Genomic DNA, 55,887 nt, shown 5'->3' on the forward strand with positions numbered 1-55,887 from the left:
ACTCGTTCGCGGACCAGACGCTGGCCCAGATCGAGCTGTTCACCAAGCAGTCCGAGTACCCGGTCGGTGTGTACACGCTGCCCAAGCACCTCGACGAGAAGGTCGCCCGTCTCCACCTGGACGCCCTTGGCGTCAAGCTGACGACGCTGCGCCCGGAGCAGGCCGCGTACATCGGCGTGGAGGTCGAGGGCCCGTACAAGCCGGACCACTACCGCTACTGACGACCAGTCGTCCAGAGGAGCGCACCATGCACCCCGACAACCAGGAAGAAGCCCAAGCCCCCGTGCTGTACCTGGCCGGGGTGGACGAGGACCCGGCCGAGTCGCACATCGTGCGCGGTATCGACTGAAGGCAGAACCACACGAGGGCCCCCGGAACGAACCGTCCAGGGGTCCTCGTGTGTTCCAGCCACACCCGACACAGCCGGCCGGGCCCCGGAATGCCCGCGGGATCCGTTCGGCGGCCGGCGCCGAGGGCGAGGACCCGCGGTCCCGGACCATCGCCCGCGCCATCCGGGCCCGCTGGTCCGGCATGTGGCGGTGAGCCGCCGGGGCGGGGTCGGCCGCGCGGTCGGTGTTTCGCCGGCCGGGGCTTCCGGTGGCGACGGCGGGCCCGGGGCCGTGCGGAGGGCTCAGTCGGCCGGGCCCCCGAACGCCCGCAGGATGCGCTCCGCGGCCAGGGTCGCCGTCAACGAGCCTTCCCTGACCTGCTGTTCGAGGCCGGGCGTGGCCTCACGCACCGCCGGATCGGCGTGCAGCCGGCCCAGCAGCTCGTCGCGGACCATCGCCCAGGTCCAGCCGACCTGCTGGTCCCGCCGCTTGGCGGTGAGCCGGCCCGTTGAGTCCAGGAGCGTACGGTGCTGCTCCAGCCGCTCCCAGACGACGTCCAGGCCGCTCGACTCCCGGGCGCTGCAACTGAGCACCGGCGGGGTCCAGAAGGCGTCCTTGCCGTGCATCAGCCGCAGCGCGCCCGCCAACTCCCGTGCGGCGGCGCGCGCGTCCCGCTCGTGTGGGCCGTCCGCCTTGTTGACCGCGATCACGTCGGCCAGCTCCAGGACGCCCTTCTTGATGCCCTGCAGCTGGTCGCCGGTGCGGGCCAGTGTGAGCAGCAGGAAGGAGTCGACCATGTCGGCGACCGTGGTCTCGGACTGGCCGACGCCGACGGTCTCCACCAGGATCACGTCGTAGCCCGCCGCCTCCATCACGACCATGGATTCGCGGGTGGCCTTGGCGACCCCGCCCAGCGTGCCCGCGCTGGGGGAGGGCCGTACGAAGGCGTTCGGGTCCACCGCCAGGCGCTCCATCCGGGTCTTGTCGCCCAGGATGGAGCCGCCGGTGCGGGTGGAGGACGGGTCCACGGCGAGCACCGCGACCCGGTACCCCAGCGAGGTCAGCAGCGTGCCGAACGCGTCGATGAACGTCGACTTGCCCACGCCCGGCACCCCGCTGATGCCGATCCGCCGCGCCCGGCCGCTGTGCGGAAGCAGCTCGGTGAGCAACTCCTGCGCCAGCGCCCGGTGCTGCGGACGGGTGGACTCGACGAGGGTGATCGCGCGGGCCACGATCGCCCGCTTCCCCTCGAGCACACCCTTCACATACGTGTCGAGATCGATCGCTGCCATGAGGCTCTACAGGTCGTGGCCGAGGTCGGCCGACAGCCGCTTCACCAGGTCGTACGCCGCGTCCGGGATCACCGTCCCGGGCAGGAACACGGCCGTGGCGCCCATCTCCAGCAGGGTCGGCACGTCCTGCGGCGGGATGACCCCGCCGACCACGATCATGATGTCCTCGCGGCCCTCCTCGGCGAGCGCCTCGCGCAGCGCCGGGACGAGGGTGAGGTGACCGGCGGCCAGCGACGACACCCCGACCACGTGCACGTCCGCCTCGACCGCCTGACGGGCGACCTCCTCCGGGGTCTGGAACAGCGGGCCGACGTCGACGTCGAAGCCGAGGTCGGCGAAGCCGGTGGCGATCACCTTCTGGCCGCGGTCGTGGCCGTCCTGGCCCATCTTGGCGACCAGGATGCGCGGCCGGCGTCCCTCGGCCTCGTCGAAGGCGTCCACCAGGGCGCGGGTCCGGTCCACGGACGGGGACTCCCCTGTTTCGTTGCGGTACACGCCGGAGATCGTACGGATCTGGCTCTGGTGGCGGCCGTACACCTTCTCCAGGGCGTCGGAGATCTCGCCGACGGTGGCCTTGGCGCGGGCCGCGCGCACGGCCAGCTCCAGCAGGTTGCCCTCGCCGTCCGCGGCCCGGGTCAGCGCGTCCAGCGCGTCCCGGCAGGCGGTCTCGTCCCGCTCCGCGCGCAGCCGCCGCAGCTTCTCGATCTGCTGGGCGCGCACCGAGGAGTTGTCGACCTTGAGGACCTCGATGGCCTCGTCGTTCTCCACCCGGTACTTGTTGACCCCGATCACCGGCTGGCGACCGGAGTCGATACGGGCCTGCGTACGCGCGGCCGCCTCCTCCACGCGCAGCTTCGGAATACCGGCGTCGATGGCCTGCGCCATACCGCCCGCCTGCTCGACCTCCTGGATGTGCGCCCAGGCCTTCCGGGCGAGGTCGTACGTCAGCTTCTCCACGTACGCGCTGCCGCCCCACGGGTCGATGACCCGGGTCGTGCCCGACTCCTGCTGGATGAGCAGCTGGGTGTTGCGGGCGATGCGCGCCGAGAAGTCGGTCGGCAGCGCGAGCGCCTCGTCGAGGGCGTTGGTGTGCAGCGACTGGGTGTGGCCCTGGGTCGCCGCCATGGCCTCGACGCAGGTGCGCGTGACGTTGTTGAACACGTCCTGCGCGGTCAGCGACCAACCCGAGGTCTGCGAATGCGTGCGCAGGGACAGGGACTTGGTGTTCTTCGGCTCGAACTGGGAGACCAGCTTGGCCCACAGCAGCCGGGCCGCTCGCAACTTGGCGATCTCCATGAAGAAGTTCATGCCGATCGCCCAGAAGAAGGAGAGCCGGGGCGCGAACGCATCCACGTCCAGGCCGGCTTCCCGCCCCGCGCGGATGTACTCAACACCGTCCGCGAGCGTGTAGGCCAGCTCCAGGTCGGCCGTGGCCCCGGCCTCCTGGATGTGGTAGCCGGAGATGGAGATGGAGTTGTAGCGCGGCATCCGCTGCGAGGTGTAGGCGAAGATGTCGGAGATGATCCGCATCGAGGGCTTCGGCGGATAGATGTAGGTGTTGCGGACCATGAACTCCTTCAGAATGTCGTTCTGAATGGTCCCGGCCAGCTTCTCGGGCGGTACGCCCTGTTCCTCCGCCGCCACGATGTAGAGCGCCAGCACCGGCAGCACGGCGCCGTTCATCGTCATCGACACGGTCATCCTGTCCAGCGGAATCCCGTCGAACAGCTGCCGCATGTCGTAGATCGAGTCGATCGCCACGCCCGCCATGCCGACGTCACCCGTCACGCGCGGGTGGTCGCTGTCGTAACCCCGGTGCGTGGGCAGGTCGAAGGCGACCGACAGGCCCTTCTGACCGGCCGCCAGGTTGCGCCGGTAGAACGCGTTGGACTCCTCGGCGGTGGAGAAGCCCGCGTACTGGCGGATCGTCCAGGGCTGGTTGACGTACATCGTCGGGTACGGGCCGCGCAGATACGGCGCGATGCCCGGGTAGGTGCCCAGGAAGTCCAGGCCCTCCAGGTCACGGCCGGTGTAGAGCGGCTTGACGCCGATGCCCTCCGGCGTCTCCCAGAGCGTCTCCTCGGCGCCGGTCGCGCGCTTGACGGCCGTACGCCACTCCTCGGCACTGCCGTCGGCGGCGGTTCCCTCGGCGGTCTCCAGCTCGATGCCGGAGAAGTCGGGGATTCCCATCAGGACACTCCCATGCGGTCGAGGGTCGCGGACAGCGTGGCGACGGCGTCGCAGCCCGCGAAGACGTACGAGTCGATGTCCGCGTACTCGGCGGGGCGGCCCGCGAGGAACACGTGCCGGGCGCCGGCCGCCTTCAGGGACCGGGCCACCTGCTCGGCCTGCTCCTCGTACAGCGCGTCGCTGGAGCACAGCACGGCCTCGGTGGCGCCGCTGTCCTCGAAGCCGCCCTCGGTGACCGGCTCGATGCCGCCCGCCTGGAAGAGGTTGGCGGCGAACGTCGAGCGCGCGGTGTACGCGGCGGCCGAGCCGATCGTGGCGAGGAAGACCCGGGGGCGGGAGCCGGTCGCCGCGAGGTGGGCGTCGGAGCGGGCGCGCAACTCCTCGTACGCCTCGTCGCGGCGCACGCGCGGCAGCCCGCCGGAGGGCCCCTCGGGAGCGGGCTCGCGCTCCACGGGCTTCTCGGCCAGGTGCGGGAACTCGCTGACACCGGTGATGGGTTCACGCCGCTTGGCGAGCTTCTTGGAGCGCTCCGCCCATGTCGTGGCGAGGTCCGTACGGATACGGCCCGAGCGCAGCACGGCCGCCTGGCCGCCGTCGCGCTCGATCGACCGGAAGAACTCCCAGCCCGCGCGGGCGAGTTCGTCGGTGAGCGACTCCACGTACCAGGAGCCGCCCGCCGGGTCGATGACCCGCGCCAGGTGGGACTCCTCGACCAGGATCGTCGACGTGTTGCGGGCGATACGGCGGGCGAACGCGTCCGGCAGGCCGAGCGCATGGTCGAACGGCAGCACGGTGACGGAGTCGGCCCCGCCCACCCCGGCCGCGAGCGTCGCGATCGTCGCGCGGAGCATGTTCACCCACGGGTCCCGGCGGGTCATCATCACCGGGGAGGTCACCGCGTGCTGCACCTGCGCGCCCGCGCCGGGCGCCCCGCACACCTCGGCGACCCGCGCCCACAGCCGGCGCGCCGCACGCAGCTTGGCGACTGTCAGGAACTGGTCGGCGGTGGCCGCGTAGCGGAACTCCAGCTGCGCCAAGGCCTGCTCGGCCGTGAGGCCCGCCTCGGTCAGCTCGCGCAGATAGGCCACTCCGGTGGCCAGGGAGGCGCCCAGCTCCTGTGCGGCCGAGCCGCCGGCCTCGTGGTACGGCAGCGCGTCCACGGTCAGCGCGCGGAGCCCCGGGTACTCGGCGGCGCACCGCGCGGCCAGGTCGGCGACCGGCGCGAAGTCCTGGGCGGTGCCGGTACGGGCCTCATGGCCGAGGGGGTCGGCGCCGAGGTTGCCGCGCACCGCCTTCGGGTCGACGCCCCGCTCCTCGTGGAGCCGCAGCAGTTCCGCCGCGGCGGCCTCGACGTCACGTCCGGCGTCGAGCACCACCGGGGCCAGGTCGAGGTAGACACCGTCGAGGGCGCGGGCGAGGCCGGACACCGGGATGCCGCCCTGGCCCACGAGCAGCCACAGCGAGGTGACGCCGTTCTCCAGGTCGGTCAGGATCGCGCCGTCCTCGACCGCCGCGTGCCGCTGCCGTACGTCCCAGCCGCCCGCGGTGCTGCCCTCGCAGCGGCCGCCGCGCACGAAGGGTGCGAAGCCGGGCAGGCCGGGGTCGGGCGCGGTGTCGCGCGCGGTGTACAGGGGACGGGTGCGCAGCCCGTCCTCCAGCGTCGTGGACAGAGCGTCCTCAGCTGCCGCGCCCGAGACTTCCTTGCCCGACTTGCGCAGCACACCCTCGACCAGGCGGTGCCACTGCTCGTGTGTCGCGTCAGGGAACTCGGCGGCCAGTGAGAGCCCGTCGTCAGGCAGGACCGTCATGGCTCGGATGCTAGGGCAGGCCGCTTAAATGGCAGCAGCGCGGGGGCTGTGACGTTGCCCTCCTCGTGGTTGTGACCTGTGCCTCTCCGGTGCCGTACGCCCCCTTTCGTACCGTCAGCAGGGGTTGTTGTCGGGGCCGTCAGCAGGTCCCGTCGGCGAGTCCCGGCAGCAGTCCGCTCACCGCGTCGCGCTGCTCCGGTCCGACGAACTCGGCGAGCGCCTCCTTGACCGTCGCGGCGAGCAGTCCGGAGGTCTCCTTCAGCAGCCGCCGGGCCTTTTCGGTGAGGGTGACCTGGACGCCCCGCTTGTCGCCGCAGACCGTCTGGCGGGTGACCAGGCCGGCGTGCTGGAGGCAGGCGATCTGATAGGTGAGCCGGGTCTTCGGGCGGCCCAGGAGGTCGGCGATCCGGGTCATGCGCAGACCGTCCCGCGGGTGCTCGGCCAGCAGGCACAGGATGAGGAACTCGTCGTGGGAGACGTCGAGGTTCTCCTTCACCACGGAGCGCAGCCGCTGCTCCACCGCCCCGGTCGCGGCCAGCAGCAGCATCCAGGCGCGCAGCTCTCCGGGGAGCAGTCCACTGCCCTCCCGGGCGCAGCATTCGGGCTGGTCGGCGGGGTGCTCGTCGGGGGCGGCCATGGTTTCGAGTCTACCTGTTGTTCAAATTTGGATGATGGGCTAGCGTGGCAGTCATCCAAATTTGAACCACTCGGATACTCGGATACATCGCATTGGAGTACGACCATGACCGTCGCCGTGGAAACAGGTGTCTGGCAGCTCGATCCGGCCGCCACCACCGTGGCCCTGAGTCACAAGACCTTCTGGGGCCTGGTGGCCGTGAAGGGCACCTTCGCCGCCGTCGCCGGCCAGGGCGAGGTCGGGCCCGACGGGTCCGCCACGGGCACCGTGACCCTGGACGTCGCCTCGCTGGACACCAAGAACGCCAAGCGCGACACCCATCTGCGCTCGGCGGACTTCTTCGACGCCGACCACCACCCGGAGATCACCTTCGCCGTCCGCGGCGCCCGACTGCGCGACGGCGACACGGCGCACGTCGACGGCCAGCTCACCGTGCGCGGCATCAGCCGGCCGCAGTCCCTCACCGCGCGCGTCACCGCGGCGGACGCCGGCGCGCTCACGCTGGAGGCCGAGTTCACCGTGGACCGCGCACAGTTCGGCATGGGCTGGAACCAGCTGGGGATGATCCGTGGCCTGACGACGGTGACCGCCGCGCTGCGGTTCACGCGCGCGGTGGCCTGATCCGTTCGGTCAGCCTGCTTCGCCGGTGCTCTTCCGCAGCCGTATGTCCTGGCTGGACAGCGTCTGCGGGGACGCCGTGAAGGCGCGCAGCCGGATCCGTACGCTCGGCCTGGGAAGCGGGAAACTGCCCTTGGGCGGCCGGAGTTCCACGCTCGCCGTGCCGTGGGCGGGAATCGTGGCCGGACCCCGCACGAGCGCCCAGTACTTGTTCATGCCCTGGCCCGTGGTGAGCGTGTAGTGCGGGGTGAGCGCGGCGCCGCCCGTGTTGACCACCCGCACGGTCAATGCCGAGATCGCGTTCGCCGAGGCCCGGCGCACCGAGGCGACCTCCATCCTGAGCGGCGGCCTGCCCGACACCGCCAGCGCCGCGCACACCAGGGCCGGGGTGACCAGCAGGGCGATCGCCGCGGCCAGGGCCGGGCGGCGCCGGGGGCCGGTCAGCGGCCCCGGGCGCGGCTGCCAGGCGTTGTCGAACTCCGCGAGGGGTGCGGTGACCGCCGCGGCCAGCCACAGCGGGGTCATCATCAGGTAGTAGCCGTCCTGGGAGCGGGTCGCCAGGTAGAAGGCCAGCCAGGGCAGCACGGTCGCCGCCGGGCCCAGCCGCCGTACGAACAGCACGAACAGCGCGAGCAGGGCCGCCGCGAGGAGCATGCTCGCGTGCGCGTACCAGTCGATCCGGTCACTGCCGTCGGTGAAGTACAGCGAGATGTCCACCAGGCCCTGGCCGTGCAGCACCGCGCCCTGCGTCAGCGGCAGGGCGATCCCCTGCAGCCACGGGCCTGGCTCGGAGACGATGAAGTACGTGTTGATCAGCAGCCACACCGTGACGGCGATCCCCACGATCCGCAGTACCACCAGCCCCGCCGCGCGCCCGCCCAGCTCGCCGCGGCGCACCGCGTAGATCCCGGCCAGCAGGAACGGCGTGACGAACCAGGGAAGTTGCTGCGCCGCGCACGCGGCCCCCAGGCACACGGCCCGCGCGATCCCGGCGGCGCCGAGCCGCCCGCCCCTCCCGATCTGCGGCCAGCGCACCACCACCGGCACCAGCAGGGCCATGCCGGTGATCGCCGGATAGCCGAGCCGGGCGTACGACGGCAGGAACCCGAAGCCCAGACAGGCCATCGTGGCCGCCGACCGCCACGGGACCGGCAGCATCCGCCACATCACGACCGCGCCGACGACCAGCGCGCCGGTGCCGACCGCCGTCGCGGCCGAGCCGCCGTGCCCCAGCCAGAGCAGCGGGGCGGCCAGCAGCGGGGCCAGCGGGGGATAGCCGTACGTGAAGTCGTAGCCGCCGTTTATGGTCGGCGTGACGGCGATGCCCTTGCCGCTGAAGAGCCAGGGCCAGGGCTGTCCGTAGACGGTGTGCCCGGCGACCAGTTCCTTGGCGGCCTGGGTGGTGAGGACCGCCTCGTCGCCGCCGCTGTGGTTCAGGGCCCAGTTGCACAGGGTGAGTGCGACCGCGGTCACCAGGACCACCAGGTCCAGGCGGGCCAGCGAGCGGGCGCGGCGGACCGTCAGGGCCAGCACCCCGGTCACCAGGATCGAGGCGTAGCAGACGGAGATGACCGCCGCGAGGACGAGACGGTGGGTCGCCGCCTGTGTCCACACCGCACGGGTCCCGATGAACAGGCTCACGTCGGCGAGGAGGGTCAGGACACGGTGCCACTGTGCCGGGACCCCCGGGTCGGCGGACACCGCCGACTGCGTCCGCCGGCCGGGTGTCACCAGCTGTTTTTCTGCCAAGTGCACGACATCGGACCGTAATCGTGACCGGTGAGCGGGGCATTGCAGGACGTGAAGAGTCCGGTGTGAGGGCGGTAAGAAGCGGGCTATTTCGCACATGTGTCACAGGAGGTGACGGAAGGAGGGACCGCCGTTCGGGTCGCGCTTCGTGTCGCTGTTGGGCCGAACGGGTGACTTGGCGTAAGAATTGGCTGGTGCAGGCATGGAATGCGAGTCAGTTCGGGGGGATCCGGTGAGCCGTTACGACGTCACCGATGAACAGTGGGAAGGGCTCGCGCAGGTCGTGCCGCTCCGGGGGCGCGACGCCTGGCCGTCCGCGGTGAGCCACCGCTCCCTGCCGGATGCGGAGACCGAGACCCGGCGGCGGTTCGTCGTCCTGCGGGTCAATGTCTTCGCGGACGCCCGTGAGGTGGCCGAGACGCTCATGGCGGGTGTGCCGGTCCTGCTCGACCTCTCCGGTGCGGAGACCGAGGTGGCCAAGCGCGTCCTCGACTTCAGCACCGGTGTCGTCTTCGGCCTGGGCAGCGGAATGCACCGCGTGGACCGGAACGTGTTTCTGCTCACCCCGCCCGGTACCGAGGTCAGCGGGCTCATGGAGGGCGCCGGGGTCTCCGGCACGTGAGGCCGGTCCCCCGTTCGTAGGAAGGTCCCGAAGCCGGAACGGTTCCCCTTCCACCGGGGCCCCTACGGTCCGGATATGACCGCACCCCCCACATCCGTCCCTCCGGGCCGAGCACCCGAGCCCGCCACACCCGGCCCGAGGCGGGAGCAGAACCCCGCCCCACCGCGGCCACCATCCGCGGCGCCGGTTCCCGACGGCCCGGCCCGTCGGGACAGGTGGGCGCCGCCGCGGGTCACCGAGCTGCGGCTGTCCGCGTTCGCGGGGCATCGCGGTGCCGGGCTGCCCGTCGGGGCGTTCACTCTCTTCGCCGGGCCCAGTGGATGCGGCAAGTCGAGTGCGCTGCGGGCGTACGAGGCGCTCGCCCGGCTCGGCGGCGGCGCGCCGCTCGCCGCGGTGTTCCCGGATCCGGTGGCCTGTGTGCCCGAGCGCGCCCGGCCCGACCTGCAGCGCCGGCGCGGCTTCCGCATCGGGTGCACGACGGACGGCCCCGAGGGCCCGGTCCGGCTCGACGTCGCCGTCCAGGCCGAGCCCGAACTGCGCATCGTCGGCGAGCGGCTGACCGCGGGCGGACTCGTCCTCCTGGAGACGGCCCTGCGCGACCCGGGCCGCCCCGCCGTACAGGCCGCCTGGCACACCGCGGGGTCCTCACCGGTGACACGTGCCCCGCTCCCCGACGACCGTCTCGGCACCGCTCTCCTCCCGCTGCGCGTGGCCGGCAAGACCGACGGCCAGCGCCAAGTGCTCGCCGCGGCCGAACAGACGGTGGTCGCCCTGCGCTCGGTCTTCGTCTGCGACCCGTGCCCCGACCGGATGCGCGAGGCCGTCCCCCTGGGCTCCGGACGCCTTCTGCCGGGCTGCGACAACCTCGCCGAGGTGCTGTGGCGCACCCGGTCCGAATGCGGGCGCCGGCACGCTCGACTCGTCGCCGCGGTGCACGCCGGATGCGCCGGCCCCGTGGCCGACCTGGCCGCCGAACCACTGGGCGACGGCACGGTGCGGGCGCTGCTCGACCGCGGCGACGGCATCCGGACCGACCTCGGCCGGCTCGGGGACGGCGAGCTGAGATACCTCGCGCTGGCCTTGGTGCTGCTCACCGGCCCGGGCGTCCTGGACGTCGACACGCCCCGCGAGGTCCCCGACGCCATGCGGACCCTCAGCGTCCTCGCCGACGGCTTCGACCGCGCGCTGGACGGCCGCCAGCGCACGGAACTGCTGCGGCTCGCCACCCGGATGTGCGGCCTCGGGCACATCCGCCTGGTGGGCGCGGTGAGCGACGCCTCCTGGGCCGCGGAAACCGAAGGAGTCACGGTGGTAGACCTGAACCCGTGACGGAACACCTGGACGTGGCGAAACTGCAGCGCCGGCTGGCCGAGTTCGCGGCCGCGCGGAACTGGCAGCCGTACCACACCCCCAAGAACCTCGCGGCCGCCCTCAGCGTGGAGGCGTCCGAACTGGTCGAGATCTTCCAGTGGTTGACGCCCGAGGAGTCCGCGCGCGTCATGGACGACCCCGACACCGCGCACCGCGTCACGGACGAGGTGGCCGACGTGCTCGCCTATCTGCTGCAGCTGTGCGAGGTGCTCGGTATCGAACCGCTGGCCGCCCTGGACGCCAAGATCGACCGGAACGAGCGGAGATTTCCGGTGCCGGGGGAGGGCGAAGCGTAGGGAATCCTTGATTCCGAAATCACTCTCCGGAGTCAAAATGTCGCCTGAATCCGAATTGTTGTCCGCAGATTTCCGCCTTCCTCTGGCTTTCTGTCTCAGCGCCCCTCACTCTGGGTAGTGAACAAGGGAGTTCGGGCGGAGAGCGTGCGCGAGCACGTCGGGCGGACGGGGACGGCCCATGGAAGCGATGCGACTCATCGTGACGAGCAGAAGCGCCCTGGCGGGAAGCGGCGACGCTCCGGGGATCCTGGCGGAGGTGTGGCAGGCCCAGGCCCTGGCCCAGGCGATCGGCAGCCGTCTGGCGGTCTCCGGTCCACCCGAACTGCGCGGCGAGGCACTGGGCCTGACGGAGCTGGCGGGCCGCGGCTGCGGCGTCCTGGACCCACCGGAGCTCGATCCCGGCGACCTGCGCGCCGCCCAGCTCACGGAGCTGGACGACGCCCGCGAGACGCTTCTCTGCCTCGGCGGCCTCCTCGGCGAGGTCGGCATCGCCCTCGTCGGCATGGCCAGCTCCGCGGACGACCAGGCGACGTACTGGCAGTGCATGGAGGCAATCGACGCGGCGGACGAGTCCCGGGACCGCGTCCTGGAGATGCTGCGCAAACTGGCGGCACGGGAGGAGGCGTTGCCGGAGAGGGAGGCTGGCTGAGAGGGCTCGCGGCCTGGCCGACCGGGAGTACTACGGGGTCCGGGTGGGCCGATGGATGGTTGGCCTACGGCCTTGGCCGGGGTGGGGGTGACGGGCTTGGGCCCCGGCCGGCGGATGGCCGACGCGCGGCCCTGGCCGACGGTGAGGGCGACTGCTTCTCCGCCGGGCCCCATACCGCCGGACGACGTCACCGAGGCCGTTCAGGCGCGCATGCGCCGCAACTCGGTGGTCCGCGAGGGCGATCACAGATTCGCGATCGTGCTCGAAGAGTCGGTCCTCCGATACCGCATCGGCGACGCCGACACGATGGCGGCACAGCTCGGGCACCTGCTCTCCGCCATGGCGTTGCCGTCCGTCTCGCTGGGTGTGATCCCTTTCGCCGTCGAGCGCACTGTCTGGCCTATGGCCACCTTCACCGCCTTCGATGGTCAGCGGGTCCACGCAGACTCGCTCGATGCCGCCGAGACGCTCACGGCGCCGGGACAGGTCGACGTCTACCTTCGCGCGTTCCAAGGGCTGTCCGGGATGGCGGTCTACGGCGCAGCCGCACGGGGACTCGTGACGCAGGCGCTTGCTGCCCTCGACGAGTAGACCCGCTCCGGGGCAGACCTCTCGGCCAACCCGACCGGGCACGGCTGGGACGAGTGGCGCCGGTGGGGCTGACAGGACCGTTGGCGTGCAGGATGGATGTATGGACCTTCGAATTTTCACCGAGCCCCAGCAAGGGGCGACCTACGACACCTTGCTCGCCGTGGCGAAGGCCACCGAAGACCTCGGGTTCGACGCCTTCTTCCGGTCGGACCACTACCTCCGCATGGGCGACGTGGACGGCCTCCCCGGCCCGACCGACGCCTGGATCACCCTTGCCGGCCTGGCCCGTGAGACCAGGCGGATCCGCCTCGGCACCCTGATGACCGCCGCCACCTTCCGGTTGCCCGGCGTGCTCGCCATCCAGGTCGCCCAGGTCGACCAGATGTCCGGCGGCCGGGTCGAACTCGGCCTGGGCGCCGGCTGGTTCGAGGAGGAGCACAAGGCGTACGGCATCCCCTTCCCGAAGGAGAAGTTCGCCCGCCTGGAGGAGCAGCTGGCGATCGTCACCGGCCTGTGGGCGACCGAGGTCGGCAAGAGCTTCGACTTCCACGGCGCGCACTACGACCTCACCGACTCGCCCGCGCTGCCCAAGCCCGCCCAGGCCAAGGTCCCGGTCCTGATCGGCGGCCACGGCGCCACCCGCACCCCGCGGCTGGCCGCGCAGTACGCGGACGAGTTCAACATGCCCTTCGCCTCGATCGAGGACAGCGAGCGGCAGTTCGGCCGGGTGCGCGCCGCCGCCGAGGCCGAGGGCCGCCGCGCCGACGACCTGACCTACTCCAACGCCCTCGTCGTCTGCGTCGGCAGGGACGGCCAAGAGGTCGCCCGCCGGGCCGCCGCGATCGGCCGTGAGGTGGACGAGCTGAAGGTCAACGGTCTGGCCGGCTCCCCGGCCGAGGTCGTCGACAAGATCGGCCGGTACGCCGAGATCGGCTCGCAGCGCATCTACCTCCAGGTCCTCGACCTCACGGACCTGGACCACCTGGAACTGATCTCCTCCCAGGTCCAGTCGCAGCTGTCGTAGGCGGCGCGTACGCGGGCGTACGACGACCGGCCGTCCGGGGCATCACGACGGTCGGTCGTCGTTCCGCTACCGTGCGAAAAGCGCTGGTCACCGGCGCCCTGGCCAGGGAGACTCAGGGCATGTTCCTGACCATCGGCACCACCGGCACCCCGGAGCGCCCCGCCACCGACCTCGGCTTCCTGCTGCACAAGCATCCCGAGAAGGCGCAGGCGTTCTCCACCTCCTACGGCACGGCCCACGTCCTCTACCCAGAGGCGGCCGCGGAACGCTGCACGGCGGCGCTCTTGCTGGAGGTGGATGCCGTGGCGCTGGTGCGGCGGGGGAAGGGCAAGGGCCGGGGCGGAGCTCCCGACGCGGCGCTCGCGCAGTATGTGAACGACCGCCCGTACGCCGCCTCCTCGCTGCTCGCCGTGGCGCTGAGCAGCGTCTTCTCCAGCGCGATGCGGGGCGTGTGCAACGCCCGCCCGGAGCGCGCCGCGCAGCCGCTGCCGCTGCGCGTCGAGGTGCCCGCGCTGCCCGCCCGCGGCGGCCCCGGCCTCGTACGACGCCTCTTCGAGCCGCTCGGCTGGGCGGTGACCGTCGAGCCGGTGGCGCTGGACACCGCGTTCCCGCAGTGGGGCGACTCGCGCTATGTGCGGCTCGTCCTGGAGTCGGAGGCGCTGACCCTCGCCGAGGCGCTGCGGCACCTGTATGTGCTGCTGCCGGTCCTCGACGACGCCAAGCACTACTGGGTCGCCTCCGACGAGGTCGACAAGCTGCTGCGGGCCGGGGAGGGCTGGCTGCCCGGCCACCCGGAGCAGAAGCTCATCACCAGCCGCTATCTCTCCCGCCGCTGGTCGCTCACCCGGCAGGCGATGGAGCGCCTGGAGCTGGTGCGGCTTGCGGAGGCGGACGACAGCGACGTCGAGGAGATCGACAACGCCGTCGAGGAGGAGAGCGAGGCGGAGGAGAAGCCGACCCCGCTCGCCGTGCAGCGCCGGGACGCGATCATCGCCGCGCTCGGCGAGTCGGGCGCCGCCCGTGTCCTCGACCTCGGGTGCGGACAGGGCCAGTTGGTGCAGGCGCTGCTCAAGGACCCGGGGTTCACCGAGATCGTCGGCGTCGACGTGTCGATGCGGGCGCTCACCATCGCCGGACGGCGGCTGAAGCTGGACCGGATGGGAGAGCGGCAGGCTTCGCGCGTCAAGCTCCAGCAGGGTTCGCTCGCCTACACCGACAGCCGTCTCAAGGGCTACGACGCCGCAGTGCTCAGCGAGGTCATCGAGCACCTCGACCTGCCCCGGCTGCCCGCCCTGGAGTACGCGGTGTTCGGTGCGGCCCGGCCCCGCACGGTCCTCGTGACGACCCCGAACGTCGAGTACAACGTCCGCTGGGAGTCCCTCCCGGCGGGACACGTCCGGCATGGCGACCACCGCTTCGAGTGGACCCGCGAGGAGTTCCGCACCTGGGCGGGGGCGGTGGCCGAACGGCACGGCTACGACGTGGAGTTCCGCCCGGTCGGGCCCGACGACCCCGAGGTCGGCCCGCCCACGCAGATGGCCGTGTTCAGCATCGGGACCATGAACGAGAAGGAGGCGAAGGCAGCATGACAGAGACACGGAAGGGGCGGGTGCTCCCCGTCACGGACCTCTCCCTCGTGGTGCTCGTCGGCGCCTCCGGCTCGGGCAAGTCCACCTTCGCCCGCCGGCACTTCAAGCCGACCGAGATCATCTCCTCGGACTTCTGCCGAGGTCTGGTCTCCGACGACGAGAACGACCAGAGCGCGACGAGCGACGCCTTCGACGTCCTGCACTACATCGCCGGCAAGCGGCTGGCCGCCGGCCGCCGTACCGTGGTCGACGCCACCAGCGTGCAGCAGGACAGCCGGCGCCAGCTGATCGAACTGGCGAAGAAGTACGACGTGCTGCCCATCGCCATCGTCCTCGACGTCCCCGAGGAGGTGTGCGCCGAGCGCAACGCGGCCCGCACCGACCGGGCGGACATGCCGCGCCGGGTGATCCAGCGGCACATCCGTGAACTCCGGCGTTCCATGAGGCACTTGGAGCGCGAGGGTTTCCGCAAGGTGCACGTCCTGCGCGGAGTCGAGGAGGTCGACGCCGCCACCGTCGTCACCGAGAAGCGCTTCAACGACCTGACCCACCTCACCGGCCCCTTCGACATCATCGGCGACATCCACGGCTGCGCCTTCGAACTCGAGTCGCTGCTGGCCAAGTTGGGCTACAGCGACGGCGTGCACCCCGAGGGCCGTACGGCCGTCTTCGTCGGCGACCTCGTCGACCGCGGCCCGGACACCCCCGGCGTGCTGCGCCGCGTGATGTCCATGGTCGCTTCGGGCAACGCGCTGTGCGTGCCCGGCAACCACGAGAACAAGTACGGGCGTTACCTCAAGGGCCGCAAGGTGCAGCACACCCACGGGCTCGCCGAGACCATCGAGCAGATGGAGGGCGAGAGCGAGGAGTTCAAGGCACAGGTCCGGGAGTTCCTCGACGGCCTCGTCAGCCACTACGTCCTCGACGGCGGCCGGCTCGTCGTCTGCCACGCGGGTCTGCCCGAGCGGTACCACGGGCGGACGTCCGGCCGGGTCCGCTCGCACGCGCTGTACGGCGACACGACGGGGGAGACGGACGAGTTCGGGCTGCCGGTGCGCTACCCGTGGGCCGAGGACTACCGGGGCCGCGCGGCCGTGGTCTACGGCCACACCCCGGTTCCGGAGGCCACCTGGCTCAACAACACCATCTGCCTGGACACCGGCGCCGTCTTCGGCGGCAAGCTCACCGCGCTGCGCTGGCCGGAGCGACAGCTGGTCGACGTACCGGCCGAGCGGGTCTGGTACGAGCCGGCCAAGCCGCTGCGCAGCGAGGCGCCCGGGGGGCACGACGGGCGGCCGCTGGACCTGGCGGACGTGCACGGCCGAAGGGTCGTGGAGACACGGCACGCGGGCCGCGTCGCGGTCCGCGAGGAGAACGCGGCGGCGGCCCTGGAGGTCATGAGCCGCTTCGCGATCGACCCACGGCTGCTGCCGTACCTCCCGCCGACCATGGCGCCGACGGCCACCAGTCATATCGAGGGCTACCTGGAGCACCCGGCGGAAGCCTTCGCGCAGTACGCGCAGGACGGCGTCGCGCGGGTCGTGTGCGAGGAGAAGCACATGGGCTCGCGGGCGGTGGCGCTGGTGTGCCGGGACGCCGAGGCTGCGCGCAAGCGGTTCGGGGCTGGGGGCACCTCCCGCTCGAGCGAAGCCGAGAGTGGGGGAGGGCCCACCGGGTCGCTCTACACCCGCACCGGACGGCCGTTCTTCGACGACGAGGCAGTGACCGAGGAGATCCTCGGGCGCGTCCGGTCGGCGATCGGGGAGGCGGGCCTCTGGGACGAACTCGACACTGACTGGCTGCTGCTCGACGCCGAGCTGATGCCGTGGTCGCTGAAGGCGTCCGGGCTGCTGCGCTCGCAGTACGCGGCCGTGGGTGCCGCCTCCGGCGCGGTGTTCCCGGGCGCGCTGGCCGCCCTGGAGGGCGCGGCGGCGCGCGGTGTGGACGTGACCGGGCTGCTCTCCCGGCAGCGCGAGCGGGCCGCCGACGCGGCCGCGTTCACGGACGCGTACCGCCGCTACTGCTGGACCACGGACGGCCTGGACGGGGTGCGTCTCGCCCCGTTCCAGATCCTGGCCGTGCAGGGGCGCAGCCTGGCCGCCCTGCCGCACGACGAGCAACTCGCGCTGCTCGACCGGCTCGTCGAGCACGACGGGACCGGACTGCTGCAGACCACCCGGCGGCTGTACGTCGACACCGGCGACCCGGAGTCGGTGCGGGCGGGTGTCGACTGGTGGCTGGAGATGACCGGCCGGGGCGGCGAGGGCATGGTCGTCAAGCCGGTCGGCGCGATGGTGCGCAGCGGCGAGGGCCGTCTGGTCCAGCCGGGCATCAAGTGCCGGGGCCGCGAGTACCTGCGGATCATCTACGGTCCCGAGTACACCCGGCCGGACAACCTGGACCGGCTGCGCAAGCGGTTCCTCAACCACAAGCGGTCGCTGGCGATCCGCGAGTACGCGCTGGGGCTCGAGGCCCTGGACCGGCTGGCGGAGGGCGAGCCGCTGTGGCGGGTGCACGAGGCCGTGTTCGGGGTGCTGGCGCTGGAGTCGGAGCCGGTGGACCCGCGCTTGTGAACCGTCCCACCCCCAGCCTTGTGCCTCACATGTATCTGTCCATATGGTGAAACGCCTTGCGACGTACATGTGTTCGGAACGCCGGAGGGAGTGAGGGACATGGAGATCAAGAAGGTCGTGGTCCATGAGGACCAGAGCACCAGCCGTCGGCCGGCGATCCTGGAGAAGCGGCCGACCCGCTGACCGAAGGGGTGGTATGCGCGTTCACCTGGTGACGATGCCCTGGCATCCGATCGACCTCCCCTCGCTGCAGGTGGGCCTGCTGCACCGGCTCGTGCGGCAGGCCCGCCCGGCCGACGGGGTGACCGAGTTCCACGGCTCCCTGCGCTGGGCCGAGTTCCTCCTGGAGCACTCCGGAGGGCGGCTGCGGCCGGGCGACTATGTGGCGGTCGGCAGCGACTCGATCTTCCACGGCCTCGGTGACTGGGTCTTCTCGGGCGTGCTGTACGACGACCCCGACTGGGGCGTCGCCCGGCTGCGCAGCTATGCGGCCGACCGGGACGTCTTCATCGACACCGCCCTCGACATGCGGCCGTACGCGGCCGGGTTCATCGACGAGTGCGCCGCCGAGGTGCTCGCGGCGGAGCCCGACGTCGTCGGGTTCACCACCACGTTCATGCAGAACGTGTCCTCCCTGGCGCTGGCCCGGGAGCTCAAGCGCCGCCGCCCGGAGCTGACCGTCGTCTTCGGCGGCAGCAACTGCGACGGCCCCATGGGCCACGCCCTGCACCGCAACCACCGGTTCGTGGATCATGTGGTGCGCGGCGAGGGAGAGTACGCCTTACCGGCCCTTCTGCGGCATCTGGACGCGGGCACCCCGCCCGCGGACGTCCCGGGCCTGTGCTGGTGGGACGGAGACATATCCCGGGCCAACACCGAGACCCGGCGCACGGTGGCGCCCGCCGACATACCCTCGCCCGACTACGACCAGTGGCAGGCCGCCCTGGAGGCCTCGCTGGTGCTGGGGTACGTCCACCCCAAGCTGGTCGTCGAGGGGGCCCGGGGCTGCTGGTGGGGGGAGAAGCACCACTGCACCTTCTGCGGGCTCAACGGCTCGTCCATGGCCTTCCGCGCCAAGCCGGGGGAGCGGCTGTGGGACGAGATAGACCGCCTCGTACGACGGCACCGCATCCTCGACATCGTCACGGTCGACAACATCGTCGACATGGCGTACTTCCGGGACTTCCTGCCGCGCGTCGTCGACAGCGGCTGGGACCTGCGGCTGCACTACGAGGTCAAGTCCAACCTCACCCCCGACCAGCTCCGGCTCCTCGGCCGCTCGGGCACGGTGCACATCCAGCCCGGCATCGAGAGCCTGGGCAGCCGGGTGCTCGACCTCATGGACAAGGGCGTCAGCGGCGCCCGCAACGTCCGCACCCTCCGGGAGTGCGAGAACCACTCGCTCACCTGCTCCTGGAACCTCCTGTACGGCTTCCCCGGCGAGACCGCCGAGGACTACGCCCACGTCGTCGACCAGCTCCCGGCGCTCGTCCATCTGCAGCCGCCCAGCGGCGCCCACCGCATCCAGCTGGAGCGGTTCAGCCCGCACTTCACCGATCCGGGCCTGGGATTCGGCAAGCGGCGTCCGGCCGCGATGTACCAGCACGTCTACGACCTGCCCGAGGACGAACTGGCCGACCTCGTCTACCTGTTCGACACGGAGGACGCCGGCATCGGGGGTGAGACGGAGAACCGGCTCAAGGCGGCCGTGGCGCAGTGGCGCGCCGGACATCACAGCTCGCGGTTGCTGTTCGAAGAAGCCGATGCAGGCGAGGCGGACGAGGCAGCCACGGCAGCCACGGCATAGGGGGCGGACGCGGCCGCCCTGCTGGTGCACGACCGGCGGCAGGGCCGGCCGCGGACCACCCACCGCTTCACCGGCTGGGCGGCGGCCGCACTGCGCAGCCTGGAGGACGGGCGCACCGAGTCCGCGCTGCACCGGCTGCTGGCGGAGGGCGGCCACGCCGTCAGCCGCGAAGCCCTGCATGAATGGCTCCAACACGCCTTCTCCCTCGGCCTGTTGTTCCGCGACGGCCGGACGTATGTCGCCCTGCCCACCTGGGACGAGACGGTCCGTATGCCCGACGGGGCGGGGGTCGCCGGATGACCGGGCTGCCCACCGTCGTCCCGCACCGCGTCACCGGCCGCCGGGTCGAGGTGTCCGAGCCGCTCGGCCTGGGTGAGGGTGGGCACCGCACCGCCGTGGCGGTCCAGTTCCTGCGCGAGTGCCAGAGTCTCGGACTCCAGGTGAGCTGGACGGCGGCCGACGGGGAGACGCCGTACGACATCGGGCTCCTGCGCCATCTGCCTCCTCCCGCTCAAGTACGCGATGAGTCAGGTGAGTTGAAGGAGTGGCGGGCGGGGTATGGGTACGGGATGCTCTACCACCGTCGTGGCCCGGACTTCGTCGCCGTCATGGACCGCAGGGAGCCCGGCACCGCCGTACGGCTCACCCTCGACCACCCCGATCTGCTCTCCGCCTTCCACACCCTGCAAAACCCCGCGCCCCTCCACGAACTGGACCCCGGCCCGCGCGAGGCCGCGGGACTGCTGGCCGCCGAGCGGCTGGCCCTGGTCACCGACGAATGGGCGGTGGCCCTGCCGCCGCGCATCAGCCGCTGGCCCGTGCCCTGCACGGGGATCTGAGGGTTGGCCGCGGTACCCGCCGAGGCCCGCCCGCTCCCGCCGCGCCGGCAGCGGGCCTTCGTGCTGCTGTGCGGCGAGCAGATCGCGGGCTCCGTCGGACGCCAGGTCACCGCCCTCGCGGTGGCACTGCTCGCGGTGACCGATCTGGACACCGGGCCGTTCGGGGCGGCCGCGGTGCTCGCGCTGACCTATCTGCCGGGGGCCCTGCTCAGTCCGTTCGCCGGAGTGCTGGTCGACCGGGTGCGGCTGCGCCGGCTGCTCGTCGTGGTGACCGCCACGCAGGCCCTGGTCGTGGGCTCGGTCCCGCTCGCGGACGCCCTGGGCGGAGTCGGCCGTCCTCAGCTGTACGGGGTCGCCGTCGTCTCCGGCGCGCTGACCTTCACCCTCTCCGTCGCCCTGCAGGCGGCGCTGCCCCGGGTCGTCGGACCGGACCGGCTGCTGGCCGCCAACTCCGCTCTCACCGGGGCCCGTACGGCCGGACTGATCGGCGGTCCGGCACTCGGCGGTGTGCTGGTCGGGATCCTCGGACCCGCCCCGGCCCTGCTGGCGGGCAGCGCGGCCTACGCCGTCGAGGCGCTGCTCCTGCTGGCCCTGCCCGCGGCACTGAACGACCCGGCCGAACCGAGGGACGCACGGTCGCCGACCGCCCTGCTCCGCTCGGGACTCGAGGTGGTCCGCGGCGAACCGCGGCTGCGCCTGATGGTCCTCGCGGGCGCCGGGCTCAACCTCGGCAGTGGTGCGGCGGGCGCGCTCCTCGTGTACTACGCGACCCACGATCTCGCCCTGTCCGCTTGGCAGTTGGGCCTCTCGTACGCCGTGCACGGCGCGGCCACGCTGGCCGGGGTGTGTGTCGCCGGCCGCTTCGCCCGGACGACGGGGCTGTGGTCGGCCACCAGGATCTGCGCGCTGCTGGCGGGCGGCGCGGTCTTTCTGGTCCCGGCGGCCGCGCTCGGCCCCGCATTCCCGCTGCTCCTCGTCTACCAGGCCTGTTACGGGCTCGCCGTCACCGTATGGGCGATCTCCATGACGACTTTGCAGCAGCTGGCCACACCGGACGGCATGCAGGGCCGGGTCGCCGGGTTCGTGCAGGCCGCGCTTCTCGGGACGGTGCCGGTCGGAGCGCTCGCGGGCGGCGCGCTGGCCGCCGGGATCGGCAACGTGCCCGTGCTCCTCGGCTCGGCGGTGGTGGCGCTGCTGGCGGCGGCGAGCCTGTGGGCGCCGGGCGTCAGCCGACCAGCCGCAGTCGCTGCTCGCACACCCGAACCCGGACCGTCTGCCCCCAGGTGAGCTCCAGCGCGTCGCTCTCGATCCCGTCGCCGAAGGCGATCAGCCGGTCGGACTCGACGGTGACCGACAGGGCCTGAGCGGCCGCGAGTTCGCCCGCCACCAGGGACGTTCCGGTGGCCGGTGACGGCCAGGCCTCCCGTACGAACCACAGCAGCCGGTCCTCGCCGGGGGAGGGGAGTGCGAGCCGGCTGGCCCGCTCCTGCCAGACCGACCGGAGCCACCCCGTGGCCCCGGTCCCGGTCCCCACCAGCACCCCGGAGGAGGCCTGGGCCTCGACGACACCCCCGTCGCCGTCGAGGCCCAGGCGGTACCGGGCGGTCTGATGTCCCGCTGCCCCCAGATAGATCTCGTTGAGCGCGACCAGGCGCTGTGTGTCGTCCGCGACGGCCTCGACCATGGTGAGCTCGTCGACGCCGGTACCCCGGGCCAGGGCGGCCGGCAGCAGCGCCGCCGCGTCCGCGGGCCGGTGCCGTACGAGCACACCGGGGTTGCGGCCGGGATCGGAGTCGATGCCCAGCACCGGCTGGCCCGCGAGGTACTTGGCGGCGTTCGCCACCAGCCCGTCCTGGCCCACGACCACGACCACGTCCTCGGGCGCGAACAGGAAACGGTCCAGGTCGGCCCGCTCCACGCGGCTCTGCCGCCAGGTCAGGGGGACCGTGGAGGCGACCTCGGCCAGCGCGCGGCGCGTGCGGTGGTGGCGTGCGGCGACCTCGTCGATGTCGCGGCCCCGGGAGGCGAGGAAGAAGGCGGCCTGGCCGTGCGTGCCGTGCCGGGCCACCAACTCCTCGTACTCCGTGGTGCGGTGGACCAGCACGGCACGCGGGGCGAGACTCACTCCTGCGCCCCGGTGCCGCCGAGCTTCGCCAGCAGTCCGGTGAGGACGTCCGGCGACACGGTCACGCTGTCGATCCGGGGCAGGTTCTCCGCCAGCCGGGTGGCGGTCAGGGCATGCAGGGTCGCGACACCGTCGACTCCGGCGTCCGCGTGCACCCGCAGCCACGCGGCCTGTGCCTGCGCCCGCGCCTCACCCACCTCGCGCGCGCCCTCGGCCTCGGCGCGGGCGAGCCGTGTCGAACGGGCCGCCTCCGCCTCCGCCAGCCGGGCCGTCCGCGCCGCCTCGGCCTCGGCGAGCAGCCCGGTGCGCCGCGCCTCGGCGTCGGCCAGTCGCACCGAGCGGTCCGCCTCCGCCTCCGCGAGCTTGACCGAGCGGGCCGCTTCGGCCTCGGCGAGCCTGACCGTCCGCGCCGCCTCCGCCTGGGCACGCACCGCGTCGGCCGCCGCGTGCTCCTCGGCCTCGCGGCGCGCGTTCGTGCCGCGCTGCTCGACCAACTGCTCCTCGCGGCGGGCGAGTTCGATCTGGCTGGCCAGCTCGTTCTCGGCGATCGTCCGCTCCCGCTCGACGGCCACGGCCCGCCGTTCGTAGGTGGCCCGGTCGGCCTCCTGCTGGATCTGCTCACGGGCCGGGGTGCGCAGCGCCCGCTCCACCTCGGGCTCCGGCCGCAGCGCCATCACGCGGACGGCCACGACCTCGAGGCCGATGGCCGGCAGCCGGGGCTCCGTGCCCAGCCCCTGCGCGATCCGCTCGCGCACCGCGCTCACTCCGTCGGCCAGCGCCGACGACAGCGGCGTCCGGGCGAGGACGGCCAGCGCGTGCTGCTGGGCCGTCTCGGTGAGCAGCGTGCCCAGCTGTTCGAGGGGCGCGCCCCGCCACCCGCCCGTGTCGGGGTCGATCGAGAAGTCCAGGCGGGCGGCGGCCACGGCCGGATCACCGATCCGGTAGGTGACCGTTGCCTGCACGGCCACGTCCTGGAAGTCGGACGTGCGGGCGTGGAAGGTCATCGCCAGCTCACGGTCGTCGACCGGCACCTCCGAGAGCGCGGCGGTCAGCGAGCGGTACCAGAAGCTGAGCCCCGGGCCGTCGTGCGCGAGCTTTCCCGACCGGTGGTGTCTGATGTGCGCCGTCGGGGCGCCGCGCAGATGGCGCCAGCCGAGGCGCCGGGTGATGTCGGCCATGGGACCCCCTCCTGTTTTCGTCATGTAGACGATAAACGGAGGGGTCGCTTGTCGTCAATGGGACGAAAACAAGAAGATACGGAAACGGTCGAGCAGAGGGTGAAGGCGGTCTTCGATGGTCAGGATGGAGGCATGGGATTCCACGTCGACTCCGAGGCCGGGCGGCTGCGCCGCGTCATCCTGCACCGGCCGGATCTTGAGCTCAAAAGGCTCACCCCCAGCAACAAGGACGCCCTCCTCTTCGACGACGTGTTGTGGGTGCGCCGGGCGCGCGCCGAGCACGACGGGTTCGCCGACGTGCTGCGCGACCGCGGTGTCACCGTCCACCTCTTCGGTGACCTGCTCGCCGAGACCCTGGCGATCCCGGAGGCCAGGAAGCTCGTCCTGGACCGGGTCTTCGACGAGAAGGAGTATGGCCCCCTCGCCACCGACCACCTCCGGGCGGCCTTCGAGACCCTGCCCGCGCGCGAACTGACCGAGGCCCTGGTCGGCGGCATGACCAAGCGGGAGTTCCTGGACGCGCACGAGGAGCCGACCTCCGTCCGCTTCCATGTGATGGACCTGGACGACTTCCTTCTCGGCCCGCTCCCCAATCACCTCTTCACCCGGGACACCTCCGCCTGGATCTACGACGGGGTCGCCATCAACGCCATGCGCCTGCCCGCCCGGCAGCGCGAGACCGTGCACTTCGAGGCGATCTACCGGCACCATCCGCAGTTCCGGGACGAAACGTTCCGCGTCTGGTCGGCGGGCCAGGCCGACTATCCGTCCACCATCGAGGGCGGGGACGTTCTGGTGATCGGCAACGGCGCCGTTCTGATCGGCATGAGCGAGCGCACCACCCCGCAGGCCGTGGAGATGCTCGCGCACAAGCTGTTCGCGGCGGGGTCGGCGCGAACGATCGTCGCGCTCGACATGCCCAAGCGGCGCGCCTTCATGCATCTGGACACCGTGATGACGATGGTCGACGGCGACACCTTCACCCAGTACGCGGGGCTGGGCATGCTCCGCTCGTACACCATCGAACCGGGTGCCGTGGAGAAGGAGCTCAAGGTCACCGACCACCCGCCGGAGCACATGCACCGGGCGATCGCCGCCTCCCTCGGGCTGAGCGAGATCCGTGTCCTGACCGCCACCCAGGACGTGCACGCGGCCGAGCGCGAGCAGTGGGACGACGGCTGCAACGTCCTCGCCGTCGAGCCCGGCGTCGTCGTCGCCTACGAGCGCAACTCCACCACCAACACGCATCTGCGCAAGCAGGGCATCGAGGTCATCGAGATCCCGGGCAGCGAGCTGGGCCGGGGCAGAGGCGGGCCGCGCTGTATGAGCTGCCCGGTGGAACGGGATGCCGTATAGAAATGTGTTCGGTCGTATAGACTTCCAGCCGTCCCGTGTTCTCGTACCCCTGGAGCGCCCCCCATGGCGACAGTCCCGACCGCCCTCGCCGGCCGCCACTTCCTCAAGGAGCTGGACTTCACCCAGGAGGAGTTCCGCGGTCTGGTCGAGCTGGCCGCGGAGCTGAAGGCCGCCAAGAAGGCGGGGGCCGAGACGCAGTACCTGCGGGGCAGGAACATCGCGCTGGTCTTCGAGAAGACCTCGACGCGCACCCGGTGCGCGTTCGAGGTCGCCGCCGCCGACCAGGGCGCCTCGACGACGTATCTCGACCCCTCCGGCTCGCAGCTGGGCCACAAGGAGTCGGTCAAGGACACCGCCCGGGTTCTCGGGCGGATGTTCGATGCCATCGAGTACCGCGGGCACGGACAGGGCGTCCTCGAGGAACTGGCCGCCTTCGCCGGGGTCCCCGTCTACAACGGCCTCACCGACGAGTGGCACCCCACCCAGATGCTGGCCGACGTGCTCACCATGACCGAGCACAGCGACAAGCCGCTCACCGACATCGCCTTCGCCTATCTGGGCGACGCCCGCTACAACATGGGCAACTCCTACCTCGTCACCGGCGCCCTGCTCGGCATGGACGTCCGCATCGTCGCGCCCCGGCTGCTGTGGCCGGACGACACCATCGTCGAGGTGGCCCAGCAGCTCGCCGGTGCCTCCGGCGCCCGGATCACCCTCACCGACGACGTGAAGGAGGGCGTGCGCGGCGCCGACTTCATCGCCACCGACGTATGGGTGTCGATGGGCGAGCCCAAGGAGGTCTGGGACGAGCGCATAGCGCTGCTCGGTCCGTACGCCGTGACCATGGACGTGCTCCGCGCCACCGGCAACGAGCAGGTGAAGTTCCTGCACTGCCTGCCGGCCTTCCACGACCTCGGCACCGCCGTCGGCCGTGAGATCCACGAGCGGCACGGACTGACCGAGCTCGAGGTCACCGACGAGGTCTTCGAGTCCGAGCACTCCGTGGTCTTCGACGAGGCGGAGAACCGGATGCACACCATCAAGGCCGTCCTCGTGGCCACCCTCGGGCGGCCTGCCGCACCCGACATTGTCTGACCGGCCTCACCAGGCCTTATCCTGTCCGGCGGCCCGGCGCCACCCCTGCCACGGCCGCCGCAGCGATCGACAACGGATCGCGCCCGCACCACCAGAAACGAGCACCACCCCTATGCCCGCTCAGCCCACCAAGCTGCGTACCAAGTCCCCTGCCCTGCTGGTCGCCGAATCCGGCGCCGACCGCGAAGGCCACGGCCTCAAGCGCACGATGGGCCTCTTCCAGCTGATCTGCTTCGGCGTCGGCGCGATCGTCGGCACCGGTATCTTCGTCGGTCTCTCCGACTCGGTCGCCCAGGCCGGACCGGCGGTCGTCGTCTCCTTCATCCTCGCCGCGATCACCTGCGTCTTCACCGCCTTCTCCTTCGCCGAGCTGGGCGGCGCGATCCCGGTCTCCGGATCGTCGTACTCCTTCGCCTACGCGGGCCTCGGCGAGTCCACCGCCTTCCTGGTCGGCTGGTGCCTGCTGCTCGAGTACGGCATCTCCATCTCGGCCGTCGCCGTCGGCTGGAGCGAGTACGTCAACGAACTGCTGCACAGCCTCACCGGCCGGCAGCTCCCGGCCGCGCTCTCGGCCGGCCCGGCCGACGGCGGGATCGTCAACGTCCCCGCCGTGATCGTCATCGCCATGGCCTCCGTGCTGCTGGTGCGCGGTGTGCGCGAGAGCGCCCGGGCCACCGCCGCCATGGCCGCGGTCAAGCTCGCCATCCTCATCGCCTTCTGTGCCATCGGCTACAGCGCCTTCAAGCACGGCAACCTCACCCCGTTCTCCCCGGCCGGGCTCGGCGGCATCGGCGCCGGCACCACGGCCGCGTTCTTCTCGTACATCGGCTTCGACGCGATCACCACCGCCGGTGAGGAGGCGAAGAACCCGCGCCGCGACATCCCGGTCGCGATCCTCGTCTGCATGGGTCTGGTCACGCTGCTGTACTGCGCGGTGGCCGTCGCCGCCATCGGCGCCATCGGCGGCGACCAGGTCGCGAACCGGCCCGCCGCCCTCTCCTACGTCGTCAACCAGGTCACCGGCTCGGCGATCGGCGGCGGGGTCATCGCCTTCGGCGCGGTGGTCGCCATCGCCTCCGTCGTGCTCGCCGTGATGTACGGCCAGACCCGCATCCTGATGTCGATGTCCCGGGACGGACTCATCCCGCGCGTCTTCGAGAAGGTGTCGCCCCGGACCTCGACGCCCGTCGCCGGCACCCTGATCGTCGCGGTCGTCTTCGCGCTCCCGGCGGCCTTCGCCCCGCTCGACGCCGTGATGAACCTGTGCACCATCGGCACGCTCGCCATCATGGCCGTCGTCAACATCACGGTGATCGCCCTGCGCCGCCGCGAACCGGGCCTCGTCCGCTCCTTCCGGGTGCCGCTCTACCCGGTCGCCCCGCTGCTCGGCGTCGGCTTCTGCCTGTACCTGATGTACGAGACCGGCTGGACGACCTGGATCCAGTTCGCGGTGTTCCTCGCGGTCGGATTCCTGGTGTACGCCCTCTACGGGCGCCGGAACTCCACGCTCACCAAGGCACGGGACGCCGAGGTCACGCAGGACGCCGCTGACGCGGTACCACAGGCAGTCTGAACCAGACCGCCTTGCCCGACTCGGTCGGGCGGTGGCCGCAGGACGAGCTGAGGGCGCGGAGCAGCAGCAGTCCGCGCCCGTGCTCCTGCCAGGGGTCGGGCTGCTCGACGACGGGCCGGGTCAGATGGCCGGGCGGCGCCGGGTCCGGGTCGTGCACCTCGACCTGGCAGCCGGTCGGCCGCAGCTCCACCACCAGCTCTATCGGGCCGTTGCCCGAGGTGTGCTCCACCGCGTTGGCGACCAGCTCAGCGGTGAGCAGCTCAGCGGTGTCGCTGTCGGCCGCATGCTCCAGTTCCGCCAGTGCCGTACGGACCAGCGCACGCGCCACGGGCACCGCGGCGGCGGTGTGCGGCAGCGCGATGCGCCACGAGGCTGAGGCGGAGGGGCGTTCGTACAAGGCGGTTCCGTTCATGGAGCAGGCTGTCCTGCTTTCAACCCAAGAGATGGTACGGCGCCCGACTTCAGCGTCTCTCGAGGGGCACCGTAGGGGACCTTCGGCCCCGGTACCGGGCGGCTTACCCGCTCCCATGGCCCGGCTAGCGCGTCCCCTCCCACTGTTACCGCCCTGTCGACGACCCGTGACCGGCGTGACCGCACTCGGCCATATGCGCCACTCGTGTCGCGCACTCGTGACGACAGTCATAAATGGGTGATAGCTTCGTAGGGTAGAGCTACGTGAGGCACCGCCGCCCTAGGAGGCCGCACGTCATGAGTCCCTTCACCGGCTCCGCCGCCCGCACCTCCGACTGGGAGCACCTGCGGGTCGAGATCGCCGACGGCGTCGCCACCGTCACCCTCGCCCGCCCCGAGAAACTCAACGCCCTCACCTTCGGCGCCTACGCCGACCTGCGCGACTTGCTCGCCGAGCTGTCCCGCGAGCGGTCGGTGCGCGCCCTGGTGCTGACCGGCGAGGGCCGTGGCTTCTGTTCCGGCGGCGACGTCGACGAGATCATCGGCGCGACGCTGTCCATGGATACCGCGCAGCTGCTCGACTTCAACCGGATGACCGGGCAGGTCGTGCGGGCCGTACGGGAGTGCCCGTTCCCGGTGATCGCGGCGGTGCACGGGGTGGCGGCCGGAGCGGGAGCGGTACTGGCTCTCGCGGCCGACTTCCGCATCGCCGACCCCTCGGCCCGCTTCGCCTTCCTCTTCACCCGCGTGGGCCTGTCCGGCGGCGACATGGGCGCGGCCTATCTGCTGCCCCGTGTGGTCGGCCTCGGCCACGCGACCCGCCTCCTGATGCTCGGCGAGCCGGTGCGCGCGGCGGAGGCCGAGCGGATCGGCCTGATCAGCGAACTGACCGAGGAGGGCCACACCGACGAGGCGGCCCGCGCCCTGGCCCACCGCCTGTCCAACGGCCCGGCCCTCGCCTTCGCCCAGACCAAGGCCCTGCTCACAGCGGAGCTGGACATGCCGCTGGCAGCCGCGGTGGAACTGGACGCCTCCACCCAGGCCCTCCTCATGAACGGCGAGGACTACGCCGAGTTCCACGCGGCGTTCACGGAGAAGCGCCCTCCGAAATGGCAGGGGCGGTGAGTATGCCGACCAAAGGGGTGCGGGGCAGTGCCGATATGCGGCTCCGCCGCGGGGCGCGACCAGCCACATCGAACCCGCAGCCGCCGCACACGACCGGCCACTCCCAACGCATCGCGATCATCGGGGGCGGCCCCGGCGGCCTGTACTCAGCCGCCCTGCTCAAACGCCTGGACCCCGCCCGCGAAATCACGGTCTGGGAACGCAACGCCCCCGACGACACCTTCGGCTTCGGAGTGGTCCTCTCCGACGAAACCCTGGGCGGCATCGAACACGCCGACCCCACGGTCTACGAGGCCCTGCAGAAACACTTCGTCCGCTGGGACGACATCGACATCGTCCACCGCAACACCCGCCAGACCTCCGGAGGCCACGGCTTTGCGGCCCTCGGCAGAAAACGCCTCCTGGAAATCCTGCACGAGCGCTGCCGCAACCTCGGCGTGGAGCTGCGCTTCCGCAGCGAGGCACCGTACCCGGCCTGGCTCTCCGAGGCATACGACCTCGTCATCGCCGCCGACGGGGTGAACAGCACCACCCGCGAGGCCTACACCCATGTGTTCCAGCCCCATGTGGCCACCCACCACTGCCGCTATATCTGGCTCGCCGCCGACTTCGCCTTCGACGCCTTCCGCTTCGAGATCGCCGAGACCGAGCACGGTGTGATGCAACTGCACGGCTACCCCTATGCGGCCGATGCCTCGACCGTGATCGTCGAGATGCGCGAGGAGGTGTGGCGGGCCGCCGGGTTCGACGAACTGGGCGAGCAGGAGTCGGTCGAGCGCTGCGCGAAGATCTTCTCGGACGCGCTGGGCGGGCGGCCCCTGCGCTCGAACAAGTCCGCATGGATCAACTTCCGCACCGTCGTCAACGAACGCTGGTCCTACGGCAACGTCGTCCTCCTCGGCGACGCCGCCCACACCGCCCACTTCTCCATCGGCTCCGGCACCAAGCTGGCCGTCGAGGACGCCCTCGCGCTTGCCGCGTGTCTGGAGGAACAGCCCACCCTGGCCGAGGCGTTGACGGCCTACGAGACCGAGCGCAAACCGGTCGTCGCCTCCACCCAGCGCGCCGCCCGCGCCAGCCTGGAGTGGTTCGAGAACATCGCCCTGTACCTCCGCCAGCCGCCCCGTCAGTTCGCCTTCAACCTGCTCACCCGCAGCCGCCGCGTCACCCACGACAACCTCAGGCTGCGCGACACCGGCTTCACCGAGTCCGTGGAGCGCGAGTTCGGCTGCCCGCCGGGCACGCCCCCGATGTTCACCCCCTTCCGGCTGCGCGGCCTGAACCTGCGCAACCGCGTCGTCGTCTCGCCCATGGACATGTACTCGTCGGTCCAGGGCGTCCCCGGCGACTTCCACCTCGTCCACCTCGGCGCCCGCGCCCTCGGCGGCGCCGGTCTGGTGATGACCGAGATGGTGTGCGTCAGCGAGGAGGGCCGGATCACCCCCGGCTGTGCCGGCCTCTACACCGGCAGGCAAGCCGAGGCCTGGCGGCGGATCACCGAGTTCGTGCACTCCCGGTCGCCGGGCACCGCGATCGGCGTTCAGCTCGGCCACAGCGGACGCAAGGGCTCGACGAAGCTGATGTGGGAGGGCATGGACGAGCCCCTGCCCGACGGCAACTGGCCGCTCGTGGCCGCGTCCCCGCTCCCCTACAAGCCGGAGAGCCAGACCCCGCGCCAGCTCTCCCGCGCCCAGCTCACCGACATCCGGGAGCAGTTCACGGCAGCCGCCTGGCGTGCCGCCCGCGCCGGCTTCGACCTGCTCGAACTCCACTGCGCCCACGGCTATCTGCTCTCCGGCTTCCTCTCCCCGCTGACCAACCGGCGCACCGACGCCTATGGCGGCTCGCTGGAGAAGCGGCTGCGCTTCCCGCTGGAGGTCTTCGACGCCGTACGCGGGGTGTGGCCGGAGGAGCGGCCCATGACCGTGCGCATCTCCGCCACCGACTGGACCGAGGGCGGCACCACGGCCGAGGACGCCGTCGAGATCGCCCGCGCCTTCGCCGCGCACGGCGCCGACGCGATCGACGTGTCGACCGGTCAGGTGGTGGCCGAGGAGGAGCCGGAGTACGGACGGTCGTACCAGACGCCGTTCGCCGACCGGATCCGCCACGAGCTCGGCATCCCGGTCGTCGCGGTCGGCGCGATCTCCTCCTGGGACGACGTCAACTCACTGATCCTGGCGGGGCGTACGGACCTGTGCGCGCTGGCCCGGCCCCACCTCTACGACCCGCACTGGACGCTGCACGCCGCCGCCGAGCAGGGGTACGAGGGACCCGGTGTCGTCTGGCCCGACCAGTACCGCGCGGGCAGCCGGCCCCCGCAGACCGGACGCACGGACGCCCCCAAGCCCCGGCTCACTCTGGAGAGCTGACCTCTGCCATGCCCGGGGTAGGCGTCGCGCCGTCCGCCGGGTCGATCGCTCGGCAGCCCGGTGAGCCGGACAGTGGCTCCCCGAGCCCTTGCCGTGATGGCCGGCTCACAGCCCGGCGAATGTGGCCCCCGCGTCCCGCAGCCGCTCGTGGAGCCCCTGGAACACCTCGGCCGACCGCGCGCCCGGCCAGTTCGCGGGCAGCAGGTGCACGGGGAGGCCGGGGTCGGTGTAGGGGAGGTGCCGCCAGGTGTCCAGGGCCAGGAGGTAGTCGCGGTAGGCCTCCTCGGGCGGGGTGTCCGTGCGCCGCTCCCAGTCGTGCAGCACGCCCTCGTGCGCGTCGAGGAACGCCTCGTGCTCCTTGGCGATCGCGGCCAGGTCCCACCAGCGGGCGGCCGCCTCGACCGTGGGCGCGAAGCCGAGGTGCTCGCCGCGGAAGAAGTCGACGTACGGGTCGAGCCGCAGCCGCTGGAGGGTGTGCCGGGTCTCCTCGTACAGCCGCGCCGGGGCGATCCACACCCCGGGGGCCGCCGTGCCGAAGCCCAGGCCGGCCAGCCGGGAGCGCAGCACGTGCCGCTTCTGCCGTTCCGACTCCGGCACCGAGAACACGGCGAGCACCCAGCCCTCGTCCTCGGGTGGTGTGGTCGCATAGATGCGCCGGTCACCGTCCTCGAGCAACTGCCGTGCCTCGGGCGAGAGTTCGTACCCGGCCGCGCCCTGCTCCGTACGGGCGGGCCGCAGCAGGCCGCGCCGCTTCAGCCGGGACACCGACGAACGTACGGAGGGCGCGTCCACGCCGACCGCGGCCAGCAGCCGGATCAGCTCGGCGACGGGTACCGGACCCGGTGTGAAGCGGCCGTACGCGCCGTAGAGCGTGACGATGAGGGACCGTGGTGCGTGCTGCTCGGACACGTTGATCATCTTAGGTCTTCGGCGTCACGGCTGATCACCTTCGGTGCGGAGGCGATAGCGCTGGAGCTTGCCGGTCGCCGTGCGCGGCAGCGCGTCGAGGAAGACGATCTCGCGCGGGCACTTGTACGGAGCCAGCTCGGACTTCACGAAGCCGCGCAGGGCGTCGGCGTCCCGTTCCGCGCCCTCCTTCAGCACGGTGTAGGCCACCACCACCTGTCCGCGGACCTCGTCCGGCTGCCCGATCACCGCCGCCTCGACCACGTCCGGGTGGCGCAGGAGCGCGTCCTCCACCTCCGGTCCGGCGATGTTGTACCCGGCCGAGATGATCATGTCATCGGCGCGGGCGACATAGCGGAAGTAGCCGTCGTCCTCGCGGACGTAGGTGTCGCCGGTGACGTTCCAGCCGTCGCGCACATAGTCCCGCTGCCGCGGATCGGCGAGGTACCGGCAGCCGACCGGCCCGCGCACGGCGAGCAGCCCGGGTTCCCCGTCCGGCACCGGATCCCCGTTCTCGTCCTGCACCCGCGCCTGCCACCCCGGTACCGGAACACCCGTGGTCCCGGGCTTGATCCGCTCGTCGGCGGCGGAGATGAAGATGTGCAGCAGCTCGGTGGCGCCTATGCCGTTGATGATCCGCAGGCCGGTGCGCTCGTGCCAGGCCCGCCAGGTGGCGGCGGGCAGGTTCTCCCCGGCGGAGACACAGCGTCTGAGCGAGGAGGTGTCATGGCCGTCCAGGTCGTCGAGCATCGCGCGGTACGCGGTGGGCGCGGTGAACAGGACGGAGACCCGGTGCTCGGCGATCGCGGGCAGCAGCCGCTTGGGAGTCGCCTGTTCGAGGAGCAGTGCGCTGGCGCCGGCCCGCATCGGGAACACCACGAGTCCGCCGAGGCCGAAGGTGAAGCCCAGCGGGGGACTGCCCGCGAAGACATCGTCCACATGTGGTTTGAGCACATGCTTGGAGAAGGTGTCAGCTATGGCGAGCACATCCCGGTGGAAGTGCATGCACCCTTTCGGGCGACCGGTGGTGCCGGAGGTGAACGCGATCAGGGCGACGTCGTCGGCCGCGGTGTCGACGGCGGGGTACGGAGTGCCCGGCGCGGGGCGGTTGAGGAGGTCGTCCGGGGCGTCACCGCCGTACGTCGTGATGCGCAGCCCGGGGATCTCGGCCTTGGTGAGGTCGTCGACGGCCCGGATGTCGCACAGTGCGTGTCCCACCCGGGCGATCGAGCAGATCGTGCCCAGCTCGTGCGGGCGCTGCTGGGCCAGCACGGTGACGGCCACCGCGCCCGCCTTCAGCACCGCCAGCCAGCAGGCCGCGAGCCAGGGGGTGGTGGGGCCGCGCAGCAGGACGCGGTTGCCGGGGACCACGCCCAGGTCGCGCGTGAGGACATGCGCGATGCGGTCGACGTGGGCACGGAGGTCGCCGTAGGTCCAGATGTCGCCGGCGGGCGCGTGGAACACGGGACGCGCCGGGTCGGCGTGGTGCATGAGCTCGACGGCACAGTTCAGCCGCTCGGGGTAGTGCAGCTCCGGCAGGTCGAAGCGGAGCTCCGGCCACTGCTCCGGTGGTGGCAGGTTGTCGCGCGCGAAGGTGTCGACGTGCGCCGAGACGTTCATGACGGTTCGCCCCCTTGCCTGGTGGGCTCGCGTGGGCTCGTGGTGCGCTCGCGCAAGGAGCGTATCGTGTTGGTGACGGCAGTCAACAGTACGCGATACCGTCGAGTGGGGGTCGATGGCGACCCGCCGTGGAGGGAGGACCGGCAGTGCCCGCATTCTCGCTCGAACCGGAACAAATCGCCTGGTGCGCCGAGCTGCGTGTCCTGACCGCGGAGCGGCTGCGCCCGCTCGCGGAGAAGGGTGAGCCCGGCCGGGTCGACCGGGCGCTCCTCGCGGAACTGGGCCGGCTCGGTCTGCTGTCGCGCCTGTTCACCTCCGGCGCCCTGGACCTCTGTCTGATGCGCGAGTCCCTGGCCCAGGCCTGCACGGAGGCCGAGACGGCCCTCGCCCTCCAGGGCCTCGGCGCCCACCCGGTCCACGCCCACGGCACCCCGGCACAGCGCCGGCGCTGGCTGCCGCGCGTGTCCGACGGCACGGCGGTGGCCGCGTTCGCGCTGAGCGAGCCGGGTGCGGGCTCGGACGCGGCGGCGCTCGGCCTGCGGGCGGATCCGCAGGGGCCGGGGAGCTGGCGGCTCACCGGGCAGAAGTGCTGGATCTCCAATGCCCCCGAGGCCGACTTCTACACCGTCTTCGCGCGGACCACCCCCGATGTCGGCGCCCGCGGGGTGACCGCCTTCCTGGTACCCGCCGACCGGCCCGGCCTCACCGGCGCGCCCCTGGAGATGCTCTCCCCGCACCCCATCGGCAGCCTCGACTTCGACTCCGTACCCGTGACCGGGGACGACGTGCTCGGGGAGGTCGACCGCGGTTTCCGGGTCGCGATGGGCACGCTCAACCTCTTCCGCCCGAGCGTCGGTGCCTTCGCGGTCGGCATGGCCCAGGCGGCGCTCGACGCGACCCTCGCCCATACGTCCGGACGGGACGCGTTCGGCGGCAAGTTGAGGGATCTTCAGGCGGTCGCCCACCAGGTCGCGGAGATGGCGCTGCGCACGGAAGCGGCCCGGCTGATGGTCTACGCGGCGGCGACGGCCTACGACGAGGGCGCCCCGGATGTGCCCAAGCGCGCCGCGATGGCGAAGCTGCTGGCCACCGAGACCGCCCAGTACGTCGTCGACGCGGCCGTCCAGCTGCATGGAGCCCGGGCGCTGGAGCGGGGCCATCTGCTCGAACACCTCTACCGCGAGGTGCGCGCCCCGCGCGTCTACGAGGGTGCCAGCGAGGTCCAACGCGGCATCATCGCCAAGGAGTTGTACGCCACCGCCCACCGGGAGGCCCGTCCGTGACGACCGAGCGCGTCAATCCGCCCGACCTGTCCCCGCCCGCCGGCTTCTCCCACGCGGTCGTCGCCACCGGCACCCGCGTGGCCTTCCTCGCGGGCCAGACCGCCCTCGACACCGACGGCAAGGTCACCGGCGACACCCTCCCCGAGCAGTTCGAGAAGGCACTCGGCAATCTCCTCACCGCCCTGCGCGCGGCCGGCGGCACCCCCGCCGACCTCGCCCGCGTCACCGTCTACGCCACCGACGTCGCCGCCTACCGCACCCATGCCCCCGAACTCGGGCGGATCTGGCGCCGGTTGGCGGGCCGCACCTATCCGGCCATGGCGGTCGTGGAGGTCGTACGGCTGTGGGACGAGCAGGCGATGGTCGAGCTCGACGGCTTCGCGGTGCTGCCCTAGAGCCTTTTTGGCCCGGAACTCAGGCGGCGACCGCCGGCCGCTCGGCCGGGGCCCGGTGCGGCTCCACGACGCTGCCGTCCGCGTGCAGCTCACCCGTGTCGTCGAAGACGATCCCCCCGTCGCACAGCAGGCTCCAGCCCTGCTCGGGGTGGGCGGCGACGACGTGCGGGGCGCCGCTGTCGTGAGTCGGGGTCCGGTGGGAACACATGGCACACCTCCGCGTCGGATGTGACGGGTGCCTGCGGCCTGTTCGCCGCCCGGCACGAGTAGACCATGCTCCCCTCGTGAACTCCTCGGAACGGCCTGAAGCGAAGTGTGACAACTCGCGGACAACTCCCTGACCGTTCCACGACCGCCGTGACTCGCCACCGATGGAGTGACGTTCACACACGGTGCCGCGCCCGCCCGGTACCAGTGGGAACCCCCCACTGCACGATCGGAAAGGCCCCCCATGCCCCTACGTCCCGCCCTCGCCGCGGCCGCCGCCGGAGCCGCCGCGCTGCTGCTCGCCGCCGTCGCCCCCGCGAGCGCCGACCCGAACGAGACCGTGACCGTCGATCCGACGGGCCGCGTCGCGGCGGACGGCACCGTGACCCTCTCCGGCACCTATCGCTGCACCGGCGGCACGGGACCGGTGTTCGTCAGCAGCACCGTCGGCCAGGACTCCTCGACGGTCCGCTACGGCATCGGCGGCACCAAGGCGGTGTGCGACGGCGCCGCACACACCTGGGTGAACACCGGCAAGGTCGAAAAGGGACGGCTCAGCCCCGGCGCGTCCCACGTCGAGGCCACCGTGATGGAGCTGCGCCCCGAAGGCGGTCTCCCGCTGCCGTACTTCCACGCCCAACAGCAGCAGGAGGTGACGCTCGGCCAGGGCTGAGCGCGTGCACGCAGCGGCCCGGCGCACCTGGTGCGCCGGCCGCTCGACGTTCAGGCCGCTCCGTGGCTCATGACGTCGTCCGAGCAGGCGATGTGGATCGTCAGGTCGGCCGGGGCCGAGCGCTTGAGGAAGGGCCAGGTCTGGGCCTTGCGCACGGTGATGATCCAGCCGGTGGCGTGGTCGTTCATCCGGTCCTCGGTGACGTCGGTCCGATCCGTGCCGAGGACCGCGTCCTGCTTGGCGCTGATGGTGTATCCGCCGCTGTAGGCGTGCTGTGCGGCCGGGCAGAGCGCTTCGTGCGGCCGGCCGTCGGCACCGCCGGGGACGAACACCGAGAAGTGGTGCGGCGGTTGGGGCGGGTCGGCCACGGCAGGGGCGGCACACACGAGCAGGGCGGCGGCTCCCGCGACCGCGGTGACGGCGGTACGTGTTCGGGGCATGGGGGTGCTCCTGGCAAGGGGGACAGGGGACTGGACGGGATCATTGCAGCCGTCGTGCCGTCGAGGCCTCCGCCGGACACGCAGCGTTGCACCCCATCGGGGCAAAGCGGCCAATCTTTCGAGAAAGCGGTCACATTTCGCTATGCTGTGTGATTCACTGGCGCCATTCTGTCACTCTATGTGGCCGCGTTCTCGTCCCCTGACGTTCTCGTCCCCCCACGCCTTCGTCCCCTGCCGCCGGACACCCGGGCGGCGGTGCCCCTGCCGCCGCCCGCTGCCGTCCGGTACCTCCCCCGCCCGTCCCACCAAGGGAGTTCCATGTCCGCTCAACTACCGCTGCGCGACAGCACAGAGATCCAGGGCGACATCCTCGCGGGTTCAAGGTCGAACAGGTCGACGCGATCGTGCCGGTCCCCGACGAGCAGTCCGTGAACGGCGAGAGCAGCTACTGGCTCTTCCACACGGTGGGCGGCACGCAGGTCTACCGCCGCATCTACCTCTCCTGCGACGCCCGGCACGCCAGCCGCACCGTCGGCGACGACCGGGCGCTCAGCGCCTGGCGCTCCCTCAAGGACGTCAAACGGGTCGACGCGGTGCTGCCGGTGCCGGACCTGCGTCGCGTCGACGGCAAGACGCAGTGCTGGCTCTTCCACACCACCGCGCAGGGCCGGCGCTACCGTCTGATCTCCATCGCCGACGGCGGCATGCACACCGACGAAGCGGTCCGCAGCGACCGAGACCTGACCCAGTGGACCTCCCTGCGGGGCGTCACCAAGGTCGACGCCTTCCACTTCGTCCCCGGCAAGTACCGGATGAACGGACAGACCTGGACCTGGGTCTTCCACAACCAGCAGTACCGCCTCATCAGCATCGCCGACGGCTTCGGCCACGCCGACACCCTGCTCCGCGAGGACCGCCCGAACACGGCGTGGTTCCGCGGGGCCTGACCTTCCCACCCCCAACCGGCCCGGCAGAACATGGCTCTGCCGGGCCGGTTGGATGCCCTCGCAACAGGTCTTCCGTGTGCTCCGCGAGCAATGGACACGCCGCGTCGCGCTGCGATAGCGGTTGGCGGGAATGTTGATCAGTAAAGATGACCTTCAGGGGGCGAGCAGCGGCATTCCGGTTGCAAGTGCCGAGCGGCGGATCAGGCCCGGGGCACGCGTCTTACGCCGAGACGGCGATGTCCTGAGCAGCCTTGGTCAGCTCCCGCAGCATCGCCTTCACCGAGGGCACGGACTTCGATGCGGGCAGTGTCAGGGCGACGACCTCCCGGTGCGCTGCGGGCTCAAGTCGTAGCGCCCGCACGGTTCCCGACGGCAGGGATCTCCGTGTCATCTCGGGCAGGACGGCCACTCCCAGTCCGGCCTTCACCAAACCGATCACCGTGGGGTAGTCATCGGTGGCGAAGTCGATCCGCGGGGAGAAGCCTTCGCTCCGGCACAGGTCCACCAGGTGACGGCGGCAGCGCGGACAGCCCGCGGCCCAGGGTTCGTCGGCGAGGTCGGTCAGTTTCACCTGCCGCGCACCTGCGAGCCGATGGTTCTCCGGAACCAGGGCGACCAGCGGATCGGCGAGCAGCGGGCGGACGATCAGATCGTCCCATGCGAGCGTGGCCGCCGCCTCGCTTCTCGCACCGGGGACTTCCGGATACCGGAATGCGAGTGCGATATCGCAGTCTCCGTTGCGCAGTATGTCGATCGAGTCCGGAGACGTGGATTCAGCCATGGAAACCTTGATTTCCGGCCATCCGGCGCGCATTGAGGCGAGCGCTGAAGGCACCAACGTCGATGCCGCGCTCCGGAATGAGACAAGTCTCACCCGCTCGGCGTCGAGACCCGCCAGAGACGCGACTTCTTCCTGCGCGGCGCGGAGTCCGGCGAGAATGCCGCCGGCATGCCGTACGAGTACCTCGCCCGCCTCGGTCAGGCGTATTCCGCGCCCGGCGCGGATCAGTAATGGTGTCCCTACGGACCGCTCTAACGTCTTCATCTGCTGACTGACGGCGGGTTGAGTGCAGCCGAGTTCCCGGGCGGCCGCAGTGAAGGAGTCGGCCTGCGCAACGGCGCAGAGCACGCGGAGATGGCGGGCCTCGATCATGGACCGGACCCTAATCGACCAGGAGGGGAATGGTGTCACATGCATCGATGTGAGGTGTCTCACCCGGCCCCCTATAAGGCGCAGTTATGGCCTTCCATGGAAAGGGTTTGAATTCGCGCGACGAGAGTGGCGCCACAAAGCGGACAATGGCCTGGATTTGTGGTGCGGAAGCGGAGGGGGCTGACTCACATCAGTCCTCTTTATTCAATCCAGAAGAACTTTTTTGAGTTGCCGCCCGTGCGCGGCTCCGTGTAGAAAACAGCCATGCACGCCAAGATCGTCAGCACGGTCCACGGTACCTTTGGAGAAATCCTTCAAGGCTATACTCTTGGCGCCGACGGGTTTGACCACTTTCTCTTCACGGCGCCGGTCGACGAGCTTCGTTCCGAGGCCCGTTTGCGGCGTACCGGGGTGTCATCCACGCAGGCGCTCACCATCAGTCCCGCAGACCGCACCAAAGCGCTGTCCGCCTACGAGAAGATGAGCCGTGAGCTCGGTTGCCCGACCGGCGGCGTGGCCATTGAGATAGTCTCAAACATCCCCGTGGCAAAGGGATACGCGAGTTCGACGGCCGACATTCTCGCGGCAGCTTTGCTCTGCATTCGGGAAACGTACCCGGATACTCCCGAGCAGATAGCGCATGCCTTGGCGCTCTCCGTGAGCCGACGACTCGAGTATGGCGACTACCTCCTGCATCCAGGTATCGCCGCCTGCGCTCAGCGCAGGCAGGAGCTGATCGCCAAGTACCACACGGACCTGCGGTGGACCATCGTCGGGTTGGACGAAGGCGGCCTGGTGCGCACCGAGGAATTCCACAGAGAGTGCCCTGAGGATGCCGGGAAGGCGCGCGTCTACGAGCAGTTGTTCAACGAGCTCGACGCGGCTCTCCGGGTGAACGACGGGGCCGCGGCTGCCGAAGTCGCCACACGGAGCGCCGAACTGCACAACGACCGGCTCCCCAAGAAGACGCTGAACACCCTCAAGGAGATGGGACGAGACCTCGGTGCCCTGGGCATCTGCGTGGCGCACAGCGGCACCCTCGCCGGTCTCATCTTCTCCAGGCACCAGACGGATCACGACCGTCGAGTCGCGGCATGCCACGCAGCCCTGCGATCCCGCGACTTTGAGAGCAGCACGTTCACATTAAAGGAATCGAGGCGCTGATGAGCCGAGCGACGACAGCTCCCGTGGAGGAGAACGGCCCACCGGCACGCCACGGCACAGAGGATCCACCGCAAGTTACGGCTGAACCGCCCGCCGGGCCGAAACGCGGCCGATATCAGCTCATGGTGCTGTGCGCGGTCTGCTGTCTGGCCCTCGGCGGCGTCTTCGTGCGGATCAGCGAAGTGGGTCCGGTGGCGACCGGCGCGTACCGCTCGCTCTTCGCGGCTCCGATGCTGCTGGGGATCGCCTTCAGCACAGCACGGAGGGCGCCCGGGAGCGCCCGGATGTCGCGAAGCGCCCGCATCGCGGGGCGCGACCGGCTGATGATCGTGCTTGCCGGGCTGTTCCTCGCCGCTGATCTGTGCCTGTGGAACATCTCGTTCCTGTACACCTCGCTGGCCGAGTCGAATCTGCTGGCCAATCTGGTGCCCTTCGTCATTGCGCCCCTGTGCTTCTTCCTCTTCGGGGACCGGCTGCCCTGGCAGGTCGTCTTCCCCGCCATGCTGGCCCTCGCCGGTCTGTACATCCTGGTGATCCTCGGTACCGGTCTCGACCCGAAGCATCTGCAAGGTGATCTGCTGGCGCTGGCCACGGCGGTGTTCTACGCGCTGTTCCTCGTGATCGCCAAGGGGCTGCGCGAGCGCTACGAAGCGACGCGCATCATGGCGAGCCTGAGCCTGGTCTGCGCCCTGGCATGCATCGTGGTGGCGGTCTGCTTGAGCGAGAGCCTGTGGCCCCACAGCGGCCGGGGCTGGCTGGTGCTGATCGCACTGGCCGTGACCTCCCAAGTCCTCGGCCAGACCCTCATGGCCCACGCGGTGAAGTTCCTGCCCCTGCAACTCGCCGCACTCTTCGTGCTGCTCCAGCCCGTGGCAGCCGCCGTCTACGGGTTCTTCCTCTTCGACCAGCACCTGAGCCTGCTGCAACTGGCGGGCATCGCCATGCTGCTCGTCTCGATCTTCTGGGCCAAGAACCTGCTGGAGGGACGGAAATGAGCCGCAGTGACCTCGACCCCTATGACGTCATCGAGGAGTTCAGCCGACTCACCACACTCGACTGCGGTGCTCTGGAGGGTGGTTCGCTCCGGTTACGGGCGATTCACGGCAGCCCGGCCACGGAGTCGAGCTTCAAGTCGATCCTCGGACTGGGGCTCCTGCTGCTGGGCCGCGAGCAGGGCCTCCTCTCCGAAGGGCAGCCCGTCATCGAGTCCACCTCGGGCTCTCTCGGCCTGGGTCTGGCCGTCGCGGGGCGGCTGCTCGGGCATCCGGTGCACCTCGTGACCGACCGAGGCATCCCCGACGTGACCCGCCGCAAGACAGAACTCGCCGGTGCGGTGCTGCATTTCGCCGAGCGACCGCATCCCGTCCTCGGCTCCCAGCAGGCCCGGGACGATCTCCTGCAGGCGATACGGGCCGATCATCCCGAGTACTACTGGACGAACCAGAACGACAGCCCTCTCAACCCGCTGGTGTACACGCGTTGGGTGGTCCCGCACCTGACGGCGTCCCTGGACTTCTCCCGCATCGTCGCCGGTGTCTTCTGCGTCGGCAGCGGCGGGCACTTCGCGGCGCTGTCGGCGATGCTGCAGGACAAAGGCATACCCTCCTACGTCGCCGACCGGGAGGGTTCGATCACCTTCGGCGGCGAGCCGGGCCGGAGCATTCTGCGCGGCACCGGAAACCAGAACCGGATTCCAGCCGTCATCGACTCCGCGCGTTCACGCGTGACCGGCGTCTACCAGGTGTCCGACGCGCAGGCATGTGCGGGAGTGCGGGAACTGGCGGCCCAGGGAATCAGCGTGGGCGGATCGTCCGGCGTCTGCTTCATGGGGGCACGCCAACTCGCCCGGGATCTGGCTCCTGAGACGGACGGGGAGATCCTCACCTTCTTCGCCGACCGCGGCGAGCTGTACGGCACCACGCTCTTGGACGGAGGAACCATCGGTGATTGACCCGGGTATGTGGAGCAGGGCCCCGGCGACACGGCAGCTCTACCACGAGGACCCCTACGCCACTTGTGCGACCGCCACAGTGCTGGCGGTGAGCGGGCACCACGCCGTCTTCGACCAGTCGATCTTCTACGCGGAGTCCGGCGGCCAGGTGGCCGACCAAGGAGTGATCAACGGTTCGCGGGTGGTCGATGTACAGAAGGCGGGAGGACGCCCGTTCCAGCTGCCCAACGGCGAAGTCGCCACGGTCGAGGCGGTGTTCTGCCACGAGTTCGAAGCTCCTTGCACCCTCGCCGCGGGTGACCGGGTGACGATGGAGATCGACTGGGAACGCCGGTTCCGCAACATGCAGATGCACACCCTCGCGCACTACCTCTTCCACGCGACCGGGGAGTACCTCGCGTCCCGGGGGACAGCCCGCTCCACCCGCGGCTGCCGGATCAGCGACGATGCTGCACGCTTCGACTTCGGCTGCGCGATCCCCGGTGAGGCGGTGACCGAGATCCAGGAACGGGTGGAGGAACTGCTCGCGACCTCCCCGGAGGCGACTGTGCGGCCCTTGCCCGACACCCATGACGTCTTCATCTGGCGCTCCGGCGGCATCGAGATCCCCTGTGGCGGGACACACGTGCAGCATCCCCGGGAGATCCGGGGAACGATCAAGGTCCGTCGCCGCACCAAGGGCAAGGGAGGCACCCGTCTCTACGTCGAACTGGACCGGCATGAACCCTGAGGCGCCCACAGCCCCCGGCGGGCTCCGGCCGACGGCGCGTCCGGTGCGCCGGCAAGTCGGCCGAGAGCGGCAAGGGCCGCAGGACGAACCGGAGTTCATCGACTCCCTCGACGCCCTGCGTCGTCGTCGGACACTGAAGTGGCAGGTCGGATCGCCCGACCCTGATCGCATCTGCCTCGGTGTCGCCGAGATGGACGTGGCCACACCGCAGTTCCTGCGCACGGCACTCACCGACGCCGTGCGCAACGGCGAGACGGGGTACGGCCTGTGCGAGGAACAGGAGGCGGCGTGCAAGCGCTACCTCCAGCGGGAGCACGGCGCCTCGATCGTCCGGGCGCGGTGCACCACCGACGTGCTCACCGCTCTTCGCACCCTGATGGGACTCCAGTTGGCGCCAGGCAGCGGTGTCATCGTCGAAACACCGGTGTACGGCGACCTGTTCGGCGTCATCCGGGAAGCCGGGCATGTTCCGGTGCCGGTGCCACTGAGCCGAACGGCGGATGGCCACCGGCACGACTGGGCGGCACTGACCGCCGCCGCGGAGGCCGGCGCGCGGGCCTGGATCCTGTGCCAGCCGCACAACCCGGTGGGGCGTGCGTGGACCCGCGAGGAGACGGCACACGCCGTGTCCCTGGCGGTGGCGCACGACCTCCTGGTGTTCGCCAACGAAGTGCACATTCCCCTGGGTCTGACCGATGCGCAGCCAGGCTCGGTGTTCGCCGACCCTGGTGCGCACGACGTGCGTGGCTTCGGCTTCACTTCGGCGTCGAAGGCTTTCAACATCCCCGGTCTCAAGAGCGCCACCGTCTATGCGCCGCAGCGCACGGCCGACACGCTGTTACAGGTTCCGCAGAGCCTGCTGGGGCGGCCGGGCAGCCTCGGTGCCATCGCCACCGTCGCCTGCTATGAACAGGGCCTCGACTGGCTGCACGCCCTGCGCGGCAGGCTCGCGGAGTCTGCGGCCGTGGTGGTGGACGAGCTCGGCGGCCTGGGCCTTGAGGTGGCCGCCGCCCTTCCGCAGGCCACCTATCTGGTGTGGGCCGGATTCCCGCGCGCGGCTCAGGCACGGGCTGTCACCGGCGCTCTCGAAACCTCAGGCGTCCATGTGCTGGCCGGAACGGCATTCGGCGGGCCCGCGTTCGAGCACTGGTTCCGTATCAATGCCGCCGCCCATCCGACGGTCCTGCGGCATGCCTTCGCCCGTCTTCGGTCCGCGCTCCGGAGCCGTAACCCTTCCATGGGCTCCTGACGCGGCTCGTGGACGGGAGAGCCGGGACGACCGGGACCGCCGCGCCAAGGCGTGCGCCGGCTTGGCGCCCGGTCTCACCGGTGCTGACCGGTAGTCCCGAGCCAGCCGAGGCGGGCCGCCCGCACTCCCGCTTCGAAACGACTGCGGGCGTCGAGCTCGGTCATGATCTTGGATACGGTCCGCCCCACGGTCCTCGCGGACACGTCGAGTTGGCGAGCGATCTGCTGATCGGTGAGCCCTTGGGCGAGCATGCGCAGGATGTCCCGCTGCTGCCCGTCCGCGGCCGGCCGGTCCTCGTCGGCGATGGGCTCCGAGTCGTCCCACAGCCCGTGGAAGAGGTAGCGCAGCATGTTCGTGGTATCAGGGCACCGGGAGACGGAGATCTGACCCGGCTCCGGGATGACCAGGGCGGTGCCGAAGTCGACCAGGGCGACCGTGACGGGCACGTCGGGAGCGGTGCGGACCTGGGCCTGGGTGCGGTTCTGCCACCGTACGTACGTCGCCATGGCGGGGTCGTTCAGCACTTCCTGTTCCCAGATGACGTGGATCCGGACCCAACGCTGAAGCAGCCAGGTGATCACCTTGGCCTCTTCACGGATCTCTTCCGGCCGTAGTGTGCCCCGCGACCGCAGCAGCGTGACTTCGTGGCGGGCCGAGGACAGCCCATGGGCGAAGCCGGAGAACGGACTGCCGGACGCCCCGGCGGTGCGGGCCTCGGGGGCCCGGCGCGTGGCCCTGGGTTGGGCGATGGCGACGGCCATGGCTGGTCTCCTGTTTTGTGCGAATGAGAGGACAGGGCGGGGGAGGCTCCGGGGGACGGCGGTGCGGAGTGAGGCGGGGAGCGCGCGGAGACGCGGCAGGAGGGACGAGAAAGAGCGGTGGAAGGAGGGCATCGAGTGTCAGTCGGAGATGCGGATGTCGACGACCTTCGGATCGTCCTCGGGGTAGCTCGGGTCCGGTGGACGTTCGGCGGCAAGTGCCTCGTTCAGCCGCGCCGAGTCGAGCCGGCCCAGCCAGTTGGTGATGACGAGAGCGGCCACGGTGTTGCCGATGAAGTTGGTGACGGCCCGCGCCTCGGACATGATGCGATCGATGCCGACGACAAGGGCGACCCCGGCCAACGGGACGGAGTGCGTGACCGAGAGTGTCGCTACCAGGGTGAGGAGTCCGGAACCCGTCACCCCCACCGCGCTCTTGGACGTGAGTACGGCGACGGCGAGGAACAACAGCTGGTGGCTCACCGAAAGCCCCCCGCCCGTCGCGGTCGCCACGTACATGGCGGCCATGGTGAGGTAGACGCAGGTCCCGAGCAGGTGCAGTGAGTACCCGCCGGCGAGCAGCGGTGCTCCGGTGGCCCGGGGCACTCCCGCCAGTTCGAGCTTGCGCAGGACTCGGGGGTAGACCGGTTCGGAGGACGACGTGCCGACGACGACGAGCAGTTCGTGCCGCAGGTATCGCAGCAGACGGAGCAGGGAGAAACCGTTGGCGCGGGCGACCAGGCCAAGGCCGCCGACGATCACTGCCCCACAGGTGAGATAGAAGGCGAGGACGAAGGAGAGCAGACCGCGCATCGGTACGAATCCGAAACGGCCGACGGTGAAGGCGGCGCCGCCGAAGGTGGCGGCGGGCGCCGCGGTCACCACGATGCGGACCATGCAGAACATGATGTGTCCGAGGCGGTCCACGAGGTCCAGTACAGGGGCGCCCCGCTGACCCGACATGACCAGGGCCGCTCCGAACAGGACTGCGAGGAAGAGGACTTGAAGGGCGTTCCCGCTGGTGAATGCTGACATGAAGGAGTGGGGGATGATCCAGTCGAGGTTGGTGACGCCGCCCAGACCGGCCGCTTCCCTCTCCAGGGGTGCCACCACGCCCCTGTCGATGTGTGCATCGGCCCCGTGCGGGACGGGGAGCAGGGCGAGCGCGTTGCCCACCAACAGACCTATGACAAGGGCGAGGGTGGTCGCCGCCTCGAAGTAGAACAGGGCTCTCAGGGAAAGCCCGCCCAGGCCGCCGCGACCGCCGATGGCGGCGATCCCGCCGACGACGGTGGTGAAGATGACCGGGGCGATGAGCAGGGTCATCACGGAGATGAACGTGTCCGCCAAGAACCGCATGCGGACGGCGAACTCGGGTGCCACGAGCCCGAGGAGGGATCCCGCGAGCAGGCCGACCAGCACCCAGAAGGTCAGCGTGCGGTGAAACCCCCGGCCTTGGTAGGACTTCGGCATACCTCACCCCCGTCGACGCCATGATGTCCGGCCTGCTGGAGATGCTAGGGAGGCGGTGCGAAGGCTGTGAGCGAGGAACGACAGAGGAATGTGAGACCTACGCAATATCTGTCTGTGCAAATGACCATGCAATAGTTGCAGGATCTGGGCGAGGACAGTTCTGGACCACTCTGTCCCGCCCCACTTTTCGATTTTTCGATCTGCGCGACGCGGGCGGGGGCTGCGGCATGAAGGCGCTGTTGGTAGAGGACGACCTTGAGATCTTCGAGGCACTGTCCGAGGGACTCAGGCAGCACGGCTGGGTGGTCGAACACGTGTCCAGTGGTGAGGCCGCTCTGCAAGCGGACCTCACCTGTGACATCGTGCTCCTCGACCTCAATCTGCCGGACATGGACGGACTGGAGGTGTGCCAGAACCTGCGGGTGAGGACCGGGGTGCCCATCATCGCGGTGACGGCCCGTTCCGACGAGCTCGACATGGTGCTGTGCCTGCGGCTGGGAGCCGACGACTACATTGTCAAGCCGTACCGCCTCCAGGAGTTGCTGGCCAGGATGGCGGCGGTGCGCAGAAGGGTCGGCTCGCGGCCGGCCGCGCAGGAGCCACCGGAGCCGAAGAAGCCGGACCCCCACGTCATCGCCCACGGCCGGCTCGTCATCGACGAGCTCGAACGGCAGGTGCGGCTCGACGGCCAGCCGATCCGGCTGACCTTGAAGGAATTCGAGTTACTGCTGCTCCTCGCGCGGTCCCCACGGCGTGTCTTCACCCGCTCCCATCTCCAGGAGGCTGTGTGGTCCGACCGATGGATCGGAACCTCACGCACCCTGGACTCCCATGTCTCGGCCTTGCGCCGCAAGCTGCGTGAACCCGGCTGGATCAAGACCGTGCGAGGGGTGGGCTTCAGCTTCGAGCCGCAGCCCGCCGCTGCCGACTGAGGCCGCGGCCCTGTGCGCCTCACCCATCTGACGCTCATGGGCGTCCTCGTCGGCGCCGTCATCGCCGCCCTGCTCGCACCTTTGGGCTGTCTGTTCGCCCGGGAGGCGGGCCGGGACGCGATGGGCCGGCTCACGGCCACCGCCACCGTGGCGGGCTCCCGCGTGTCCGACGCTCTGCGCTCCGTCGGAGCGGAGAGGACAGCGACCAGGCGGACACCCGAAAGGCTGGAACAGCTCCTCGCCGGCATGTCGCACGGGCGTGGCACGGAACTGTCCGTCCTTCTGCCTGACGGGAGGATCGTCACGACCGGCGACCGGCACCTCGTCGGCAAGGTCATCGGCAGGCTGCCGCGCCGGGGGGCAGCCGCGATTCCCGGACTGCGAACGGCGCCCGTGCCGATGGTGCCGGCCCCCGGCTCCTTCCTCTCCGTACGGATGACCGTTCCAGTCGGCGGCCAGAGCGCCGCTGTGCTCCTGGTCCGGGCACCCGCGGACGACTTGCGCTCCGACGTCCTGCTGCGCTGGGCCGTGCTGGTGGCACTGCTGCCCACCGCGGTGCTCTGCTGCATGGTTCCTGCCCTCGCGCTGCACCGCCGCTCGGCACGATCCGTGCGGGACATCGGGGCCACCTTGCGCGCGCTGTCGGAAGGGGCGTACCACACCAGGGCCGAGACTCATTCCCACGGCTACCACCTGAACGAACTGGCCACGGTGGTCAACACGCTGGGGGCCACAGTCCAGTCCGCCATGGAGGAGTACCGCACGTTCCTCGCCGATGTGGCCCACCAACTGCGCAATCCGATGATCGCGATGCGGCTGCGGATAGAGAACCTGCGCCCCTATCTGCCGGCGGCGGAGGCGGAGCGGCAGACCCGGCTTCTCGCCGACGTCGACCGCATGGACCGGACGCTCACCGACCTGCTGGACCACGCCCGTCGGCTCCCGGCCGACCGCAACGCCCAGGTCGTCGACGTGTGCGACATCGCCGAGGAGTGCGTCCGAGCCTGGGCGGCCGTCGCCGAGCAGCGCGCTGTCCGGCTCAGCCTGAGCCGGCCCCGGCGTGCCTGGGCACTGGCCCGCCCGGGGGCCGTCGAGCAGGCCCTGAACGTCCTGCTCGACAACGCTCTGAAACACTCCCCGGAAGGCGGCGTGGTACGGCTGTCCATCGCGGTGACCGGGCCGCGGCTGAGAATCGAAGTGAGCGATGAGGGGCCCGGCCTGCCACACGCGGACCGCGAGGCGGCCCTGGAGCGCGGCTGGCGGCGTGGTCCGGCCGCCAGCAGCGGTATCGGACTGTCCATCGCGGCGAAGCTCATCGAGTCGTCCGGCGGACGGCTGGAGCTGCGGACCGACGACGCACCGGGACTGAACGCCGTACTGCACCTGGCGAGCGCGGCACCCGAGTGGGCCGGGTCCGGACAGGCCGACAGGTGAACTGTCCGGTACCAGATCCCAGTTGACGTAATGGGGACAAGGAGCCGGTCTTGAGTTCTGTCTCGGTGCGACCGATGCGAGCATGGGCCCTCAGACGGCCAGTCGAATCCCAGTGTGATTCAGGGGGAAGGGGCTTCCGGCATGACCATCGTCACCATCCAGGGCCAGCGGCTCGACGACCCGGCGCAACTCGTCGCCACCGTCGACGAGTTCCTGCAGGACTCAGAAGGTGACCTGATCGGCTACTGGAATGTGCCGCTGGACGAGAACCTGCTTCTGGAGCTGTTCCTCGGCGCAAGGGAGTGGACCGGTGCGGGCACGGCGCGCGTGATCTACCCCCACGGTGCCCTGCGCGACGCGCGGCTGTCCTTCGAAGCCGCCCGGCAGCGCGAGCGCGGCGCCCTGGTGGGGCAGAGCGCCTGGCTGCCGCCGGGCGCGATGCTGCTGACCTCCGCCGGAGCCATCGTCACCACCCGGCCCGAGAGCGGAGGCTTCACAGCGGTGCGGGACCCCAGCCTGCTGCGGGCGCTGCACTCGCTGGCCGAACTGCTGTGGCGCCGCGCCGAGATCGTGCCGGCCCAGCCTGAAGATCCGCCGACCGAAGCCGAGCAGCAGTTGCTGCGCATGCTCATGGAGGGCCTCACCGACCAAGCGGTGGCGCGTCGGCAGGGCACGTCCGAACGGACGGTGCGTCGGATGGCGGCGCAGTTGATGGAACGTCTGAACGCGGTGAGCCGCTTCGAAGCGGGCGTCCGCGCAGTCGAGCGGGGCTGGATCTGACCTGCCCTGTTCCAGGACCTAGGGAGGAATGATCTGTGGGCGACAGCGAACGACGCGGCCGGAGGCGGCTGCGGTCGCTGATGGTGGACACGACCGCGTTCCGAAAGTCCCGTGACTACCGGCTGCTGCTGATCGGCGGGGTGTTCAGCCGCATCGGCTCGCAGATGACGACGGTCGCGCTGCCGCTGCAGATGTACCGGTTCTCCGGGTCCCCATGGCAGGTCGGCCTGCTCGGACTGGCGGAGTTCGTGCCGTTCGCCGTGCTCTCGTTGTTCGGCGGAGCGATCTCGGACCGGTACGACCGGCGTCACGTGCTCATCGCCTCCCAGGCGGTCATGGCGGCGGTCATCGCTACGCTCGCCGTAGCGACCGGGACGGGGGTGGCAAGTCCGGGTCTGCTCTACGTGCTGGCCGCCGGGACGGGCGCGGCGTCCGCCTTCGACGGGCCGGTGAGGCAGGCACTGCTGGTGCAGGCGGTGCCCAAGGAGTACATGCGTTCAGCGGTGTCCCTCTCGTACGGAATAGTGCAGGCGACGCTGGTCCTAGGGCCGGCGCTGGGCGGATTCTCGGTGGCGTGGTTCGGCTTCGCCCCCGTCTACGCGGTGGACGCCCTCACGTTCGCCGTGCTCATCGTCTCGGTCGCGATGGTGCGTCATCGGGCACCCGCACAGCCGGTGTCCGGGCGGCCGTCGGTCCTCGGTTCCCTGGCGGAGAGCATCAGGTTCGTCCGGCGGGAGCGAGCGGTGCTGGGAAGCTTCGGCATCGACCTCATCGCGATGACCTTCGGCATGCCGCGGGCGCTGTTCCCGGTGCTGGCCCTGCACGTCTACCACGTGGGTCCCGAAGGCACTGGTCTGATGCTGTCCGCCGTCTCTTTCGGCGCACTGGCCGCAGCGCTCACCACAGGGTGGCTGGGCCGGGCGCGCCGCCTGGGCCGCGTGGTCGTCGGCGCCGTGCTCATCTGGGGCGCCGCCATCGCGGTGGCCGGGGCGATGCCGAACTTCCCGGCGGCGCTGGTGTGCCTCGCGGCGGCGGGAGCGGCCGACAGCGTGAGCGCGGTGTGCCGGTCGACCATCGTGCAGACGATCACCAGTGACGAGATGCGCGGACGGATGTCCGCCATGTTCGTGCTTGTCGTGGGCAGCGGCCCCTATCTCGGGGACGCCGAGGCGGGCGGGATCGGCTCGCTGTTCTCGCCGCGGGTCTCGGTGGTCTCCGGGGGGCTGGTCTCCATGGCGGGCGCGTTGCTCATCGCGGTGACGTGCCCGCAGCTGTACCGGTTCGACAGTGAGGACTATGCGCAGCGCGACGAGGCCGCGAAGGCGGACGGCGACGACCCGCCAGGCGCCTCGGGCGAGCGCCGGGCCCACTCGGCCCGGAAGGGGAAGAGTTCCCTCGCCGAACCGGTTGAGGTCGCCGACCAGTAGTGCTTCGCCGCATGGAGCATCTCCGGGTCTTCTCCTCCCGGGAGGAGAAGACCCGGAGATGCCTGCAGTCTCAGCTCGTCGTAGGGCAAGGGAGGCGAAGACGTACGACCCCCGGTCAACTCTCCACCGCTGCAACGGTCCAACCGGCTCCGCCCAACGCGGGAAGAGTTCCGCCGTCGATCCGGTCGAGATCGCTCACCAGCACCGTGTGCCAGTGTCCTGCGGCCAGTTGGCGGGCGCTCGCGTCCAGGGCGCACGGTGTGACACCGGCCAGGAGGGACACGTCGTCATCGACGGCATGTGCGGCGCGGCCGAGGCCGAGTTCCTGGGACAGCAGACCCGCCAGGTCGCTCTGGCCGCCGTGGGACATGACGACCGCGCCCGCGGCGAAGTCCCCCGCGACGGTCCGTTCCGTGTCCGTGACGCCCTCCGCCATACTCCGGGTGACCTCGTCCAGGAGGGTGACCGCCTCCGCGGTGACGGACAACCCGACGTCCGTGATGATCCGGAGGTCCGTCGCGCGGGGCCTGCGTACCAGCCGGCTGCGGGCGATGTACGCGTAACCGTGGTCCTCGCGAAGCGTGCGCGCGAGTCGCGACGAGGGCTGACCACCGAACACCAAGTCGCAGACGCGCCAGGCGGCGCCGTCCGTAGCGCGTCCGGTGCCACGTCGGTCGTGCGGCACGACCAGGACGCGGCGCAGCGTGGTCTGAGCGGCCCCGGGACGGTGGACCGCGATGTTGCGGGAGCCGGTCACGGCGGGTGGCAGGGCCGGTACGGGGACGGGGGCGCGGCCGAGGTGGCCGAGGAACTGCTCGACGAGTCCGACAGCGTCCTGCGGGACGACGTCGCCGACGATCGCGATGCTTCCCCCCGCCGTGGTGATGCCCGAGCATCCGGCGAGAACCTCGTCGGGGCTCAGGGTGCCGATCAGCTCGGGACCCGGCCACTCATAGGCGTAGGGCGAGGCGTCGCCGTACGCCGAGCGCAGCGCGGTGGCGGTGGCCACGACGTCCGAGTCGTCCGCGCCGGCGCGGCCGGCCTCGGAGAGATCGTGGATCGCCGCGCGGACGGCGTCCCGTCCGGGGGCGGGCCGGTCGATCGCGGAGCCGATCTCGCGCAGCAGCGCGGCGAGGGCCGCGGCGGGCGCCGTCGCGGCGACGCAGAGGTGGTCCTGGTCCGCGGCGGCGACCAGATAGCCGCCGCGGCGGGCGCTTTCGGCGCGGGCGGGGGCGGCGTGGCCGAACAGCACCTCGGCCGCGACTTCGGCGGCGGCGACACCCCGGGGGCCGGGCATGGGCATCGGGAGTCGCAGCCGCACCTCGACAAGGGGCACGGTGGCGAGTCGCACGGCGTGGGCGGTGAAACCGCCCGCATCCGCCGTGTGCGAGTCGAGGTGGCGGCGGGTCCGGACGGCGGTCATGAGCGGGTTCCCTTGTCCTGGGGCCGGACAGCGAGTACGGCGGGCGGTGTGCGGAGGATGCGGGTGGCGCAGCGGCGGATGTCCTCGGCGCCGACGGAGGACACCAGCGAGGGGTGTCCGAGCAGGCGGTCGGCCGAGCCGTGCAGCACGCCGTGTGCGGCGAGCGCCCGCGCCTGGCCCGTGCAGTTCTCGAGCGACCGCCAGAACGCGATCAGGGAGAACAGCGCGGTTCCCTCCATGCTCTCCTCGTCGACGTCGGTCGCCAGCCGTGCCACTTCGTCCCGGACGAGCTCGACGGCCCGGTCGGGGTCCGCTTCCCGCACCAGGTGGGCCTCGGCGACAAGCAGCTTGGGACTGTGGCACTGCAGGGGGTCGTTGAAGCCGACGTAGCAAGACGTCATGCGGGCGATGCCGGTGTCCAGCACCAGCCGGTCGTGCAACCGGCTCTCGCTGCCGCCGCCGAGCATGTCGGCGAGCAGCATGGCCGCGGCGTGCTCGCGGGGGCTCGTCCCGGCGGAGGGCACGGGCCAGCCGACGGCGACGGCGGGGGAGGCGATGAACGGGTCGGTGCCGGTGTGACGGCCGGGGACGAAGACGGCGGGGCCGGGCGTCGGGAGCGGCGGTGGTGGCCCGGCCTCCGGCCAGGCGCGCAGCATGACCGCCCGCACCTCTTCCGGATCGACGTCGCCGACGACGGCCACGCTGAGGCGGCTGGGGTGGTAGTGGCGGGAGAAGAAGGACTCGGCGGACGCGACCGTAGCCCGGGCCAGCGACTCGCGGGTCCCGTAGCCGTTGTGTCTGTTGGCGTGGTCGCGGAACGCCACGGCGGGCAGCCGGGCCCAGGGGAAGCCGCCGAGCGGCTGGTTCTCCACGTTCGAGGCGATCTCCTCCAGGACGATCTCCCGCTGCCGCGCTACGGCCTCGGAGGTGAGCAGCGGGCGGGTGAAGCGTTCCGCCTCGTCCCGCAGTGCCTCCGCCAGCGCGTGATGGGGCAGTTCCTGCCAGTAGAGGGTGTGATCGAGGTGGGTGGAGGCGTTGGTCGTACCGCCACGGTGGTGGACCTGCTGGAGGAAGCCGCCGTCCTCGTCGCCGCCCCGGAACATGAGATGTTCCAGCAGGTGGGCGAGGCCCTCCTCCCCCGGGGCTTCCGTGCGGAAGCCCGCCGGTGCGCCGACGGCCACGCCGACGACTCCGGCTCCGGGACGCGCTGAGACGAGCACGCGGGGTCTGCCCGGTGGTTCCAGGACGGTCACGGGAATGCGGTGGGAGGCGAGGGCATGGATGAGGGCGCGCCGTTCGGAGCGGGGCGCGGTGTCCGGGCCGGCCGTCATGACCGGGTGCGTCCGGTGGATGTGGACAGGACGCGGCCGATGAGTCCGGCGACCCGCTCGACATCGGCGGTGGCCGCTCCGGCGTTGAGCCGGAGGTGGCCGGTGCCCAGAGGGCCGAACCGGCTGCCCGGCCAGACTCGGGCGCCGCACTCGGCGAGGAGGTGTCGGGCGGCCTGGGTGTCGGTCATGTCGGTTCCTTTCAACTCCACCCACAGGCAGGTGCCGGCCTGAACCGGTGTGACCCAGCGGGGTGGGAAGGCGGCGGCCAGGACGGGGAGGTTGCGGGAGATCTGGGCGCGCGAGGCGGCCACCACGGCGTCGTAGCAGCGCAACGACATCCCGAGGGCGACCTGGCCGGGAACAGGGGCGCTCATGGTCAGTTCCCAGGAGGCATGGGCGGCGAGGGCCGCGGTCTCACGGGAGGCGGCGAGCCAGCCGATGCGCAGACCGCTGAGCCGCAGTGCCTTGGAGGCGCTCCAGATGCCCGCCGACCGTTCCGGGTCGGCCCAGCGCAGCGGTGAGACATGCGTACCGTGCCAGACCAGGTCGTGGAATACCTCGTCACTGAGCATGAACAGCCCGTACTGGTCCGCGAGTTCGGCCGCAGTGCGGTTCTGCGGGGCGGTGAAGACACGTCCCGTGGGGTTGTGCGGTGTGTTCCACAGCAGCGCACTGCAGCGGGGGGCGTGCGCGGCGATCACTTCGGCCCAGCGGGCGTCGCCGGCCGAAGTGGGCACCGGATAGCGCTCGACGTGACGGCCGAGGGTCCGGATCGTGCGGGCGTAGAGCGGCAGAGCGGGATCGGGCACCAGGACCGTGCCGCCGGCCGGTACGCGGGCCAGCACGAGTGCCGCGAAGGCCCCTGTGGCTCCCGCGGTCAGCACGGTTTCCTCCCCCGTGACCGGGCGCGGTCCGCGCTCGGTCAGGTGTCGTGCGACGTCCTCGCGCAGGGCCGGGTTACCGCCGGGCGGGGTGTAACCGCTGGGGCGGGCGAGCAGCGCCGCGACGGCCGCTGCCACGACATCGGGCGGCCGAAGGACGACGTCCGCGGATGTGAGATCGACGAAATGAGACATGTGAGGATCACCGCGGATCGTGCTAGCAACGGTCAGGACAGCGTCACCCGAAAGATCCGAACGCGACAGGAGCCTGCATGGACCGCCCACTGGCCGCCCTTCTCGACAGCCTCTACCAAGAGGGCCGGGCACACGACGGGCCGCTGGCCGACCGGCTGCTGCGGTTGCGCAACATGACGCCGGAGGCGGCGGGCCTGATCGCCTTGCTGATCCGGGCTCAGCGCGCCAAGTCCGTGCTGGAGATCGGTACTTCCAACGGCTACTCGGCCATCTGGTTCGCCGACGCCGCGCGGGACACCGGTGGCCGGCTGACCACGGTCGAGACGGACGCGGTCCGGGTCGAGGCCGCCCTGCGCAATCTCGAACGCGCCGGAGTGTCGGATCACGTGGACGTGGTGCACGGCGACGGGGGCGAGGTGCTGGCGCGGACCGAGGACGCGTCGGTCGACCTCGTCGTCCTGGACGCCGAACGCCCCGCGTACGTGGAGTACTGGCCGCAGTTGCGCCGGGTACTGACACGGCACGGCATGGTGGCGGTGGACAACGCCGTGAGCCACCGCGACCAGCTCACCGCCTTCCGCGCCCTCGTGGCGGAGACCGGTGACTTCGCGGTGGATCTACGGGAAGTGGGTGACGGGGTGTTCACAGCGGTCCGGATACGCTGAATCATCGCGCGTCCGCCGGGCCGCGGCGGCCGGCTCGGCCCGCTTGGCCGGGTCGGCCGCCCCGGGACGCGGCTCACTCCGGGGCGAGGGCGAAGCTGTAGTTGTCGGCCAGGTACTTGGCCATGCTCGCCATGTCCTGCCACGTCTCGCGGTTGGTGTGCGCGAAACAGGCGTCGAGGGTCTCCTTCAGGGAGGGGTCCTCGCGGAGCCAGCCGTCGATCGTCTCGCCCGTATACACGACGTGGTTGATCTCGTCGACCATGATGTGCTCGATGACCGGGATCATCTCGTCGGCGATGTCCCGCCGCGGCATTTCCCGGAGGGCGTCGAGGTAATAGCGCAGAACGGTCCACGAGCGGATTTCGATGGAATGCACGCGGCAGATGAAGGCCCGCAGGTCGTCGTCGAAGTCCATCACCATGCCGACCTGCTCTTCCCCGTCCGACAGGTCGACTTCGACGGTCTGATATCCGGTGAGCTGAACCATGTTCAGAAACAGCCGGCTGTGCTTGAGTTCCTCGCCCACATGGCGATTCATCTTCTTGCGCAGATCCTCGTCCGCGTATTTCTCCGCGATGATCTGGATGCGGGCCGCACCCTTCGCCTCGTCGATTCCGTTCTGCACGAGGTTCCAGGCGATCATGCGGGGAC

52 protein-coding genes (1 of these 52 only partly in view) are annotated in these 55,887 nt (G+C 70.9%); 33 read left to right on the forward strand and 19 right to left on the reverse strand.

Translation table 11 applies throughout. The features are described from left to right. A partial coding sequence (locus tag Q8A52_RS16160; RefSeq protein ID WP_316752561.1) for an adenosylhomocysteinase occupies positions 1-221 on the forward strand: 221 nt, incomplete at its 5' end. 410 nt (positions 222-631) lie between these two features. On the opposite strand, the gene meaB is transcribed toward Q8A52_RS16160, so the two are convergent. The 4 genes from meaB to Q8A52_RS16180 form a co-directional block, all read right to left on the reverse strand. Further along, positions 632-1,621 (reverse strand): methylmalonyl Co-A mutase-associated GTPase MeaB, encoded by a 990-nt coding sequence (meaB, locus tag Q8A52_RS16165; protein WP_316752562.1) that lies wholly within the window; start codon positions 1,619-1,621, stop codon positions 632-634. Between the two features lie 6 nt (positions 1,622-1,627). Next, on the reverse strand, positions 1,628-3,811 hold the full coding sequence (gene scpA, locus Q8A52_RS16170) for a methylmalonyl-CoA mutase (RefSeq protein WP_316752563.1): 2,184 nt from the start codon (positions 3,809-3,811) through the stop codon (positions 1,628-1,630). Next, positions 3,811-5,619 (reverse strand): methylmalonyl-CoA mutase family protein, encoded by a 1,809-nt coding sequence (locus Q8A52_RS16175; protein WP_316752564.1) that lies wholly within the window; start codon positions 5,617-5,619, stop codon positions 3,811-3,813. The genes scpA and Q8A52_RS16175 overlap by 1 nt, the downstream gene beginning before the upstream one ends. A gap of 139 nt (positions 5,620-5,758) precedes the next feature. Then, positions 5,759-6,256 (reverse strand): MarR family winged helix-turn-helix transcriptional regulator, encoded by a 498-nt coding sequence (locus tag Q8A52_RS16180; protein ID WP_316752565.1) that lies wholly within the window; start codon positions 6,254-6,256, stop codon positions 5,759-5,761. A gap of 105 nt (positions 6,257-6,361) precedes the next feature. Here Q8A52_RS16180 and Q8A52_RS16185 point away from each other — a divergent pair, with 105 nt between their 5' ends. Beyond that, positions 6,362-6,877: a YceI family protein gene (locus Q8A52_RS16185; protein WP_316752566.1), complete on the forward strand. Its 516-nt coding sequence runs from the start codon at positions 6,362-6,364 to the stop codon at positions 6,875-6,877. A 9-nt stretch (positions 6,878-6,886) separates the two neighbouring features. Here the strand turns inward: Q8A52_RS16185 and Q8A52_RS16190 are convergent, their stop codons facing one another. Then, a complete protein-coding gene (locus Q8A52_RS16190) occupies positions 6,887-8,623 on the reverse strand; it encodes a hypothetical protein (RefSeq protein WP_408649211.1) in 1,737 nt (578 codons plus the stop codon). A 202-nt stretch (positions 8,624-8,825) separates the two neighbouring features. Here Q8A52_RS16190 and Q8A52_RS16195 point away from each other — a divergent pair, with 202 nt between their 5' ends. The 12 genes from Q8A52_RS16195 (at position 8,826) to Q8A52_RS16250 (ending at position 21,271) form a co-directional block, all read left to right on the forward strand. Beyond that, positions 8,826-9,245 carry a cell division protein SepF gene (locus Q8A52_RS16195; protein ID WP_316752567.1) on the forward strand — a complete coding sequence of 140 codons (420 nt, stop codon included), beginning with the start codon at positions 8,826-8,828 and terminating at the stop codon, positions 9,243-9,245. Positions 9,246-9,320: 75 nt separating this feature from the next. Then, entirely contained in the window at positions 9,321-10,574 is a 1,254-nt protein-coding gene (locus Q8A52_RS16200) for an AAA family ATPase (RefSeq protein WP_316752569.1), read from the forward strand. Continuing rightward, positions 10,571-10,912: a nucleotide pyrophosphohydrolase gene (locus Q8A52_RS16205; protein ID WP_316752571.1), complete on the forward strand. Its 342-nt coding sequence runs from the start codon at positions 10,571-10,573 to the stop codon at positions 10,910-10,912. The genes Q8A52_RS16200 and Q8A52_RS16205 overlap by 4 nt, the downstream gene beginning before the upstream one ends. 178 nt (positions 10,913-11,090) lie before the next feature. Beyond that, positions 11,091-11,561 carry a DUF6099 family protein gene (locus Q8A52_RS16210; RefSeq protein ID WP_316752573.1) on the forward strand — a complete coding sequence of 157 codons (471 nt, stop codon included), beginning with the start codon at positions 11,091-11,093 and terminating at the stop codon, positions 11,559-11,561. Positions 11,562-11,675: 114 nt separating this feature from the next. Beyond that, positions 11,676-12,152 carry a DUF5753 domain-containing protein gene (locus tag Q8A52_RS16215; protein ID WP_316752575.1) on the forward strand — a complete coding sequence of 159 codons (477 nt, stop codon included), beginning with the start codon at positions 11,676-11,678 and terminating at the stop codon, positions 12,150-12,152. A 100-nt stretch (positions 12,153-12,252) separates the two neighbouring features. Further along, entirely contained in the window at positions 12,253-13,176 is a 924-nt protein-coding gene (locus Q8A52_RS16220) for an LLM class F420-dependent oxidoreductase (RefSeq protein ID WP_316752577.1), read from the forward strand. Positions 13,177-13,295: 119 nt separating this feature from the next. Beyond that, complete coding sequence (locus Q8A52_RS16225; protein WP_316752580.1) at positions 13,296-14,765, forward strand: 3' terminal RNA ribose 2'-O-methyltransferase Hen1; 1,470 nt, start codon at positions 13,296-13,298, stop codon at positions 14,763-14,765. Beyond that, the gene (locus tag Q8A52_RS16230; protein ID WP_316752582.1) at positions 14,762-17,338 is read left to right on the forward strand and encodes a polynucleotide kinase-phosphatase; all 2,577 of its coding nucleotides are present in this window, start codon (positions 14,762-14,764) and stop codon (positions 17,336-17,338) included. Before Q8A52_RS16225 ends, Q8A52_RS16230 begins: the two co-directional genes overlap by 4 nt. Positions 17,339-17,534: 196 nt before the next feature. Beyond that, complete coding sequence (locus Q8A52_RS16235) at positions 17,535-19,145, forward strand: RiPP maturation radical SAM C-methyltransferase (RefSeq protein ID WP_316752584.1); 1,611 nt, start codon at positions 17,535-17,537, stop codon at positions 19,143-19,145. A gap of 24 nt (positions 19,146-19,169) precedes the next feature. Then, positions 19,170-19,445 carry a hypothetical protein gene (locus Q8A52_RS16240; protein ID WP_316752586.1) on the forward strand — a complete coding sequence of 92 codons (276 nt, stop codon included), beginning with the start codon at positions 19,170-19,172 and terminating at the stop codon, positions 19,443-19,445. Further along, complete coding sequence (locus tag Q8A52_RS16245) at positions 19,442-19,984, forward strand: DUF5825 family protein (protein ID WP_316752588.1); 543 nt, start codon at positions 19,442-19,444, stop codon at positions 19,982-19,984. The genes Q8A52_RS16240 and Q8A52_RS16245 overlap by 4 nt, the downstream gene beginning before the upstream one ends. Before the next feature lie 3 nt (positions 19,985-19,987). Further along, complete coding sequence (locus Q8A52_RS16250) at positions 19,988-21,271, forward strand: MFS transporter (RefSeq protein ID WP_316752590.1); 1,284 nt, start codon at positions 19,988-19,990, stop codon at positions 21,269-21,271. On the opposite strand, the gene Q8A52_RS16255 is transcribed toward Q8A52_RS16250, so the two are convergent. After that, positions 21,210-22,109, reverse strand: coding sequence for a hypothetical protein (locus Q8A52_RS16255; protein ID WP_316752592.1), 900 nt, complete (start codon positions 22,107-22,109; stop codon positions 21,210-21,212). The genes Q8A52_RS16250 and Q8A52_RS16255 overlap by 62 nt on opposite strands. Then, positions 22,106-23,287, reverse strand: coding sequence for an SPFH domain-containing protein (locus tag Q8A52_RS16260; RefSeq protein WP_316752593.1), 1,182 nt, complete (start codon positions 23,285-23,287; stop codon positions 22,106-22,108). Before Q8A52_RS16260 ends, Q8A52_RS16255 begins: the two co-directional genes overlap by 4 nt. Positions 23,288-23,419: 132 nt before the next feature. Between Q8A52_RS16260 and Q8A52_RS16265 the strand changes: the two genes are divergently transcribed. The 3 genes from Q8A52_RS16265 (at position 23,420) to Q8A52_RS16275 (ending at position 27,311) form a co-directional block, all read left to right on the forward strand. Next, a complete protein-coding gene (locus tag Q8A52_RS16265) occupies positions 23,420-24,643 on the forward strand; it encodes an arginine deiminase (RefSeq protein WP_316752596.1) in 1,224 nt (407 codons plus the stop codon). A 63-nt stretch (positions 24,644-24,706) separates the two neighbouring features. After that, the gene (argF, locus tag Q8A52_RS16270; RefSeq protein ID WP_316752598.1) at positions 24,707-25,738 is read left to right on the forward strand and encodes an ornithine carbamoyltransferase; all 1,032 of its coding nucleotides are present in this window, start codon (positions 24,707-24,709) and stop codon (positions 25,736-25,738) included. 112 nt (positions 25,739-25,850) lie between these two features. Continuing rightward, a complete protein-coding gene (locus Q8A52_RS16275) occupies positions 25,851-27,311 on the forward strand; it encodes an amino acid permease (RefSeq protein ID WP_316752600.1) in 1,461 nt (486 codons plus the stop codon). On the opposite strand, the gene Q8A52_RS16280 is transcribed toward Q8A52_RS16275, so the two are convergent. Further along, the gene (locus Q8A52_RS16280; protein ID WP_316752602.1) at positions 27,271-27,723 is read right to left on the reverse strand and encodes an ATP-binding protein; all 453 of its coding nucleotides are present in this window, start codon (positions 27,721-27,723) and stop codon (positions 27,271-27,273) included. The two genes, Q8A52_RS16275 and Q8A52_RS16280, sit on opposite strands and share 41 nt — an antisense overlap. A 296-nt stretch (positions 27,724-28,019) precedes the next feature. On the opposite strand from Q8A52_RS16280, the gene Q8A52_RS16285 reads away from it, so the two are divergent. Continuing rightward, a complete protein-coding gene (locus Q8A52_RS16285; protein WP_316752603.1) occupies positions 28,020-28,847 on the forward strand; it encodes an enoyl-CoA hydratase family protein in 828 nt (275 codons plus the stop codon). Continuing rightward, positions 28,832-31,219 (forward strand): bifunctional salicylyl-CoA 5-hydroxylase/oxidoreductase, encoded by a 2,388-nt coding sequence (locus tag Q8A52_RS16290; protein WP_408649207.1) that lies wholly within the window; start codon positions 28,832-28,834, stop codon positions 31,217-31,219. Before Q8A52_RS16285 ends, Q8A52_RS16290 begins: the two co-directional genes overlap by 16 nt. A 105-nt stretch (positions 31,220-31,324) precedes the next feature. On the opposite strand, the gene Q8A52_RS16295 is transcribed toward Q8A52_RS16290, so the two are convergent. Together Q8A52_RS16295 and Q8A52_RS16300 are read right to left on the reverse strand one after the other, a co-directional pair. Beyond that, on the reverse strand, positions 31,325-32,137 hold the full coding sequence (locus Q8A52_RS16295; RefSeq protein ID WP_316752606.1) for a PaaX family transcriptional regulator: 813 nt from the start codon (positions 32,135-32,137) through the stop codon (positions 31,325-31,327). A 15-nt stretch (positions 32,138-32,152) separates the two neighbouring features. Next, positions 32,153-33,745, reverse strand: coding sequence for an AMP-binding protein (locus Q8A52_RS16300; protein WP_316752608.1), 1,593 nt, complete (start codon positions 33,743-33,745; stop codon positions 32,153-32,155). Positions 33,746-33,891: 146 nt separating this feature from the next. Here Q8A52_RS16300 and Q8A52_RS16305 point away from each other — a divergent pair, with 146 nt between their 5' ends. Both Q8A52_RS16305 and Q8A52_RS16310 read left to right on the forward strand, forming a co-directional pair. Next, positions 33,892-35,028 carry an acyl-CoA dehydrogenase family protein gene (locus Q8A52_RS16305; protein ID WP_316752610.1) on the forward strand — a complete coding sequence of 379 codons (1,137 nt, stop codon included), beginning with the start codon at positions 33,892-33,894 and terminating at the stop codon, positions 35,026-35,028. After that, positions 35,025-35,423 carry a RidA family protein gene (locus tag Q8A52_RS16310; protein ID WP_316752613.1) on the forward strand — a complete coding sequence of 133 codons (399 nt, stop codon included), beginning with the start codon at positions 35,025-35,027 and terminating at the stop codon, positions 35,421-35,423. Before Q8A52_RS16305 ends, Q8A52_RS16310 begins: the two co-directional genes overlap by 4 nt. A gap of 19 nt (positions 35,424-35,442) precedes the next feature. Here the strand turns inward: Q8A52_RS16310 and Q8A52_RS16315 are convergent, their stop codons facing one another. Further along, positions 35,443-35,631, reverse strand: coding sequence for a DUF5999 family protein (locus tag Q8A52_RS16315; protein ID WP_316752616.1), 189 nt, complete (start codon positions 35,629-35,631; stop codon positions 35,443-35,445). Between the two features lie 243 nt (positions 35,632-35,874). On the opposite strand from Q8A52_RS16315, the gene Q8A52_RS16320 reads away from it, so the two are divergent. Then, complete coding sequence (locus Q8A52_RS16320) at positions 35,875-36,303, forward strand: DUF6299 family protein (RefSeq protein ID WP_316752619.1); 429 nt, start codon at positions 35,875-35,877, stop codon at positions 36,301-36,303. 50 nt (positions 36,304-36,353) lie between these two features. On the opposite strand, the gene Q8A52_RS16325 is transcribed toward Q8A52_RS16320, so the two are convergent. After that, on the reverse strand, positions 36,354-36,743 hold the full coding sequence (locus Q8A52_RS16325) for a hypothetical protein (RefSeq protein WP_316752621.1): 390 nt from the start codon (positions 36,741-36,743) through the stop codon (positions 36,354-36,356). A gap of 404 nt (positions 36,744-37,147) precedes the next feature. Here Q8A52_RS16325 and Q8A52_RS16330 point away from each other — a divergent pair, with 404 nt between their 5' ends. Further along, a complete protein-coding gene (locus Q8A52_RS16330) occupies positions 37,148-37,690 on the forward strand; it encodes a hypothetical protein (RefSeq protein WP_316752623.1) in 543 nt (180 codons plus the stop codon). A 220-nt stretch (positions 37,691-37,910) separates the two neighbouring features. On the opposite strand, the gene Q8A52_RS16335 is transcribed toward Q8A52_RS16330, so the two are convergent. Beyond that, a complete protein-coding gene (locus Q8A52_RS16335; protein ID WP_316752626.1) occupies positions 37,911-38,843 on the reverse strand; it encodes a LysR family transcriptional regulator in 933 nt (310 codons plus the stop codon). A gap of 264 nt (positions 38,844-39,107) precedes the next feature. On the opposite strand from Q8A52_RS16335, the gene Q8A52_RS16340 reads away from it, so the two are divergent. The 5 genes from Q8A52_RS16340 to Q8A52_RS16360 all read left to right on the forward strand — a co-directional run bounded on the left by Q8A52_RS16340 (position 39,108) and on the right by Q8A52_RS16360 (position 43,937). Continuing rightward, positions 39,108-40,007, forward strand: coding sequence for a GHMP family kinase ATP-binding protein (locus Q8A52_RS16340; protein ID WP_316752627.1), 900 nt, complete (start codon positions 39,108-39,110; stop codon positions 40,005-40,007). A gap of 122 nt (positions 40,008-40,129) precedes the next feature. Continuing rightward, positions 40,130-41,002 (forward strand): DMT family transporter, encoded by an 873-nt coding sequence (locus tag Q8A52_RS16345; RefSeq protein ID WP_316752631.1) that lies wholly within the window; start codon positions 40,130-40,132, stop codon positions 41,000-41,002. After that, positions 40,999-41,958: a pyridoxal-phosphate dependent enzyme gene (locus tag Q8A52_RS16350; RefSeq protein WP_316752632.1), complete on the forward strand. Its 960-nt coding sequence runs from the start codon at positions 40,999-41,001 to the stop codon at positions 41,956-41,958. Before Q8A52_RS16345 ends, Q8A52_RS16350 begins: the two co-directional genes overlap by 4 nt. Then, positions 41,951-42,688, forward strand: a complete 738-nt coding sequence (locus tag Q8A52_RS16355) for an alanyl-tRNA editing protein (protein ID WP_316752636.1) — start codon at positions 41,951-41,953, stop codon at positions 42,686-42,688. The genes Q8A52_RS16350 and Q8A52_RS16355 overlap by 8 nt, the downstream gene beginning before the upstream one ends. 43 nt (positions 42,689-42,731) lie before the next feature. Further along, positions 42,732-43,937, forward strand: coding sequence for an aminotransferase class I/II-fold pyridoxal phosphate-dependent enzyme (locus tag Q8A52_RS16360; protein ID WP_316752638.1), 1,206 nt, complete (start codon positions 42,732-42,734; stop codon positions 43,935-43,937). Positions 43,938-44,011: 74 nt separating this feature from the next. Here Q8A52_RS16360 and Q8A52_RS16365 read toward each other — a convergent pair whose 3' ends face one another. After that, positions 44,012-44,698, reverse strand: coding sequence for a helix-turn-helix transcriptional regulator (locus Q8A52_RS16365; protein ID WP_316752640.1), 687 nt, complete (start codon positions 44,696-44,698; stop codon positions 44,012-44,014). Positions 44,699-44,836: 138 nt separating this feature from the next. Continuing rightward, a complete protein-coding gene (locus tag Q8A52_RS16370; protein WP_316752642.1) occupies positions 44,837-46,168 on the reverse strand; it encodes a cation:dicarboxylate symporter family transporter in 1,332 nt (443 codons plus the stop codon). A 227-nt stretch (positions 46,169-46,395) separates the two neighbouring features. On the opposite strand from Q8A52_RS16370, the gene Q8A52_RS16375 reads away from it, so the two are divergent. The 4 genes from Q8A52_RS16375 to Q8A52_RS16390 all read left to right on the forward strand — a co-directional run bounded on the left by Q8A52_RS16375 (position 46,396) and on the right by Q8A52_RS16390 (position 50,741). Beyond that, positions 46,396-47,100 (forward strand): response regulator transcription factor, encoded by a 705-nt coding sequence (locus Q8A52_RS16375; RefSeq protein WP_316752644.1) that lies wholly within the window; start codon positions 46,396-46,398, stop codon positions 47,098-47,100. Between the two features lie 12 nt (positions 47,101-47,112). Further along, entirely contained in the window at positions 47,113-48,534 is a 1,422-nt protein-coding gene (locus Q8A52_RS16380) for a sensor histidine kinase (protein WP_316752646.1), read from the forward strand. Between the two features lie 141 nt (positions 48,535-48,675). Continuing rightward, entirely contained in the window at positions 48,676-49,314 is a 639-nt protein-coding gene (locus Q8A52_RS16385; RefSeq protein ID WP_316752649.1) for a helix-turn-helix transcriptional regulator, read from the forward strand. A 35-nt stretch (positions 49,315-49,349) separates the two neighbouring features. Next, entirely contained in the window at positions 49,350-50,741 is a 1,392-nt protein-coding gene (locus Q8A52_RS16390) for an MFS transporter (RefSeq protein ID WP_316752652.1), read from the forward strand. Between the two features lie 115 nt (positions 50,742-50,856). On the opposite strand, the gene Q8A52_RS16395 is transcribed toward Q8A52_RS16390, so the two are convergent. Genes Q8A52_RS16395 through Q8A52_RS16405 form a run of 3 tightly spaced genes read right to left on the reverse strand, consistent with a single transcriptional unit; the run spans position 50,857 to position 54,571 of the window. Next, positions 50,857-52,164, reverse strand: a complete 1,308-nt coding sequence (locus tag Q8A52_RS16395) for an insulinase family protein (RefSeq protein WP_316752655.1) — start codon at positions 52,162-52,164, stop codon at positions 50,857-50,859. Then, complete coding sequence (locus Q8A52_RS16400) at positions 52,161-53,495, reverse strand: M16 family metallopeptidase (RefSeq protein ID WP_316752657.1); 1,335 nt, start codon at positions 53,493-53,495, stop codon at positions 52,161-52,163. Before Q8A52_RS16400 ends, Q8A52_RS16395 begins: the two co-directional genes overlap by 4 nt. Next, a complete protein-coding gene (locus Q8A52_RS16405) occupies positions 53,492-54,571 on the reverse strand; it encodes a pyridoxal phosphate-dependent aminotransferase (RefSeq protein ID WP_316752658.1) in 1,080 nt (359 codons plus the stop codon). Before Q8A52_RS16405 ends, Q8A52_RS16400 begins: the two co-directional genes overlap by 4 nt. Positions 54,572-54,648: 77 nt before the next feature. Between Q8A52_RS16405 and Q8A52_RS16410 the strand changes: the two genes are divergently transcribed. Continuing rightward, positions 54,649-55,236, forward strand: coding sequence for an O-methyltransferase (locus Q8A52_RS16410; RefSeq protein ID WP_316752661.1), 588 nt, complete (start codon positions 54,649-54,651; stop codon positions 55,234-55,236). Positions 55,237-55,309: 73 nt separating this feature from the next. Here Q8A52_RS16410 and Q8A52_RS16415 read toward each other — a convergent pair whose 3' ends face one another. Then, positions 55,310-55,887, reverse strand: the 3' portion of a protein-coding gene (locus Q8A52_RS16415) for a hypothetical protein (RefSeq protein WP_316752663.1). 154 nt of this gene lie beyond the right edge of the window; 578 of the gene's 732 nt are visible here — the last part of the coding sequence; the start codon falls outside the window, past its right edge; the stop codon is at positions 55,310-55,312.

The organism is Streptomyces herbicida (genome assembly GCF_032656585.1).
In the GTDB taxonomy this organism is placed as follows: domain Bacteria; phylum Actinomycetota; class Actinomycetes; order Streptomycetales; family Streptomycetaceae; genus Streptomyces; species Streptomyces herbicida.

What these genes read in the sequence shown, in the direction of transcription:
- Q8A52_RS16365 (WP_316752640.1), bottom strand. Translation starts at nt 44,698, where the DNA reads ATGGCCGTCGCCATCGCCCAACCCAGGGCCACGCGCCGGGCCCCCGAG.
- Q8A52_RS16385 (WP_316752649.1), top strand. Translation starts at nt 48,676, where the DNA reads ATGACCATCGTCACCATCCAGGGCCAGCGGCTCGACGACCCGGCGCAA.
- Q8A52_RS16395 (WP_316752655.1), bottom strand. Translation starts at nt 52,164, where the DNA reads ATGACCGCCGTCCGGACCCGCCGCCACCTCGACTCGCACACGGCGGAT.
- Q8A52_RS16345 (WP_316752631.1), top strand. Translation starts at nt 40,130, where the DNA reads ATGGTGCTGTGCGCGGTCTGCTGTCTGGCCCTCGGCGGCGTCTTCGTG.
- Q8A52_RS16200 (WP_316752569.1), top strand. Translation starts at nt 9,321, where the DNA reads ATGACCGCACCCCCCACATCCGTCCCTCCGGGCCGAGCACCCGAGCCC.
- Q8A52_RS16320 (WP_316752619.1), top strand. Translation starts at nt 35,875, where the DNA reads ATGCCCCTACGTCCCGCCCTCGCCGCGGCCGCCGCCGGAGCCGCCGCG.
- Q8A52_RS16300 (WP_316752608.1), bottom strand. Translation starts at nt 33,745, where the DNA reads ATGAACGTCTCGGCGCACGTCGACACCTTCGCGCGCGACAACCTGCCA.
- Q8A52_RS16235 (WP_316752584.1), top strand. Translation starts at nt 17,535, where the DNA reads ATGCGCGTTCACCTGGTGACGATGCCCTGGCATCCGATCGACCTCCCC.
- Q8A52_RS16375 (WP_316752644.1), top strand. Translation starts at nt 46,396, where the DNA reads ATGAAGGCGCTGTTGGTAGAGGACGACCTTGAGATCTTCGAGGCACTG.
- Q8A52_RS16210 (WP_316752573.1), top strand. Translation starts at nt 11,091, where the DNA reads ATGGAAGCGATGCGACTCATCGTGACGAGCAGAAGCGCCCTGGCGGGA.
- Q8A52_RS16280 (WP_316752602.1), bottom strand. Translation starts at nt 27,723, where the DNA reads ATGAACGGAACCGCCTTGTACGAACGCCCCTCCGCCTCAGCCTCGTGG.
- Q8A52_RS16370 (WP_316752642.1), bottom strand. Translation starts at nt 46,168, where the DNA reads ATGCCGAAGTCCTACCAAGGCCGGGGGTTTCACCGCACGCTGACCTTC.
- Q8A52_RS16245 (WP_316752588.1), top strand. Translation starts at nt 19,442, where the DNA reads ATGACCGGGCTGCCCACCGTCGTCCCGCACCGCGTCACCGGCCGCCGG.
- scpA (WP_316752563.1), bottom strand. Translation starts at nt 3,811, where the DNA reads ATGGGAATCCCCGACTTCTCCGGCATCGAGCTGGAGACCGCCGAGGGA.
- Q8A52_RS16335 (WP_316752626.1), bottom strand. Translation starts at nt 38,843, where the DNA reads ATGATCGAGGCCCGCCATCTCCGCGTGCTCTGCGCCGTTGCGCAGGCC.
- Q8A52_RS16325 (WP_316752621.1), bottom strand. Translation starts at nt 36,743, where the DNA reads ATGCCCCGAACACGTACCGCCGTCACCGCGGTCGCGGGAGCCGCCGCC.
- Q8A52_RS16340 (WP_316752627.1), top strand. Translation starts at nt 39,108, where the DNA reads ATGCACGCCAAGATCGTCAGCACGGTCCACGGTACCTTTGGAGAAATC.
- Q8A52_RS16410 (WP_316752661.1), top strand. Translation starts at nt 54,649, where the DNA reads ATGGACCGCCCACTGGCCGCCCTTCTCGACAGCCTCTACCAAGAGGGC.
- Q8A52_RS16180 (WP_316752565.1), bottom strand. Translation starts at nt 6,256, where the DNA reads ATGGCCGCCCCCGACGAGCACCCCGCCGACCAGCCCGAATGCTGCGCC.
- Q8A52_RS16350 (WP_316752632.1), top strand. Translation starts at nt 40,999, where the DNA reads ATGAGCCGCAGTGACCTCGACCCCTATGACGTCATCGAGGAGTTCAGC.
- Q8A52_RS16185 (WP_316752566.1), top strand. Translation starts at nt 6,362, where the DNA reads ATGACCGTCGCCGTGGAAACAGGTGTCTGGCAGCTCGATCCGGCCGCC.
- Q8A52_RS16405 (WP_316752658.1), bottom strand. Translation starts at nt 54,571, where the DNA reads ATGTCTCATTTCGTCGATCTCACATCCGCGGACGTCGTCCTTCGGCCG.
- Q8A52_RS16195 (WP_316752567.1), top strand. Translation starts at nt 8,826, where the DNA reads ATGGAATGCGAGTCAGTTCGGGGGGATCCGGTGAGCCGTTACGACGTC.
- Q8A52_RS16275 (WP_316752600.1), top strand. Translation starts at nt 25,851, where the DNA reads ATGCCCGCTCAGCCCACCAAGCTGCGTACCAAGTCCCCTGCCCTGCTG.
- Q8A52_RS16220 (WP_316752577.1), top strand. Translation starts at nt 12,253, where the DNA reads ATGGACCTTCGAATTTTCACCGAGCCCCAGCAAGGGGCGACCTACGAC.
- Q8A52_RS16315 (WP_316752616.1), bottom strand. Translation starts at nt 35,631, where the DNA reads ATGTGTTCCCACCGGACCCCGACTCACGACAGCGGCGCCCCGCACGTC.
- Q8A52_RS16175 (WP_316752564.1), bottom strand. Translation starts at nt 5,619, where the DNA reads ATGACGGTCCTGCCTGACGACGGGCTCTCACTGGCCGCCGAGTTCCCT.
- Q8A52_RS16290 (WP_408649207.1), top strand. Translation starts at nt 28,832, where the DNA reads ATGGCAGGGGCGGTGAGTATGCCGACCAAAGGGGTGCGGGGCAGTGCC.
- Q8A52_RS16400 (WP_316752657.1), bottom strand. Translation starts at nt 53,495, where the DNA reads ATGACGGCCGGCCCGGACACCGCGCCCCGCTCCGAACGGCGCGCCCTC.
- Q8A52_RS16265 (WP_316752596.1), top strand. Translation starts at nt 23,420, where the DNA reads ATGGGATTCCACGTCGACTCCGAGGCCGGGCGGCTGCGCCGCGTCATC.
- Q8A52_RS16215 (WP_316752575.1), top strand. Translation starts at nt 11,676, where the DNA reads ATGGCCGACGCGCGGCCCTGGCCGACGGTGAGGGCGACTGCTTCTCCG.
- Q8A52_RS16260 (WP_316752593.1), bottom strand. Translation starts at nt 23,287, where the DNA reads ATGGCCGACATCACCCGGCGCCTCGGCTGGCGCCATCTGCGCGGCGCC.
- Q8A52_RS16230 (WP_316752582.1), top strand. Translation starts at nt 14,762, where the DNA reads ATGACAGAGACACGGAAGGGGCGGGTGCTCCCCGTCACGGACCTCTCC.
- Q8A52_RS16285 (WP_316752603.1), top strand. Translation starts at nt 28,020, where the DNA reads ATGAGTCCCTTCACCGGCTCCGCCGCCCGCACCTCCGACTGGGAGCAC.
- argF (WP_316752598.1), top strand. Translation starts at nt 24,707, where the DNA reads ATGGCGACAGTCCCGACCGCCCTCGCCGGCCGCCACTTCCTCAAGGAG.
- Q8A52_RS16225 (WP_316752580.1), top strand. Translation starts at nt 13,296, where the DNA reads ATGTTCCTGACCATCGGCACCACCGGCACCCCGGAGCGCCCCGCCACC.
- Q8A52_RS16295 (WP_316752606.1), bottom strand. Translation starts at nt 32,137, where the DNA reads ATGATCAACGTGTCCGAGCAGCACGCACCACGGTCCCTCATCGTCACG.
- meaB (WP_316752562.1), bottom strand. Translation starts at nt 1,621, where the DNA reads ATGGCAGCGATCGATCTCGACACGTATGTGAAGGGTGTGCTCGAGGGG.